The organism is Marichromatium purpuratum 984, from assembly GCF_000224005.2.
Lineage (GTDB): Bacteria > Pseudomonadota > Gammaproteobacteria > Chromatiales > Chromatiaceae > Marichromatium > Marichromatium purpuratum.
This window is the reverse complement of record NZ_CP007031.1, coordinates 2086688-2143662: the sequence shown is the minus strand read 5'-3', so window position 1 is coordinate 2143662 and position 56975 is coordinate 2086688. Positions and strand designations below refer to the sequence as shown.

Genomic DNA, 56975 nt, shown 5'->3' with positions numbered 1-56975 from the left:
GCACCTCTCATGACCTCTATGACCTGTATCGACTCTGGACCAGACGCGAGGGCATCCCCAAGGCCGCGCAAAAGCAGACCCTGCTCACCGCCATCGGCAAAAAGCCGACTATCCGCAAAGCCGATGAGCGCTACCTCATCGGGCACAACACCAAGCGCGGCATGGTCGTCTTCCCGACCGACCGCCCGATGCCGGACGGAGTCCACCGCCAGCAATGGATTGGTAACCAGATCGAGGCGTTTCGCGCGGCGATGACCGAGGCGCGGCGCTCGTTGGGAGAGCTGGAGGCGGCTTGAGCCGGAGTGTGCCGAGACTTGCCGACACTGCCGAGACCTGTGCCGACACCTTGCCGAGACCTGAAAACGGGTAAAAAAATCGATGAAACAGAGACTTAAGGGTACTTGCCGAGACTGCCGAGACTTCGCCCCTATTAATCACGCGCGCGCGCGCGCGAGGAACAAAGGGTTAGAGCGACACCAAAACACCAAAATGCTTTTAGGTGTCGGCAGTCTCGGCAGTCTCGGCAATACCAAAAAAACGCGTGATAGATTAAAGAGTTATCGCGCGAAGGAGGGCGCCACAAGTCTCGGCATCGGTCTCGGCAACGGCATTCAGGTCTCGGCAACCAGGGGAATTCGCGGATGACCTTGGAAACGCAAGCGCAATTTGCCAAGCGACTGCGACGTGATCGCTCCTATGTCACCCGGCTCAAGCAGGCCGGGCGGCTGGTCATGGTCGATGGGAGAGTCGATGTCGAGGCCAGCATGGAGCGCCTCACCGCCACCCGGGGCCATCGCTTCGATGTCGAAGCGCGCAACGCTGCCTTGCGCGAGGCCAGCCAACCTGACACACCCGAGCCCGCCGACGCCGACGCCGACGCCGACGCCGACGCCGACGCCGACGCCGACCCGGGCACCGATCTGAATCAGCTCAGTGTCGACGAAATCGGGCGCCGCACCCGTCTCGCCCAGATGCGGCAGCACGAAGCCACCGCCCGCATCCGCCAGCGTGAAGAACAGGAACAAGCCGGCGTGTTGGTGCGTCGTGCCAGCGTGCACAAAGCCCTGACCGACGCCAGCCAGGTCATCCTCAACGTCGCCGAAACCCTGCCCGACCGCCTCACCCCCCTGCTGTTGGGGGTGAGCGATGCCAATCAGGTGCGCTCCGTGCTGCGCGGCGAGGTCGAAAGCCTGCTCACCCAGGTCAGCGAGCAGCTCGCCAGCGTCGCCAGCGACCCGCACCCCGCCACCCAGGAGCGCGCCGCATGAGCCTCGATACCGATGGCGCCTGGGCCATGCGCGAACTCTCCAGCCTGTTGCGCCCCAGAGTGCACCTAAGCGTCTCTGAGTGGGCCGACGCCTACCGCCTGCTCAGCCCCAAGGCCTCTTCGGAACCCGGCCCCTGGCGTACCGCACGCACCCCCTATCTGCGCGAGATCATGGACGCCCTGAGTGCCACCTCGGACGTCGAGCGCATCGTGGTCATGAAATCGGCCCAGCTGGGATTGACCGAGGCTGCCGTCAACTGGATCGGCTACATCATGGACCAGGTGCGCACCGCCAAGCCGACCCTCATCGTCGTCCCGACCGATCGCCTGTTGGTGCGCTGGCGCCACCAGCGCCTCAATCCCATGATCGAGGGTGCCGAGTGTCTGCGCAGCAAGATCGACATCAGCAAGAGCCGCGAAGGATCCAATCGCCTCGACCTCATCGACTACCCCGGCGGGCTGCTGTACCTCACCACCGCCGGATCGGCCAGCAACCTCAAGTCCGACTCACTGTGCTATGTCATCTGCGATGAAGCCGACGAATACGCATGGGATGTTGACGGTCGCGGCGATCCGTTGGGCCTGATCGAATCACGCCAATCCAACTTTCCGCGGCGCAAACTGCTGATTTTCTCGACCCCGACCGTCAAAGGCTCCAGCCGGATCGAGGGCGAGTGGGAGCGCTCTGACCAGCGCCGCTACCACGTAGTCTGTCCCCACTGCGGCGAGCGTCAGGCGCTGGTGTGGGAGCACCTGCACTGGAACGCCGATGTCACCCAGGTCTGGTACGCCTGCGCCCACAACGGATGCGTGATCGAGGAGCGCGACAAGCCGGCGCTACTCGCCGGCGGCGAATGGATCGCCACCCATCCTGGACGGCGCGTGCGCGGCTATCATCTCTCCGCCCTCTACGCCCCGCTTGGCCTCGGCTATTCGTGGCGCGAACTCGCCACCCAATGGGTCGAGGCTGCAGACTCCGATGAGCGTCGTCAGCACTTCACCAACGAACGCCTCGGTCTACCCTGGGAGGATCGGCGCACCAATGTCGATCTGCGCGATCTCGCAGCGCGCGCCGAGCCTTACCCGCTGCGCGAAGCCCAGCCCGGCGTCGGGCTCATCACCGCCGGCATCGACACCCAGGACGACCGCCTCGCCGTCCAGATCGTCGGCTGGGGCGAGGGCGGGCGGTGGTGGGTGCTCGACTACATCGAACTGCCCGGCGATCCCGCCCGCCCTGAGGTCTGGATCGCCCTGACCGACCTGCTCGGGCGCGCCATCCACACCGCGCACGGTATCCCCATCCCCCTCGAGGGCGCCGCCATCGATATGGCCGGGCACAACACCGAGCACGTCAAGGCCTACGTGCGCGGGTGCCGCCTGCCACGCGTGATCGCCATCACCGGCAGCCGCTACCGCCTCGACCGCCCGCTTGGTCCGGCGCGCAAGATCGACCACCGCGCCAATGGCCAGACCATCAAGCATGGCATGCGCTATCACCAGGTCGGCACCGAGCTTGCCAAAGACCGCCTCTATGCCGACCTGCGCGCCGATGCCGACCAACCCCCGCCGGATCGCCGCGCGCACTTCAGCCAGGACCTGCCGCCCGAGTATTTGGCTGGCCTGCTCTCCGAGACTTGGAATCCCAAACGCCAGCGCTATGAGCCCAAGCGCGGTATGACCAAGCGCAACGAGCCGCTGGACACCTGGGTCTATGCCTACGCCGTCGCCCATCATCCGGAGATTCGACTTGATCGACTGCGCCCGAGCGACTGGGAGCGGCGGGTGACGCGGTTTTTTGGGTCTGAATCCAAGCCTGAATCGTCCCCCTCCAAACCAGCATCAGAACCACAGCCAATGCGTCCCGTGGCCGCTCCGCCTTCGCCGCCCCGCCGCTCCAACTTCGTCCAGGGCTGGAAGCGATGACGTTCGCGGAGCTGGCTGAAATTCTCCACCGCGAACTGGGCGCGGACGCCGACCGCGTCCTGACCCTGATCTGTCACGAGTGCGCGGGTGAATCGCTCTACATTCCACGCCGTGCCCGGCGTCCAGAGATCCTGCCCCACGATACCCCGCAGACGCTCCAGGCGCGCTATCAGGTCAGCCGCGCCACGGCCTACAGCTGGGTCAACAACTGGCGTCGCTAATTTGTCCAGTTTTCCCCTGAAAATTGGACAGCGACCTGTGGATCATGACGTCCATGACAGTCGCGATCCGCACCATCGAGCCGACCCAAGCCCGCGCCGGGGACACCTGGCGCTGGCAGCGTGCGCTGCCCGACTCCCCCGCGCCCACCTGGACCCTGAGCTACACCCTGTTCGCGGCCAGCGGTATCGTTAGCTTCCAGTCCACGGCGGCTGGCACCGAACACTGCATTCACCTCACCCCCGAGATCACCGCCGGTTACGCCGCCGGACGCTATGACTGGGTCGCCCACGTCAGCGATGGCACCGACCGCTACCAGGTCGGCGCCGGCGTCATCCAGATCCTGCCCGACCTCAACGCTGCCGCCAGTTACGACGGGCGCAGCCATGCCCGCAAAGTCCTCGATGCCATCGACGCCCTGATCGAGCGGCGCTCCACAGCGGGTGATGTCGATCTGGTCAGCGTTGCCTCCGGTGACAAGAACATCGCGCGCAGCCTGCCCGAACTGCTCAAGCTCCGTGACCGCTATGCCGCGATGGTGGCGCAGGAGGAACGCGCCGCCGCTGTCGCGCGCGGCGAGGCCCTGGGCGCCTTCGGCGGGCAACTGGTCCAGGTGAGATTCCGCGCATGAGTCAGCCGGCCAAGATCATCCCTATGCACCAGTCTCGGCAGTGGAACGCGGCCAAATTCTCCGCCCAGCACGCCGACTGGAACGTCGCCAGCCGCCCGGTCGACGTCGATATCCGTCACGGCCTCAGCCTGCTGCGTGCCCGCGCCCGCGAGCTGTACCAGAACTCCGATCACGCGCGCGGCTTTGTGCGGATCGTGCGCAACAACATCGTCGGCGCCCCTGGCTTCGTCCTCCAGTCGCGCGCCAAGCGCGCCAACGGCAAGCCGGATCAACGCCTACGCGCTGCGGTCGAGCGTGAATGGGAAGCCTGGGGGCGGCGCGGAATCTGTGAGGCGTCCCGCAAGTTCTCCTGGCGCCAACTCCAACGTCACGTCGTCGAGACCGTCGCGCGCGACGGTGAGGCCTTCGTCCGCCTTCTCCCCAAGGGCTTCAACCGCTGGCAGCTCGCCCTCCAGGTCATCGATCCCGAAGCGGTCGACGTCAACTTCAATGGCGAACACGAGGGCCGTGAAATCCGCATGGGCGTCGAGCTGGACGAGTGGCGCGCCCCGGTCGCGTACTGGATCGTCGCCGAATCGCGTCTGTATCAGTCCAGCTATCGGGTCGGCGATCGCTACCGCGTCCCCGCCGATGAAATGATCCACATCTACATGCCCGAATTCTTCTGGCAGACGCGCGGTGTGCCGTGGATGGCCACGGCGGCCAGTCGCCTGCACATGATCCAGGGCACCGAGGACGCCGAGGTCACAGCCAGCCGAGCGAGCGCAGCCAAGTTCGCGGCCTACGAGGCCAAAGAGTTCGCACCACAGCCACAGCCGGCGCCTGGCTCGCCCCTGGTCGGAGTGGACGGACAGCCGCTCAACGGAGACCCAGGGTGCTTCGCCCAAGACCTCGCGCCCGGTTCGATGGAAGTGGTGCCGTGGGGCTACGAGCTCAAACTGCTTGACCCGCAACACCCCAACAGCGCCATGCCCGAGTTCCTCAAGTGGGGATTGCGCTCGGTCTCTACGGGCTTAGGGGTCAGCTACAACACGCTCGGCAACGACGCCGAGGGCGTCAACTACACCTCACTTCGGTTCTTCCTCGGCGTCGAACGCGATCACTGGATGGAGGGCCAGGACTGGTTCCAGTCCGAGTTCCCTGATGTGGTCTTCACCGCCTGGATGGATCACCAGATCCAGCTCGGCACCTTCGGCGACCGCCGGGGCCGCGAGCTGGAGTTGTTCAACATCCAATGGCAGCCGCGGCGCTGGGAAGGGCCGGACCCAGCCAAGCAGGCCAGCGCCGACGAGACCGAACTGGCCAACGGCTCCACCACCCTGCACGACATTGCCGCGCGCAAGGGCCGCGACTTCGACGACCTGGTCAGTCAGCGCATCACCGAGCTGTCCGACATCAAAGCCAAGGCCGAGGCCGCCGGCCTGACCTTGTCTGACGTTCTGCCCGCCTTGGCGGCCAAGAGCTGCCTCACCACGAGCCGCCCCGATGCCAACGATGACACGCCTTAAGCCTGCCGACCTGATCGGCAAACAGTCCTCGCGCGAGGCCCGGATCGATCTCGGCCTGGGCTTGCGCGCCATCGACGAAGACGCACGCACGGTAGAGATCTCCTTCAGCTCCGAAGCACCGGTCGAACGCTGGTGGGGCCGTGAGATCCTCGACCACAGCCCTGAAGCCGTGCGCCTGGAGCGCTTGCTCGATGGTGCCCCTCTGCTACTCGACCACGACACCAGCCAGCAGGTCGGCGTGATCGAGTCCGCGCGCATCGATAGCGACCGCATTGGCCGCGCCCAGGTGCGCTTCTCGCGCAGCGCCAAGGGTGAGGAAGTGTTTCAGGACGTGCGCGACGGCATTCGCACCAAAGCCAGTGTCGGCTACCTGATCCATGAGCTGGTCCTCGAACACTCCAGCGACGAAGACGGCGACACCTACCGCATCACCGACTGGGAGCCACTCGAGGCAAGTCTCGTCTCCATTCCCGCAGACCCCGCAGTCGGCGTCGGCCGATCCCTTTCACCTTCACCGGAGCGTCCCATGGACAAAGAACCCGAGGCCCCGGTCGCCGAGCACCAAGAGACCCGCGAAGCGGCCCCCGTCGTAGCCGAGTCGGAAGCCATCCCGGCTTGCGCTGCCCCGATCAATCCCGATGCCGAGCAGATCCGCGCCGTCGGCGCTCACTTCAGGGCTCGCGAACTGGCCGAAGACCACATCATGCTCGGCGGCACGCTCGCCGAGTTCCGCGCCCAGATGCGTGCACGTACCGAGAAGCCCGATCCGGTGCCCTCCGTGGCGCGAGTCGAATCGCGCGTGCCCCACACCGGCCAACTGCGCGCGTATCGCCCCGAGCTGTTCCACGGCGGTCGCCGCGAAGCCGAGGAGACCGCTTATCGTGCTGGTCAGTGGTGCCTGGCCACCATGTTTGGCCGCGCCGACGCCGCGCGCTGGTGCCGTGACTACGGCGTCCAGCTCAATGAGCGCGTCCTCACCGGCCTGGGTGCTGGTCAGTCCGTCGTCATCCCCGACGAGCTGGTGCTGCCGATCATCAGCCTGCGCGAGCAGTACGGTCTGGCGCGGCGCCTGTGCACCGTGCATAGCATGACCACTGACACCGCCAGCGTGCCGCGCGACATTGGCGACGTGTCGGCGTACTTCGTCGGGCGCGAACAGGCCCCGAGCGTCACCGATCCGGCCTTCGACAACGTCACACTGGTGGCCAAGAACGTCGCCGCCGAGACGCGCATCTCCAACGACTACGCCGACGACAGCGCCATCAATCTGGCCGAGTTCGTGGCTGAGAAGCACGCACGCGCCTTCGCGATCAAGGAGGACGAGTGCCTCATCAACGGCAACGGCTCCAGCACCTACGGCGGCATCGTCGGCCTGCGCACCGCCATCCTCGAGCTGGCCGGCGCGGTCGACGCCGCCAGCGGGCATGACACTTTCGCCGCGATCGACGCTTCGGATCTGCGCGCACTGATGGCGAAGCTTCCCGACCTGCCCGGGCTCCAGCCGGTATGGCTGACCTCGAAGCCCGGCCAGAACCTGCTGTTCGGCCGCTTGACCGACGCCGCTGGCGGCAACACCAAGCGCGAACTGTCGGTCAAGATGCCCGACCAGTGGGCCGGGTACGACATCCTCACCAGCCCGGCCATGCCCAAGGTCGCGACCGATCTCTCGAACGTGGCGATGGTGCTGTTCGGCGACTTCCGCATGGGCGTCATCTTCGGCGATCGGCGCGGAATGACCATGATGGTCGACCCTTACAGCCTGTCGAGCTACCAGCAGACGAAGATCATTTCGTCCGAGCGTTTCGACATCAATTGCCATGGCGTTGGTGATGCGACCAATGCTGGCCCCATCGTCGCCCTGATCGGCGAATAAGGAGACCTCTATGCTCGACGCCAACAACTTCAAGCTGGTCTCGGTCACGCCTCCGGCCGCCATCATCGACGCCGCATCGGCCACCACTGCCGAGGTCGACACCAAGGGCTGGGAGCATGCGCGCATCATCGCCTATCTCGGCGCGACCGATGTGGCGATGTCCGCGCTCAAGGTTACGGAGTCCGACACCAGCGGTTCCGGTCACGCCGATGTCCCCGGCCTGGTCTACGGCACCTCGACCGACATCGCCGGATCGACCTCGGCGCTGCCCACCGCCGACGCCGACAACACGTTCTTCGTCTTCGACCTCGATCTGCGCGGGCGCAAACGCTACCTCGACGTCATCGCTACCTGTGGCGACGGTAGCACCGGTACCTTCCTCACCATCTGGGCCGAGCTGTACCGGGGCGATGTCGCACCGCACACCGTTGCCGGGCATGGCGCGGGCGGGATGCTGAAGCGCTGATGCCATGAGCCTCGTTGACGACGTTCTCAGCTCGGCGGCGCCCTCGCTGCTCTCAGCGCTCGGCGACGCCGCCGAGTATCGCCCAGGCGGCACCGGTGAGCCGATCGCGCTGCGGGCCATCGACAGCCCCGAGGCCCAGTCCGTGGGCCAGTCGGGGTTCGTCGAGCTGCGTCACGAGATCAGCATCGAGCGCACCGCCGTCACCGCTCCCGCGCGCGGCGATAGCCTCACCTTCACCGCGCGCGGCGAGACCTTCCTCGTCCAGCACAGCGAGCCGGACGGCCCCTTCTGGCGCCTGATCGTCCGGCAGGGGGGCGCATGAGCACTCAGGCGCAGCGCATCCTCGACCAGCTCGTCGTCTGGCTCGAAGAGATCCAGACCGCCAACGGCTACCACACTGATGCCGGCCTGGAGGTGCGTACCGAGCAAGACCGCAATGACGCGCCGCTCGAACCCTGTCTGCTGCTGCTTGACGAGGACGCCAGCTACAACCCCGCGACCAGCGGACGGCGCGGCACCTGGAGCCAGACCTACACCATCGAGGCTCTGGTCCACGACGACGGCGCCGGGCGCCGACTGGCCCGAGAGGTACTCGCCGACATCCATCGCGCCCTCAGCCGGCGCCTGACCGACTGGCCCCCGACCGCCGGCGTCTCTTCTATGCGCGAGAGCACGCGTGAGATCCCGCGCCGCCCCAGCGACTCCGATTGGCTGACGCCCAGCGTCACCATCGATATCGACTTCGTAGACAAAGAGGATTGACCCATGAGCGGACTGCTGCTCGCCGTAGACGCCTACTTCGATCGCTTCGACGCCAACGGCGCCGCCGCCGGCTTCATGGATGCGATCAACGTCCCCAAGCTCAACATCACCCAGCCCGATCCCGACACCATCCAGCGCATCAGCTATATGCGCTCGACCAAGGGCCAGGCGCTCGACTCCTACCTCTCGCCCAAGCCGCTCGAGATCGAGTTCGAGACCGACGAATGCGCTCCCGACATCCTGTCCATGGCGCTGCTGGGCGTGCCCGCCAACTACGCCCAGGCCGAGGGCACCGCCCAGGAGATCACCATTGCCGCCATCCAGGATAAATGGGTGGCCGTCGGCAAGAACAATCTCACCGCGTTCGCCGTCACCGGCAAGACCGCTGGCACCGACTACGAGATCAACATGGAGGCCGGGCTGTTCAAGTCGTTGACCATCGTTGATAGCGAAGTGACCGCCACTGCCAGTTGGCCCGCGCGCGCCGGCTCCACCATCGTCGCCGGCACCAACACCGTGCTTCAGGTCGGCATTCACGGTCACGGCATCAACCTGTTCAACAGCCAGCAGATCGAGATCGAGATCTTCCAGGCCAACATCTCGCCAACCGGTGGCATCAGCTTCATCACCGCAGATCCGGCGGTGCTGGCCTTCAAGGGCACACTGATCACCCCGAGCGGCAAGTCCGGTCCCTACCAGCTCACGCTGCACTCGGCGGCGAGCTAATCGGAGTCGATCACCATGTCCGCCGAGCGCCTGGTTCTCACCATCGACACTCAGGGTACGCTGGAGCGCCTGGAGCGCCAACTGGCGGCCATGCCCGAGGGGGTCGAGCGCGCGCGGCGTCGAGCACTGCGCAAGCTCTCGACCTGGGTCCGGCGCCAAGTCCTGCGTGAGGCGGCCAAGGCCGCCGGCATTACGCAGAAGGTGCTCACCACACTACTGCGCTACCGGACCACCCAGACCGCCGATCAGCTCTCGATCTGGATCGGCACCAACGCCATCAAGGCTCACCACCTCGGCACCGTGCGCTGGACACGCCGGATGCAGGGGGCGCGCGTGTCCAAACGGCTGTTCCCCGGCTCCTGGTCCTGGCCCAACAGTCGCCGCATGGCCGGGCTGGTTGCCCAGCGCAGCGGTGTATTTGGGCGCAATAAAAATCCGCAGCTCGAAAAGATCGAAGTCGTGGACGTCCCCGTTCACGCCCTGGTCTTCAATCGGCTCCAGGCCATGAAACCCGAGATCGACGCCCGCTTCCAGCGGCTCCTGCTCCAGGAGTTGAACTACGCCCTCAACGTGGAGGCTGCCCGCGCATGAACGCCACCCCCATCCCAGAACTCAAGCCCGAAGAGCGCCAATCCTGCGAGGTCTGGAGCCGCGTCATGGGCTACCACCGCCCGGTATCGATGTGGAACGCGGGCAAACAGCGCGAGCACCGCGACCGCAAGCTGTTCAAGGAGCTTCACTGATGAATCTGCTGATTTCCCAACTCATCACCGCCTTGATGACCCACCTGGCGCCCAACGTCGCCAAGCTGGCCGTGCGGGCCGTCCTCGACGTCGTCGAGCAGGCGATCAAGGACTCCAACACCAAAACGGATGACGCCATCCTGCTGCCGATCGTCCGCGCCATCCGCGAGACCTACGAGCTGGAATCCCAATCGTGAAATCCGTGATTGTTTTGCTGGCCATCTTCGATGCGGCCCGGCCCAGCTCGCACTATCACTGATGGCCTAAGGAGTAGCGCGTGACGGATACAGACCCCAAATGCACCGCGGATCCAGTTCCTGGCTGCGCGCAGTCGAAATTACTCACCGAACACAGTGAATCCCTCGACAAAGCGCACATGAAACTGCGCGCGCACGGGGTGGACATCGAGCACCTGAAGATTCAGACCGGGCAAGCGCTCGCGCGGATCGAAGAAGTCGAGAAGTCGCAGACCGATTATCAGCGTGCCCTGATCCGAATCGACGGGCAACTCTCGAATGTCTCGAGTCGAATCGAGACGGTCGATGCGACGTCGACTGCGACACATTCGCTCCTCGTGAGACACGTCGCAGACGGCATTTCGCACGAAGAGCGGCTGCAGAAGCGACTGATCAAGCTCACCGGAGCCGTCGGGGCCATTCTCGTCCTGCTTGCGCTGATCCATTCGGCGGGCAATGCACAGTTTTGGTCATTGATCACGGGATTCATCGGATGACGGACGCGCGGATTGAAATCATCACCGACGCCTATCTGGAGCAGCTCCATGACTGATCGCGTGCTCTGCCGCCACTACCACCCGCTGCGCTATGCACGCGCCTGTGGCGCCGGGTATCGCGCCCCGCGCGATTGCGTCGGCTGTGGCCGCTATGACGCCGATCGCTTAACCGGTCACGACGACCACCAGACCCGCCTGAGAGCCTGGGAGAGGGCTGTCGAGGATCGGAGACCATCTCTGTGAAAATCGACCGTCGTGCATTTTTTGATGGGATGCGCCGCCGGTTCGGCGGACGACTGACGCAACAGCAGGTCGATGGCACTGAGGCGCTACTGGCCGCCATCGAGTGCGAGCCGGGCATCCTGTGCACCCAGGCCGCCTACATTCTGGCTACAGCTTGGCATGAGACCGCGCGCACCATGCAGCCGGTGCGCGAGACCCTGGCCGACTCGGACGGCGAGGCCATTCGCCGCCTCGACCGTGCCTGGGCTGCCGGGCGGCTGCCCCAGGTCAGCCGCCCCTACTGGCGCCGCGATGCCGATGGGCAGACCTGGCTCGGACGCGGCCATGTACAGCTCACCCACCGCACCAACTACGCGCGCGCCTCCGAGCTGGTCGGCGTCGACCTACTCGCCGATCCGAGCCGCGCCATGGACCCGGCGATTTCGGCCACGATCCTGGTGCGCGGCGCACTCATGGGCCTGTTCACCGGCCATCGCCTGGCCAACTACCTGACTCCGATGACGGCCGACTACATCGGTGCCCGGCGCGTCATCAACGGCAGAGACCGCGCGCGCGACATCGCCGCCTATGCCCACTTGTTCGAGCGCACGCTCAAGAAGGCCGCCGCGTGATTCTCACCCGCACCGACACTGCCGCCGCGATCGAGCTGCCCGACGACCTCTACTGGGAGGACGAGCACATCTCGCCCATCGCCCAGAGCATCGAGCCGAGCCTCACCGGTGCGGCCCTGATCCAGGAGGCCGCGCGCCAATGGCGCCCGATGACGCTTCGCCCCTGGAAGGATGACGCCTCCTGGATCACCCGCGCCACGCTCGACACGCTCCTGGCCTGGGCCAGTGTCCCCGGCCTCAGCATGTCCATGACCCGGCTCGGTGTCACGCATGCGGTGCGTTGGCATCACAGCGGCACCGCCATCGAGCGCACCCCAGTCTCCTACTGGGTCAACGATACCGCCGATTCGGATGAGGAGCCCCAGTACCGTGCCACTCTGCGTTTTCTGATTTTGGAGGAGTAGGGCGGTGGCGACCAATAATCTGGCGGTCAAAATTCTGATCAACGCCAAGGACCAGGCGTCGTCAGTCATCGACAGCGTCGCCAACAAGTGGACTGCCTTTGGTGCCGCGCTGGCCAGTTTTGCCGGCGCCAAATTCCTCGGCGGTGCCATCGACGAGGCGGCAACATTCGAGGAGGCGCTCGACAAGATCCAGGCGCGCACCGGCGCCACCGCCGAGGAGATGGGGCGGCTGCGCGATGCGGCCATGGAGGCCGGCTCCACCACATCATTCACTGCCACCGAGGCCGCCCAAGGTCTGGAGATCCTCGGCGCTGCGGGCCTCAACGCCGCCGACTCCATCGCCACCCTGCCGAGTGTGCTCGCGCTCGCCAAGGGCGAGGGCATCGAGCTGGCCAATGCCGCCGGGCTCATCACTGACGCGGTGAGCATCATGGGGCTGTCCTATGAGGACAGTGCGCGCGCCACCGATGTGATGGTGAGCGCGGCCAACTTGGCCAACACCACGGCCACGCAGCTCGGTGAAGCGCTCAAATATGCGGGCGGCGAGGCGCGCGGCGCGGGGATGTCTCTGGAGGAGACCGCCGCCGTGCTCGACGCGCTCGCACAAAGCGGCATCCGCGGCGAGCAGGCCGGCACCATGCTGCGCAATATCCTCGGCCAGCTCGGCGACCCCGCGAGCAAAGCCCGCCAGGAGCTGGCTGAGTTGGGCATCACCACGGGCGATCTGGGTGCGGCCATCGACGGCATTGCAGCTGCCGGCCCGCGCGGCGCCGATGCGATGCGCGCCTTCGGCGTCGAGGCCGGCCCTGGCGTGCGTGCGCTGGTGAGCGAGGGCAGCGCGGGAATTCGCGAGTACACCGCGAAATTGAATGCGGCGTCCGGCGCGGCGCAACAGTCCGCCTCGGTCATGGGCGGCAACCTCAATGGGGCCCTGGCCGCGCTCGGATCCGCCTGGGACTCGCTGCGCATTCAGCTCGTCGAGCCCCTGCTGGAGCCGGTTAGGCTCCAGGTCGAGGCGTTTGCGAAGAGTCTCGCCAACTTCACCAAAACCTCGCAGTTCGAGAGCATGAAGTCCGCGCTGGTGAGCGGCTTCAAGGCCATCACCGCGCAGATTCAGGCATTCTTGAACGCCGTCGATTGGGGGGCGCTCGCTCAGCGCGTGAGTGCATCGCTGTCGAGTATGGACACGACGCTCAAGGCCTGGGCCGCGAACGCGCAGAAAACCACGGCGGCAGTCGGTGTGGCCTTCAGCTCGGTCAGCACCGGGATTGCCACCATTGAAGCTGCCTTCTATGGACTCGCCGGCGCCGGCTCGCTCGCCTTCGAGAAGTTGCTCGACGGCCTTTCGGCGCTGGTCGAGAGTCAGTCCAAAATCACCTTCGGCCCGTTGAAAGCCGCGCTGGAGGCAACTGCCAAGGAAATCAGCCATATTGCCGACAGCTTCGGTGCCGCTGCCGATGCCAATTTCGGACGGGCCGAGACGGCCATGGCGCGCGTCGAGGCGCGTGCTGAGACGCTGCGTGCACAATGGCAGCGGCTCAATGAGCAGAGCGCGCAAACCGCGTTCGGCGTCTCCGCGCTGGCCGAGGCGCAGGAGCAGGCCACGCCATCGCCTGAGCTGATTGCCGCGCAAGAGGCGCAGACCGCCGCACTCGGGCTCTACAACTCGGCGTTGGCCGAGGCGCAATCAGGCAATGCCGATGCCGGCCTGTCTCTGGTGGCGCTCGGTCAGGATGTGGCCGAGGCGCAGGCCCGTGTGGACCAGCTCGCCGCTGCGGCGAGTTCGGGCGGCACCGATCTGCGCGCCTTGGGCACTGAGGCACAGGCGGCGGCCAGCGACACGGAACTCGCCGCCACGCGTCAACAGGCGGCGATGGATGAAACCTCGGCCTCGATCACGGCCATGCGAGCCGAGTACAAGCGGCTCATTGAGGCGGGCGACGCACAGGGCGCCGCCGAGGCGCTCCAGGCCATCGAGGCGCTCAAGCAAGGCGCCACTGATGGTGCTGTGGCCACCGAGACCGCCGCCGCCCGCGTGGCCAGCGCGTTTTCGGCCATGGGGATCGACTCGCAGGCCGCGCTGGACCAAGCCGCTGACAACGCCCGCCAGAACTTCGAGACTATCTCGGGCGCGGCCAACGCAACCGCAGAGGATACGCGCCGCGCCTTCGAGGCCTACGCCAGGACGGCGCTCAAGGCGTCTGCGGACAGCAGCGAGGCGAAACAGGCTGAAGTCGATGCGATGCTCCAGGCGCAGGCCGCCGCGCTCGGGCTGCTGGATGTGTACCAACAGCTCAATGGGACGGCGGCCGAGTCAGCGCAGAAAGCAAACCAGTCCATCGCATCGAAACAAGCTGAAGCCGCGGCTCTGCAAGCGCTGAAAGAGGCCAGCGAAGACGCGGCGGAAAAAACAGAGGAATTGGGCGCCTCGACCGAGCAGACCGGTGGCATTGCCGCATGGATGGCTGCAGTCATCAATTCGACGATGGATGATCTGCGCCAGTACAGCGCCGCTGCCGCCGATGCCGTGCAGGCGATCCTCGACAGCGTGGACAGCTGGAACAACAAGATCGCGACCATCCGTCAGCTCGACACCAGTAGCCTGTTCGATACCAGCGCCACCGCCGAGGCGCAGCGCGAGATGGCGGCGCTGGGCGCGGCCGCCGAGTCCGCCCGGTCCGAGATCAATGCGCTCGACAAGGCCCAGCGTGGCGCCTTCAACTACCTCGGTCCCTTCTGGGGCGGCATCCAGGCGATCAAGGAGGTTGAGCTTGCCGCCATTGAGGCGGAGCGGCGCATGCTCGGCATGGAGATCGCTGCCGCTGAGCTCGGGGATGCGCTGGGCGATCTGCAGCGTCAACTCGATGACGGCGGCATCAGCACCAGTGAATTCGTGGATGCTGCCGAGCGGCTCGAGTTCCAGTTCCAGCGCCTCGACGACGAGGATCTGGAGGGGCTGCGCGACGCGATCCGCGCGGCCAAGGAAGAGATGGCCGACTTCACCGAGTCAGCCCAGGCCGGGCTGCGCGATCTGCAGGCCGAGTGGGCCGAGCTCAACGGCCAGCAGCTCGAGGCGCTGCTTTTGGAGCAGGAGGCGCAACGCCTGGAGATCGAGATGGCGCTCGCCGAGGCCAAGCGCGACGGCAACACCGAGGCGATCCGCGCGCTCGAGGACCAGCTCGACATGCTCGAACGGATCCAGGCCGTCGAGCGCGAGCGCGCCGCCGAGGCCGAGGCCCAGGCCGCGATCGAGGCGGCGGAGGCCGAGGCCGAGGAGGCCGCGCGGCGCGCCGCGCTGAGCGATGCCGAGCGCGCCCATGAGGACAGCATCGCCGCGCTCGAGGCGCGGCTGCTCGAGGCGGTGCGCGCCCAGGACCAGGCGCTCGAGGACGCCCTGGCCGCGCAGATCGCCGCCGAGCGACAGCGCCACGAGGAGACCCTGGCCAACCTCGAGGCCGAGTCCGCGGCGCGCGCGAGCACCGATGCGGCAAGCACCGCCGGCACGACCTCGGGCGCGGCGGGGGCGACGGGCACGGCGAGCGCGAGCCGCGCGATCGACGTACGTCTGAGCGTCAACGGCGCATCCGGTGGCACCGTCAGCGTCGCCGACGCGGCCAGCGCCGATACCCTCGAGGCCTTCCTCGCCTCACTCGAAACCGCCGCCGCCGTGGCGGCCTGAGGCCCTACCGATGCCCATCCAAGAAGAGAACATCGTCTTCGTCGAGAGCCAGGTGATGGACGACGTCCCCGAGGGCGGCGGCGCCGCCACCGGGCGCGAGATCGTCGATGGCGCGCTCAACAACGTCTTCGAGGACATCTCCGATCTCGACCGCGCCTACGGCCGCTTCAACCTGAGGAAGCTCGCGCTGGCGGTGCGCAGCCTCGACACCAGCCTCTACGGCGGCGCCAAGCTCGCCCTCACCGCGCTGCCGCGCGATCCCGCCGTCGGCTACACCCTGTTTCGCACCGCCGACCCCTTCGATACCCGCACCCAGGCCGCCGACCGCGTCCAGGCCTATCTCTACAAGGGGCCGATGTGGCCGGGCGTGCTCTACGACGACCACATCGCCGGGATGCGCGCCATCCGCATCATCCAGCGCGTCGACACCACGCTGCCGCCGATCGGCAAGACCCTGGTGCTCGTGCAGCACGAGGGGGAGGCCAATGCCGTCGAGCAGTACCTGCGGGTAACCGACGTCGAGACCGTCGAGACCACCCTCACCGACAGCTCCGGCGACTTCGTCCGCTGGGTCGTCACCCTGACCCTCAAGGACGCGCTGCGCCACGACTTCGCCGGCCACACCCCGCGCCGCGACGACCTCTACGACTACGACCAGGGCGCGCGGCTGCGCGACACCACGGTGGCCGATGCCGCGCGCTACAGCGGCGCCCAGCGGCTGGCCGAGCCCGCCCAATCGGGGGATCTGCGGGTGCGCGCGGCGAGCCTCTACAGCCAGCTCGTCCCGGCCAGCCAGACCGAGACGCCGCTGCCCGATCAGCGTCTGGCCGACTCGCTGACTCTGCACGTCGATGCCGGCGGCGGTCACGCGGTCGAGGTCGCGCAACCGGCGCACACCCGCTCGCGCCCGGTCACCGCCGAGAACCGCCGTCTCAACTGGATCGAGACCCTGTCGCCGCCGCCGGCGCCGGGCACGCTGCGCGTCGCCTTCATGGCCCAAGGGGTGTGGTATGAGCTGGCCGAGGACGGCGCCGGCACCCTCGGCGGCACCGATCCCAGCCTCGGCGCCGGCACCTATACCGCCGCCACCGCCACCGCGGCGGTCACCCTGGGGGCGCTGCCCGATACCGGCTCGCAGCTGATCTGGACCTGGGCGAGCCCGGTGCACTACAGCATCCGCGCCGGGGCCGGCGCGACGGTCGACCCCCGGGGCGCGTTGCTCGAACGCCAACTGCCCGAGGCCGAGCGGCCCTATGTCCCCGGCTCGCTGCGCGTCGACTATGTGCGCGCCGCCGCCCCCCTCACCCTGAGCGCCGCCCCCGACGGCAGCATCACCGGCGCCGGCGTCAGCGGCAGCATCGATCGCGCCGGGCGGCTGCGGCTGTTCTTCACCGAGCTGCCCGACCCCGAGACCGAACTCACCCTGCGCTGGGACCATCTGCTCCCCGAGGACGCCCAGCTCGACCCGGTGCAGCTCGAGCGGAGCGCGCCGGTCACCGCCGCCCAGACCTTCGACTTCGGCCAGGCGCTCACCCCCGGCGGGGTGTCCCTGGTGGTGCCCTTCATCGCCCCGGACGCCACCACCGTGGTCGAGATCACCCTCTACGACGACGGCGTCGGCGCGCTGGTCTCGGGCGATGCGACCCTGGTCGGCGACCCGCCGACGGCGGTCAGCGGCCAGACCCTCGGCAGCGTCGACTATGCCACCGGCCTGTGCACCATCGACGGCGTGCTCGAGGTGCCGGAATGGGTCTATGTCACCGGTAACGAGGACTCCGCATGAGACTGACTGGATACGCTGCCCCTGCAAACCCGGATTGCCCACCCGGTACGACCTATGAAGCATGGCGTGGCTGTGTCGAGCCGGGCGACACTGGCTTGCCGTCGACTGGCACCACCGGCGAATGGGTCACCCGACAGGTCGCCTACACCCCGGCCCTCGGTCAGCCGATCCGCGGCACCGCCGTGCTCGCCGGGGCGGCGACCACCGAGGCGGCGAGCGCGACCCTGACCCTCACCGACGGCGTGCTCGGGGTCGATCTCACCCGCTCGCTGTCGTCGCCGATCGTGCCCGGTTCGGTGCGGCTGCGTCTCGGCGGCTGGCTCTATCGCGACCGCGGCGACGGCAAGCTCTACGACGACGCCGGCGCGGCGATCGCCGACCTCGACTACGCCACCGGCCGGGCCGCGTTGCGCCGCTGGCCGGGCGGGGCGAGCGTGCCGCCCACGGTCGAGAGCTGCCTCACCAGCTACGGCCAGTGGGGGCAGATTGCCGCGAGCTTCCGCACCGCGACCGCGCCGCTGAAGCCCGAGGCGCTGCAGGTGGTCGCCACCACCCTCGAGGGCACCCAGCTGATCGCCACCGCGGATGCCGACGGGCGTATTCAGGGCGAGGGTATCGAGGGCCGGGTCGACTATGCCGTCGGCGTCGCCGCCGTCCACTTCCGGCAACGCAACGCCGAGGACACCGACTGGGAACCGCTGGCGGTCGACCCCACCACCTTGCGCTACAACGCCGTCGCCTACAGCTACCTGCCGCTGGACGCCGACATCCTCGGCATCGACGGCACCCGGCTGCCCGCCGATGGCCGGGTGCCGATCTACCGCCCCGGCGATCTGGTGATGATCCTCCACGCCGCCGAGACCGCCCTCAGCCCCAGCGCCGGGGTCGCCGCCGCGCTCGGTCGCACCCGGCTCGCCTGGGTGCGGGTGACCGACGCCACGGGCGCGGTGGTCAGCGGTGAGCGCTACCAGCTCGACCGCGCCGCCGGGCAGATCATGTTCCCCGACCTCGCCGGCCTCACCCTGCCGCTCACCGTGCGCCATACCGTCGGCGACCTGCGCCAGGTCACCGATGCCCAGATCAGCGGCTGGCTCGCGCTCTCGCGCCCGCTCACCCACGACTACCCGGCCGGGGAGACCATCGTCGCCGGCTGCCTGATCATCGGCGATCGCCGCGCCCGGGTCTCGGCGACCTGGGACCAGGCGAGCTGGAGCGGGGCGTGGGCCGACGCCCCCAGCGGCAGCGCCGCCACCGCCACCCTCAACCTGATCGACCACCCCATCCAGGTCACCAACGAGGGCTGCGACACCGACCGCTGGGTGCTGCGCTGCACCAACGCGGCCAGCGACCAATGGGAGCTGATCAGCGAGAACCGCGGGCTCGTCTGGCAGGGCGTCTACGCCCCCGGCGGCGAAGACATCGCCCCGATCAACCCACGCACCCGGATCGACCTCGGCGGCGGCAGCTACAGCGCCGGCGCCCCCTACATGACGATCCCCGCGGCGGCCAACGGCGGTGGCTGGAGCACCGGCAACGTGGTGCGCATCGACACCGTCGGCGCCATCGCCGAGTTCTGGGTCGCGCGCTCGATCCAGCAATCCGACGAGCCCGTCGACCCCGCCGCCGCCGATGGCTGCGAGATCCATGCGCTCGGCAACATCGACCGACCCTGAGGACATCATGGAGCTATCGCCCGCCCATCTCGCAACCCGCGAGGCCGCCTGTCGGCTCCCGGCCCTGCACGCCTCGCTCGCGCTGCTCGTCGAGTCCTCGCAACGCGCCACCCTCGGGCTCTATGGCGACCCGCCGCCGGCCAGCCCGGGAGATCCGCCCGCCGCGCCGCCGGTGGTCGTCCTGACCTTGACCGCCGCCGCCGGCCAAGTCGACGAAGGTGCCCATTGGATCGTCCTTGATGCCCCGCTCGAGGGGCAGATCGACGGCGCAGACCCCGCCGTCGGGACCTCCGTCACCTGGGCGCGGATCACCGATGGGGCAGGGCAATGGTGGGCCGATGCCACGGTCTCGGACGAGGCCGGTGGCGGCGAGATCCGGTTGATCGACACGCTGCTCTACAACGGTGCCTTTTGTCGACTGACCAGCGCGATCCTGGAGGGCTGAGCATGGCGATCGATCCGATGTGGCGCGACGTGGTCTTGCTGCTGCCGTGTTGGGGCGGCGATGGCGCCCAGCAGTTGGTCGACTACTCCGGGGCGAGGTTGCCGGTGTCCCTGCGCGGTGGCGCGATGGTCTCGGTCGATGGCGCGCGCTCCGAGGCCGGCGCACTCTATCTCGATGGCAGTGGTGCCTATGTGACGATCAACGACTTGTCGAGGCGTCTGGCGGGGGTGCCTGCCTTCACCATCGAGGGCTGGTTCTTCCGTGCCTCGGACAATGCCGGGCAGGACGTGCTGTTCGGCTTCCACTCCTCGCTGGGTGCCAACCGCGCGGTGTTCGATGCGAGCAAGTACTTCGGCGACGAGGCCGCCGCGACGACGTCATATCCCTCCGCGATGCCGATCGGCGTCTGGTTCCACTTCGCCGTGGTGCGTCGTCCCTCGGCCTGGCAGGTCTATCTCGATGGCACGCGGATCCTCGACCTGGCGGCCGCACCCAACACCCTTGAGGTGACCGATCGCTTCTCCGTCGGCCAAGAGTGGGACGGAGCCTCGCCCAGTGACTTCTGGCACGGCTATGTCGAGGACCTGCGCGTCACCCTGGGCGTGCGTTACGAGGCGGGCTTCGAGCCGCCGGGGCGGCTGTTGACGCTGACCGACGGCGGATATCGCGCCGAGGCCTATAGCGAGGCGAGCGAGCCGATCAACGGCAGCGCGCGTCGTGGCGACGGCACCCCGGCCGACTCGGTGCTGGTTCGCGACTGGATCAGCCATGAGCCGGTCGCCATCGCCACCCCGGATGCCGCCGGCGATTGGTCGGTGCGTCTGGTGCCGGGGCAGTACGACATCACCTATCTCGCCACCGGGTGCGCCCCGGTCTGTCACGGTCCCTATACCGTTCCCGCATCGGGTTGACGGGGGCCGGTCGTGGTCTATGCGCCGCCCGCCCCCGGCCAACTGGTCACCCTGTTCGCGGGGTATGAGCCACCGGCGCTCGATGACCGGGTCTGGCTGTGCGCCGATGCGGGCGTGGTGCGCGCCACGCTACAGGCCGTGGTGCCGGCGTCGGCGCGTCCGAGGTTGGAGATGGTCGCGCGCGGCGCCCGGGATCGCTCCTGGCTGCGCGTGTTACTGCCAGCGTCTGCGCCGAGTCTGCGGCTGCGAGCGCGCGAGCGCTCGATCCCGATCCGGGTCACCGCCACGCTATCGTCCTCTGCGCCGAGTCTCGGGCTCGCCGTCCGGGTCGCTACGGTCCAGCGGGCGCGTCTCGCCAGTGTACTGCCGTCGCCGGCGGGTTCGTTCGGGCTCGGCGGTCGCGCCACATTGGCGCGGGACCAGGCCCTCCCCGCCGCCACCGGACCCAGCGCAGAGGCCCCGGCGCGCGATCAGCGCGCCACCGCTCCCCATGCCGAGACCCGGCGGCTGCGGCGCGCGACCCGGGCGGTGCACGCCGAGGCCGCCTCGATCCGGGCCGCCGCCCGAGCGGGGCACCGCGATCGAGAGCGCACCCGCGACCGGTTGCGGCTCGATCAGCAGGAGGCGCGCCCGATCGGTCTCCGGCTCGATGCCGGGCACCACGTCGCGCAGCCCGTCGAGACCGTGCTCGGCGCCCCGCACACCGCGGCACTGTGGCCGCTCCCCGGGCGCTGGACGCCGTGCTATGTGCCCGAGGTGCTCGCCCGCGTGCGGCTCGACTGTCGCGCGCTCCCGCCGCTCGGCGACGCCGTCGAGCTGCCCGGCTGCTGCGACGGCCGACCGCGCCCGCCCTGGGTGCCCGAGCCGCCGACCGCGACCCGCATCGTCCCCATCCGGAGGCTCTATCTCGTGAGGAACACCGTTACCCTGACCCTGCTCGACGGCACCGAGATCCCCGCCGCGTCGCTGCGCCTCGCGCTCGAGGCCGACGCCTGGGCGTGGAGCTGGTCGGCACGGGTGCCGGGCGCGGCGCTTGCACGGCTCCAGGCCGAGCCCGAGGCGCCCGCCGTCGAGCTGATCGCCACCGTCAACGCCCACCCGATCCGGCTGCGCCTCGACAGCATCGCCCGCGCGCGGAGCTTCGGCAGCAACTGGCTCGACCTCGGCGGGCGTGGTCGCGCCGCCGTGCTCGGCGCGCCAACCGCCGCGCCACGCGCGCGCACCAACACCGAGTCGCGCAGCGCCCGCCAGCTGCTCGACGCGGCGCTCACCGACAACGGCGTGCCGATCGGCTGGACGCTCGACTGGCAACTGGAGGACTGGACCGTCCCGGCCGGCGCCTGGAGTCACACCGGAACCTTCATCGAGGCCGCCGCGCGCATCGCCGAGGCCGGCGGCGGCTATGTCCAGGGCCACGACACCGAGCCGGTGCTGCGCCTGCTGCCCTGGTATCCGCGCCCGCCCTGGGCCTGGGCCGAGACCACCCCCGACATCGCACTGCCCGAGGACGCCTGTCACACCGAGCGCATCGAGTGGATCGCGCGCCCGGACTACGACGCGGTGTGGATCAGCGGCGGCGAGGGCGGTCGGCGCGATCGCGTGCGCCGCGCCGGGCGCGCCGGCGACACCCAGGCCCCGACCTGCGTCGACGCGCTCGCCACCGATGTCGTCATGACCCGCCAGCGCGGCCTGCGCCTGCTCGCCGACACCGGCCGTCAGGCCCACATCACCCTGCGCGCCCCGGTCCACCCCGAGACCGGCATCATCCACCCCGGCCAGCTCATCGGCTACACCGAGGGCGGCACCACCCGCCTCGGGCTCTCGCGCGCGGTCGAACTCGACTGCCGCCTGCCCGAGGTGTGGCAATCCATCCGCATCGAGAGCCACCCGACATGAACACCTGGAACGCCTACCGCCGCCTCCTGCAACTCCTCCCCGAGCCGTCCACCGACGTCGGCACCATCACCGCCACCAGCAGCGACGGCTGCACCGTCACCCTGCTCAGCGGCGAGCAGACCCAGGTACGGGGGCGCGGCAGCATCGGCGATCCGGTCTACATCAGAGACGGGGTGATCCAGGGACCGGCGCCGGTGTTGCAGACGGTGGAGATTGAGGTGTAGGGCGGGGGGACGGCGGCCTGCTGTCCGGCTCGGCTCGACGGCGCAGGCGGTTGATGCCGCTCGCGGTTGCGGTGCTGCACGTTTGTGTCGACCATGCTCGGACGCACCGCCAGTGAGGCCGGGCGCGCCGTCTGCGGTGATGCCATCGCCCGCACCCGGAGAAGGACGCCAAGCCCGATCAGGTCGAGGCGGCGCGCGCCTTTCTCGAACAGCTCGGAGTGACGCCATGAACAGCATGCATGACAAGGGTTACACCGCCAGAATCGACTTCGACGAGCGCGACGACTGCTTCGTCGGGCGGTTGCTCGGGCTGCGCGATCGCGTCAGCTTCCACGCCGCGAGCGTCGCCGACCTGCGCGCGGCCTTCGAGGAGGCCGTCGAGGATTATCTGGAGACTTGCGCCAGCATCGGCAAGACACCCGAGAAACCCGCGAGCGGGCGGCTGATGCTGCGCGTCCCGCCCGAGGTGCACAGCGCCGCCCTGATCGCCGCCCAGGCCGCCGGGCAGAGCCTCAACCAGTGGGCGACACAGGTATTGCGGGTGGCGGCGGCACGGACGGACGGCCCGCCGCAGCCCTGACCGGCTGGGGCGCGGTTGCGCCCTTGCCGGTGTGTCAGGCGCGCTTCGGAGCCGGTCCCGCCCGCTCGGTGCGGAGGGCATCGGCGCGGCCTGCGCGGGCGCACGGCGTCGCGCGGCCCCGGTCGACCTCGACCGGCTCGGCGCGACCCGGCCGGGGGACAGGCGCGGTGGCGTGGGGGAGATCCCGCTCGATCGAGCCGTTTCGGCGATGATCGAGGGTTGTCCCCGGCACGGTCCAGAACACCTCAGTGCGTCTCGCTGGGGGCGGCGGAGACCTGCTGTCGGCGCTGTTCGCGCAGCGCGTCGAGCCGCGTTTGGGCTCACTCAGTTTCGGGGTCGTGCACCGATCTCCTGGAACAGTGTCAGGCACTGCTGGAACATCGCCTCGGCCCGGTCGAGGTCGCCCCGGATTCGGTAGACGAGGCCCAGGTTGGCCATGACCTCCTTTACCGTTGCCGGGGTAAAGCACCGGGCACCGCGATCCGGTATCCGCGGGGCGGACGAGCGACCAGCATCCAGTTACCAGCTTCCAGCGATCAGCCGCCAGCCGCCAGCCAGCCGCCAGCGGCCAGTAAGGAGGGCTGACGCACATGACGGGCGGTTGACGGGCAAGATCCTCTGTTGCGGTCGAATCAGCCTTCAGCGATCAGCCTCCGGCCTCCAGTGATGAGCGCCGAGCCCGCCCTCCGGCTGACCGCTGATCGGTCATTACCCTTCGTGTCCTTTGGGTCTTTGCGGTTCGAGTCAGCCGCCAGCGATCAGCCGCCAGCCGCCTGGTCGCTGATGGCTGGTGGCTGATCGCTGGAAGCCGATTGCATTCCCCCCCGGTACCAGCGGTTAGAATGCCCCGCTCGGGTGTCGTTTGATGCCCATCGACGGTGGCGCATGGGACGGCGCGGTTGCTAACGAGGTAGAGGTATGAATGAGCTTTTCACCCGGCACGAGCTGGCCTGCATTCTGTTGCGGGTGCCGGAGACCGGGGATCTGTCGCTCGATCGCTTGATCGCGCAGTCGCGCGCCCTGGACCATCGCTCGCCGATGGAGATGGCGGTGGCGTTGGAGCAGTCGGTGCGGCGCGAGGGTGCGGTGCAGCAGGCGCGGCGCAAGGCGGCGATCGACGACGAGCTGGCCCATCTGCTGCGCGAGCAGCAGCAGGCGCGGGCCGAGGTCGGCGGGGCGGACTAGCGCCGCGCTCAGTAGGGCGGGGCCTTGATCTGGCCGGCGGCGTAGGCGATGCGGTCGAAGTAGGCGGCGCGCTCGTCGGCGTCGGCGTAGTTGTAGAGCTGCTGGGCGTAGTCCGAGAGCAGGTCGATGCTCGGCTGCACCGCCTCGAGGATCTCGTCGGTGGCCGCCTGGTAGACGACCAGCGGCACGGTCTCGCCCTTGAGCTTGCGCGCGGCGGCGTCGAGGGTCAGCGCCTTGAGCGCCGAGGCCTTGAACTTGGCCCCGCGCAGGGTGCTCGGCGAGCCGCTGAAGTCGATCGTCTCGGTGACGATCCAACGCTCCTTGCGCAGCGCGAAGTCGACATAGAGGTTGCCGTGGCCCTCGATCGGGTACTTGGGCACCACCATGCCGCGCTCGATGTCGTCCTCCTGCTTGGCGAGCAGTTGCAGCACCTCGAACTGCTGGCGAATGACGGTCTCGAGCCGGGTGACGGGCTCGACGCGCTTGTGCTTGAGCGGCGGCTTGACCAGGTCGGAGAGGATCGACTGCACCTGCTGCTCGTAGTCCTGGCCCTGTTCGAGATGGAACTCGCCGAGCGCCGAGAGACGGATGCTGCCGAGGTTGGCGAGCACCTGGTGCTGCTGCTCGGGGCGCTCGATGCCCTCGATCAGGGCGGAGAAGTAGGGCGGGTAGTCGCGCAGCATCTGCTCGTCGAACCTGGGGTCGAGCGCGCGCACCTTGTGCAGCGAGGGCAGCAGGCGCACGTCGAGCCCCGCGGGGCGGAACACCACCACGCCGATGTTGACGGTCTCGCCGCGGCGGGTGTCGGGGACGACGCGGATGACGGCGTACTTGAGACGTTCAGAAGGCATGATCGATCACCGTGGCGACCTGCTCGAGCCGGGCGATGCGCTGGTTGCGCCACCAGTCGTCGAGCTTGACCGCGATGCCGTGCGGCAGCCAGTGCGGCGGCAGGTCGCGACAGCAGCGTTCGAGGGTATCGTTGGGGAGTGAGTAGAGCCGGCCGGTGACGCGCAGCGCGGCATCGCGGTCGAAGCCGTGCAGGCGCATCAGCGCGTGCGCCACCACCAGGGTGTTGCAGGTCGGCGAGAGCATCGGCACCGGCCAGCCGGCCATCAGCAGGGCGCGGCCGAAGTCGGTGGCGACCACCGCGGCGACGCTGTGGTTGGGGTCGCGGCGCACCAGGAAGTTGCCGAGGTGACGGTTCTGGTTGCCGACGAAGAGGTCGAAGGCGAGGATCGCCGAGAGCACCTGGCTCGACACCCCGCCCTTGGTCATCAGCAACACCCGCGCCTCCTGGGTGGCGAGGGTGCCGCCCTCCCAGGGCGAGGCGAAGGCCATGGTGCCGTCGGGCAGTTGCGCGATCTCGCCACCGAGCACCGGCAGGTCGCAGGCCAGCGCCAGGCGGGTGCAGATCAGCTCGGTGGCGGGGAGCAGCGCGGCGTCGCTGCTGCGCTTGATGGCGTAGGTCAGGCCGTCGATGCCGACGCCGATCGCGCGCAGGTCGTTCTCGCCCAGGTCGACGGGGTCGAGACGCACGATTTCCAAGGGCCACAGGCGTCCCTGCATGAGGGGGCTCACTCCTTGCGGGCCAGGGGGTCCGCAATCTGGTTCAGTAGTTCGAGATCGGCCGCGCCCGACCGCCCGCCGTCGCGCACCGCCGCACTGCGCACGGAGGCGGCGCGCGCCCTGATGGTGGCTGGGCGGCGCGTCGGCGTGGACGACGACGGGGAGGGCGGCGTGGTCGCGGCGGGGCCTCTGTTCGGCTCCTCGCCGCTCGGCTGCCGAGCGCTGGTGCCCGGGCGGTGTCGACACGGACCGCGAGGTCATCCGCCGCGCCGGGCCGCCGCGTGCGGCCGGTTCGCGCTGGGTCGGTCACCGCGCGCGGCGCCACTGGCCAAGCCGGTTGCGCCAACGCATCCGCACAAGCCTACAACCGAAGTTGTCGGACGGCAAACGCCGCCGCGTCGGGCCGCCGCCGCCGGGCCGCCGCGACCGGTCTCGACGTCGCGCTCAGTCGAGCGCCTGGGCGGCCTTGAGATGGCTCTCGCAGCCCTCGCGCTTGAGCGCGTCGGTGCCGGCCTTGTCGACGCAGCGTTGATAGCTGTCGATCAGTCGCAGGCGTTCCTTGGCGACGTTCTCCTGCGCCTTGTAGGCGCGTTTCTGGGCCCGTGCGGCGCCACCACAGGCGGTGGTCGAGAGCGCGAACAGGGCGACGAGCAGCAGGGTCAGCAGGCGCATGGTCTCGGTCATCCGGGTGGGTTGGATTTGGGTCGGGCCAGTCTAGCAAAACCGTCTCGATCTTGGGGGCTGGATCAATCGCGGGATGGCGCGTTCGTTTCGCGCCCGCGCGTGGTTCGCGCTAAGCGGTTGTTTTCATAAGGGCACGATGTGCTGTCGCGTTCTGCCGTCACACAAGGTTGTTGCGTTGCGTCGTCAGGGGGCTAATCTTGTCTGCAGTGAATGTGCGATCCTTGTCTTCATTGAGTGTGCGATTGCTCCGGCCCCATCCGGTCGATCGTGCTCGGCGCCGTGCCCGGCGCTCCCATGCCACCTCGCGCGGAGGATGTTCCATGGTTTCGATGCCGCGCGGCGCCGTGCCGCTCCGGTCTGCCCGTCGCTCGGGGGCGGTGTTGTCGCTGTGTTCGCTGCTGATCCTTGGCTGTGTCCCCGGCGGTGATGCACCGCCCGCCGCCGAGCCACCCTCGGTCGGGGTGATCGCCGTCACCGAGGAGCGGGTCAATCCCTATTTCGAGTTCGTCGGCAAGACCCGGGCGGCCGATACCGTGGCGTTGCGCGCACGGGTGACCGGGTTCCTGCTCGAGCGCGCCTTCCAGGAGGGCGGCCAGGTCGAGACCGATGATCTGCTGTTTCGCATCGAGCCCGAGCAGTATCTGGCGAGCCTGGCTCAGGCCGAGGCGCAGCTGGGCGCGGCCCAGGCCTCGCTCAACCGCGCCCAGGTCGATCTGGCGCGCTATCAGGAGCTGGCCAAGGCCAAGAACGTCAGCCAGCAGAAGGTCGACGAGGCCCAGGCCGAGGTGCTGGTGCAGGAGGCGGCGGTCGAGACCGCCCGGGCCGACATCCAGAAAGCCCAGCTCAACGTCGACTACACCGAGATCCGCGCGCCGATCGCCGGGCGCATCGACCTGGCCGCCTTCGATGTCGGCAACCTGGTCGAACCCGGCTCGGGGGTGTTGGCCACCATCAACCGCATGGATCCGATCAGAGTCGCCTTCTCGATCGCCGAGACCTGGTACCTGGAACTGGCACAGGCCGGCGCGCGTTCGCGTCAGGAGGGCGCGGGCGCGGCCGGGAAGCAGCATTTCGTGCCGCAGATCCGGCTCCCCGACGGTTCGCTCTATCCCCACGACGGCTGGTTCGACTTCTTCGACAACAAGGTCGACGAGACCACCGGCACGGTGCTGATCCGTGCCCAGTTCCCCAACCCCGACCAACTGTTGTTGCCAGGGCAGTTCGTCACCGTGGTGATCGAGCGGCGCGAGGCGGTCTCGGCGGTGGTGGTGCCGCAGGCGGCGCTGCTCACCGACCAGGGCGGGAGCTATGTGCTGGTGGTCGACGACGACGACAAGGTCGAGAGCCGCCGGGTCAAGACCGGGCAGCGCTTCGGCACCCGGCAGGTGATCGAGAAGGGGCTCGAGGCCGGCGAGCGCATCGTGCTCTACGGTATCCAGAAGGTACGACCGGGCATCCAGGTGCGCCCCGAGACGGCCGCGCCGCCCGGCGACCCGCTCGCCGCCACCGGGCCGGGTTCGAGCGGCGACACCGATACCACCGAGACTGACTGATCCCATGGGCGAACCGACCGGAGTATCGCGATGACGCTGTCCAAGTTCTTCATCAACCGGCCGAAGTTCGCCTTCGTCATCTCCATCGTGATCTCGCTGGCCGGCGCCCTGGCATTGCTCGGGCTGCCGGTGGCGCAGTTCCCCGAGATCACTCCGCCGACGGTGAGTGTCAGCACCCAGTACGCCGGGGCCAGCGCCGAGGTCGTCGAGGAGACGGTTGCCGCCCCCATCGAGCAGGAGGTCAACGGCATCGAGGGCATGATCTACATGTCCTCGAAGTCCGACAACGACGGGCGCTACAGCCTCACCGTCACCTTCGAGATCGGCACCGACGCCGACATGGCCCAGGTCAAGGTGCAGAACCGCGTCGCCCAGGCCGAGCCCAAGCTGCCCGAGGAGGTGCGCCGCCAGGGGGTGAAGACCGAGAAGCAGTCGACCAACATGCTGCTGATCGTCAACCTCTACTCGCCTGACGAGAGCCTCGACGCGCTCTATCTCAACAACTACGCCACCATCAACATCAAGGATGCGCTCGGGCGCGTCAACGGGGTCGGCAAGGCCGAGATCCTCGGGGTGATGGACTACGGCATGCGCTTCTGGCTCAAGCCCGATCGCATGACCGCGCTGGGGGTGAGCGTCGCCGATCTCCAGAACGCGGTGGCGACGCAGAACGTGCAGGTGCCGGCCGGTCAGATCGGCGCGCCGCCGGCGCCGGTCGATCAGCAGTTCCAGTACACGGTGACCACCAAGGGGCGGCTGACCGAGCCCGAGGAGTTCGCCGACATCATCATCCGCATGAATCCCGACGGCTCGGCGATCCGCGTCGGCGACGTCGCCCGGGTCGAACTCGGCGCCCAGGCCTATTCGGCCTCGGGGCGGCTCGACGGGCGCCCCTCGGTGGTGCTCGCCGTCTACCAGACCCCGGACGCCAACGCTCTGGCCACCGCCACGGCGGTGCGCGCGCAGCTTGCCGAACTCGCCGAGCGCTTCCCCGAGGGCATGGAGCAGGCCATCCTCTACGACACCACCAACTTCATCTCGGCCTCGATCGACGAGGTCAAGGTGACGCTCTACCAGGCCGTCGGCCTGGTGGTGCTGGTGGTGTTCCTGTTCCTCGGCGACTGGCGCACCACGCTGATCCCCGGCATCGCCATCCCGGTGTCGCTGATCGGCACCTTCGCGGTGCTCGCCGTCCTTGGCTTCACCCTCAACACCATTGTGCTGTTCGCGCTGATCCTGGCCATCGGCATCGTCGTCGATGATGCCATCATCGTGGTCGAGAACGTGCAGCGGCTGATGGCCGAGGAGGGGCTCGACCAGAAGGCAGCGACGGCCAAGGCGATGGATCAGGTCGGCGGCGCGGTGATCGCCACCACCCTGGTGCTGCTCGCGGTGTTCGTGCCGGTCGGCTTCATGCCCGGGATCACCGGCCAGCTCTACCAGCAGTTCGCGGTGACCATCTCGGTGGCGGTGGCGATCTCCTCGATCAACGCCCTGACCCTGAGCCCGGCGCTGTGCTCGGTGCTGCTGCGCCCGGGGCGCGAGCCGCTGCGCTGGCTCAACTGGTTCGAGCGGCTGTTCGGCCGGCTCACCGCCGGCTATACCGCCGCGGTCAAGGTGACGGTGCGCCGCGCCGCGCTGGTCTCGCTGCTCTATGTCGGGCTGATCGCCGCCACCGGCTGGCTGTTCACCCACCTGCCCACCGGCTTCCTGCCCGAGGAGGATCAGGGCTACTTCTTCATCGAGGTGCAGCTCCCCGATGCCGCCTCGCTCAGTCGCACCGAGACCGTGCTCGGGCGCATCGAGCAGCAGTTGCTGGAGATCCCCGGGGTGACCAATGTCATCTCGGTGTCCGGCTTCTCGTTGCTCAACAGCGCCTTCGGTTCCAACAGCGCGCTGGTGATCCCGGTACTCGCGCCCTGGGACGAGCGCCAGGAGCCCGAACTGCGCCTGCCGGCGATCGTTGCCGCCGCTCGCGGCGTGGCCGCGCGCACCATTGATGCCAACGTCATCCCCTTCGTGCCGCCGGCGATCCCCGGACTCGGTAGCTCTGGTGGTTTCTCCTTCGTGCTCCAGGACTACAGCGGCGGCGACCTGCAGACGTTCGCCGCGGCGATGCGCGGCTTCATCGTCGCGGCCAACAGCCAGCCCGAGATCGGCAACGCCTTCAGCACCTTCCGCGCCGACGTGCCGATGCTCTATCTCCAGGTCAACCGCGACAAGGTCGAGACCCTGCAGGTGCCGCTCAACGAGCTGTTCGCCACCCTCCAGGCCCAGCTCGGCTCGGTCTATATCAACGACTTCAACAAGTTCGGCCGCACCTGGCGGGTGATGGCACAGGCCGAAGGGGAGTTCCGCGACACCCCCAGCGACATCCTCCGTCTGTTCGTGCGCAGCAGCGACGGCGAGATGGTGCCGGTGGCCACCCTGGCCGAGGTCGAGACCATCACCGGGCCGCAGATCATGGCCCGCTACAACCTCTTCCGCTCGGCCGACATCTCCGGCGCGGCCGCCCCCGGCTACAGCTCCGGGCAGGCGATCGCGGCGATGGAGCGCACCGCCGAGGAGACCTTGCCGAACGGCTTCGGCTACGAGTGGACCAGCATGTCCTATCAGGAGATCAAGGCCGCCGGTCAGGCGCCGCTGATCTTCGGTCTGGCGCTGCTGTTCGTCTATCTCTTCCTGGTCGCCCAGTACGAGAGCTGGTCGATCCCGTTGGCGGTGTTGCTGGCAGTGCCGGTGGCGGTGTTCGGTGCTCTGGCGACCGTCGGCGTCGCCGGACTCGACGTCAACCTCTACACCCAGATCGGCCTGGTGATGCTGATCGGGCTGGCGGCGAAGAACGCCATCCTCATCGTCGAGTTCGCCAAGGAGCAACGCGAGGGCGAGGGGCTGTCGATCTACGACGCCGCAGTCAAGGCCGCGCGGCTGCGTTTCCGCGCGGTGATGATGACCGCGCTCTCCTTCCTCCTCGGCATCCTCCCGCTGGTGTTCGCCGCCGGGGCCGGGGCCGGCTCGCGGGTGGCGCTGGGTACGGCGGTGTTCGGCGGCATGCTCGCCGCCACCGTGGTCGGTATCCTGCTGATCCCGGTGACCTATTTCGTGGTGCAGGGCGCGCGCGAGTGGCTCAAGGGCGGCGGTTGGCGCCGTCGCGCCGATGCCACCCGATAGCACCACGGCGATGCGCGCGCTGATCGCGCGCATCCGTCACGAACTGCCGCTCGACGACCCCGCCGCGCGGGTTTGTCACGGCGCCTGCGCCGGTGGCTGCGCGCCCAAGCTGCTGGCGTTCATCGAGCAACAGCTCGACGATTGGGAGTGGCGCCTGAGCGCGGGCGCCCGCCCGGGGTTCGCCGAACTCTCGGCGCTCGCGCGCAGCGCCCGCCGGGTGCACGCGGTGCTGGTGCGCGACGGTCTGCTGTCGGCGCCTACCGAGCCCCTCCACGATTGATGCCGGGCGCCGCGCGCGGTGCCAGGAGCGAGAACCCCCATGTCCGATCCCGCCGATCCGCTGCTGGCGCTGGTGCGCGCCTTCGCTCGCGATTCGCGCCTGGCCATCGCCCCCGAGACCATCGGCCCCGACACCCGGCTCGAGACCGATCTCGGACTCGACAGCCTCGGTCGCGCCGAACTCAATGCCCGTATCGAGCAGGGACTCGGGATCGAGTTGCCCGAGCGCGCGCTGCTCGCCGCCACCGTCGCCGAGCTGCGGGCGCTGGCGCGCGCGCGCGGCGCGACGGGGACGGAGCCGGGTCCGCGCCCGGTCCCCGCTGTCGACGCCCACGCCGGTGTCCCGGAGCAGGCCGCCACCCTGCTCGAGGTGCTCGACTGGCACTGCGAGCGCCACGGCGAGCGGGTGCACATCCACTGGTACGACGCCGAGGACCGCGTCCATCCGATCCGCTATCGCGAGCTTGCCGAGGGCGCGGCGCGGGTGGCCAACCGGCTGCACGGCGCCGGGGTGTGCGCCGGCGAGACGGTGGCGCTGATGCTGCCGAGCGGGCCGGGCTATTTCTTCAGCTTCTTCGGCGTGCTGCGCGCCGGCGCTGTGCCGGTGCCGATCTACCCGCCGGCGCGCCCCCAGCTCATCGAGGACCACCTGCGCCGGCATGCCCGTATCCTCGCCAACGCCGGCTGCGTGGCGATGCTCACCGAGGGCGCGGCGGCGCGGGTCGCGACGCTGCTGCGGTTGCAGCTGCCGGCGCTCGGCGCGGTGCTCACCCTCGACGGGCTCGAGCGCGAATCGTGCGCGTTCGAGGCGCCGGCGGCCGCACCCGACGACCTTGCCTTCCTGCAATACACCTCCGGCAGCACCGGCGCGCCCAAGGGGGTGAGGCTCAGCCACGCCGAGCTGCTGGCCAACATCCGCGCCATGGGTGAGGCGGTGGCGATCACCCCCGAGGACCGCTTCGTCAGCTGGTTGCCGCTCTATCACGACATGGGGCTGATCGGCGCCTGGCTCGGCAGCCTCTACTTCGCCATCCCGCTGGTCTCGCTCTCGCCGCTGGCTTTCCTCGCCCGGCCCCGGCGCTGGTTGCAGGCGATCGCCGACCATCGCGCCACCCTCTCGGCGGCGCCCAACTTCGCCTACGAACTCTGTCTCAGCCGCATCGGCGAGCAGCAGCTCGCCGGGCTCGACCTCGGCAGCTGGCGCCGCGCCTTCAACGGCGCCGAGCCGGTGAGCGCCGAGACCCTGGAGCGTTTCGCCGCGCGCTTCGCCCGCTACGGGCTGCGCCCGGAGGCGCTCGCCCCGGTCTATGGGCTGGCCGAGGCGGCGGTGGGGCTGTGCTTCCCACCGCCGAGCCGGGGGCCGCGGATCGACTGCATCGACCGCGAGCGCCTCGCCGAGAGCGGTTATGCGCTGCGCGTCGACTGTGATGACCCCGGCGCGCAGCGCGTGGTCGGCTGCGGCCGACCGCTGCCGGGCTATCGGCTGCGGGTGGTCGATGCCCGGCGCGCGCCGCTGCCCGAGCGTCACGAGGGGTTGGTGCAGTTCCAGGGGCCTTCGGCCACCCGGGGCTATTACCGCAACCCCGAGGCGAGCGCCGCGCTGATTCGCGAGGGCTGGCACGAGACCGGCGATCGCGGCTATCTCGCCGACGGCGAGATCCATCTCACCGGCCGGGTCAAGGACCTGATCATCCGCGGCGGGCGCAACCTCTATCCCTATGAGCTGGAGCAGGCCATCGGTGCCTTGCGCGGGGTGCGCCAGGGCTGCGTGGTGGCCTTCGCCGCGCGCGATCCGGGGCAGGGCAGCGAGCGCCTGGTGGTGGTCGCCGAGACCAAGGAGCGCGACCCTGGGCGGCGTGCGCTGCTGCGCCAGCGCATCCTCGCGTGCGCCGGTGAGGTGCTGGGTGCGCCGCCGGACGAGATCGTGCTCGCGCCGCCGCGCGCGGTGCTCAAGACCTCCAGCGGCAAGCTGCGGCGCGGCGATACCCGTGCGCGCTATCTCGCCGGGCGCATCCAGACGACGCCGGCCGCACCCTGGTGGCAGCTCGTGCGGGCCACCCTCGCCGGGCTGCGCGGACGGATGCTGGCCGACACCGGCACGCTGCCGCGGTATCTCTACGCCGTCCATGTCTGGCTGATGCTGGCGCTGATCGCGCCGCCGTGCTGGCTGGCGGTGGCGCTGCTGCCGGGGCACCGACTGCGTTGGGCGGTGGTGCGAGGTGCTGCCGGGGTGCTGCGTCGGCTCGTCGGCGTGCGCCTGGCGGTCGCGGGGCGCGAGCGGCTGCCGCCGCCGGGCGCGCCCTGGGTGCTGGTGGCCAACCACCAGAGCTATGTCGACGCCCTGGTGCTGGCCGAGGCGATCGGCCGACCGCTGTGCTTCGTCGCCAAGCGCGAGCTGGGACGCAACCGGCTCGCCGCCCATTTCCTGCAGCGGCTCGACTGCGTGCTGGTCGATCGCTTCGACGTGCGCGCCGGCGGCGCGGCGCTCGCCGAGCTGCGCGCGCGGCTCGCCGCCGGGTGTCCGCTGGCGCTCTTTCCCGAGGCGACCTTCCGCGTCCGCCCCGGCCTGCTGCCCTTCCGCATGGGCGCCTTCTCCCTCGCCGCCGAGGCGCGGGCGCCGCTGGTGCCGGTGGCGCTCGAGGGTACCCGCGCGCTGCTTGCCGGCGCCCGCCTTTTCTCACCGCGACGCGGGCGGGTGAGGGTGTATATTGGGCCGGCGCTGATTCCCGGGGGCGCCGATTGGGGCGCGGCGGTGGCGTTGCGCGAGCAGGCGCGAGAGTGGATCGAGAGCCGGGTGGCGGGCGGTTGAACGACTTCGAGAGGGTTCGAGAGGGAAGGGTGATGCAGAGAGATACCGATCGGCGGATGCTCGAGCAGATCGAGCAGCAGGTCGATCTCGCGACCTCGCGGGTACTGGAGATCGGTTGCGGCAACGGTCGGGTCACCGCGCGCCTGGCCGCGCGCGCCGACGCGCTGGTGGCGCTCGATCCGGTACAGTCGGCGCTGTGCGCGGCGCGCGCACGCCTGCCCGCTCAGGCGCTGGTGGCGGCGAGCGGCGAGCGCCTGCCGTTCGCCCCGGCGCGCTTCGACCTGGTGGTCTTCACCCTGTCGCTGCATCATCATCGCGATCCCGCGCGGGCGCTCGGCGAGGCGGCGCGGGTGCTGGCCCCGGGCGGGCGGGTGCTGGTGATCGAGCCCGACGAGAGCGGTCAGCTCGAACGGGTGTTCGCCCAGCTCGTCGACGAGGGTGCCGAGGTCGCCGCGGCGCAGCGCGCGGTGGCGCGCTGTCCGTTGCGCCTCGCCTACGACGCCGGGTTCAGTGGCTGCTGGCGCTTCGACGACCGCAGCGAGCTGATCGGCTCGGTGTTCGATCACTATGCGCTGCCCGAGGACCCGACGGCGGTGGCGCGCATCGATGCGCTGCTCGGTCCCGATGGCGCCGCGCGCCCGATCCTGCTCGAAGACCGCATGCGGCTGCAGACGCTGCTGCCGGGCTGAGCGCGCGCTCCGACGCGCATCCGCTCCGGGGGCCTCGATCGGACCCCGATCCGTTGAACCGACTGCTCGAGCGGGCCGCCGCACGGCGGGGCCGGCGCGGCACTGTGATTCTTGAGTCTAGCTATGGGTTATGTGTATCTCGGGCTGGCGATCATCGCCGAGGTGATCGCGACCTCGGCGCTGAAGTTCTCCGACGGCTTCACCCGGCTGGTGCCGAGTCTGGTGGTGGTGATCGGCTATGCCGCGGCCTTCTACTGTCTGGCGCTGGTGCTGCGCACCATCCCCATCGGTGTCGCCTATGCGATCTGGGCGGGGATGGGGATCGTGCTGATCGCGGTGATCGGCGCCCTGGTATTCGGTCAGGTCCCGGACTGGCCGGCGCTCATCGGCATGGGGCTGATTCTCGCCGGGGTACTGGTGATCAACCTGTTCTCGCGCACCGCCGGACACTGAGACGGGCTAGCACGGCGGGTCTGGGGCCTCGCGCAGCGCAGCGACGGTGGCACCGAAGTGCTCGGTGGTGTAGCGCTCCAGCCGCAGCCCCGGCGGCCAGTCATCGGCACCGAGCCCGGCCTTGAGACGCAGCGCGGCGAGGAAAGCGGCAGGCTCGGGCAGTTGCGCCCAGACCGCGGGCAGGAAGGTCGCGCGGCGCCGTCCCGCGCGCAGCACCACGCCGTCGACGCCGGGGCGCAGCGCGGCGCAGCACCCGGCCTCGTCGGTGCAGTCGATCGCGACCGGCGGGGAGAGCACCGAGATCTCTAGATGCAGCCCGTCCAGCTCGGCGCCGTCCAGCGGCGCGAAGCGCGGGTCGGCGAAGGCGGCGGCGTAGGCGTTGGCGGCGACATCACGCACCAGCGCCCGCCGCGGTTCGAGGCTGCCGACACAGCCGCGCAGCGCACCGGCGTGCTCGAGGGTGACGAAGCAGGCGCCCTCGGCGCGCAGCGGCGGCGGGTAGTGCGCGGGGTCGGGGTCGAGCCGTGCGCCGCCCGCGAGCCCGTGGTCGATGGCCTGCAGCGCCACGCGCAGCAGCAGGGCGCGGGCTGCGGCGTTGAGCGCGTGCTCAGTGGAAGGCATAGGCGCCATAGCCGACGACCTGTTGCGGGGTCCCCGAGACCGCGCCCGAGTCGCCGAGCGCCAGGGTGTGCGCGGCCAGCCCGTGGTGTCGGGCGAGCGCCAGCAGGCCGCGCAGCGGATAGCAGCCGCAGGCGTGATCCGGGGTGATGGCCGCGGCGTCGAGTCGCTCGATCGCCGTCGAGGTGGCGCGATCGAGCGCCTGGGCCTCGGCGCGCAGCTGGTAGTGGCTGAGATCGGAGCTGACCACGATCAGCGTCTCCGCGCCGCCCCACAGCGCTTCGAGCAGGGCGACGAGTTCCGCCGTCGGGGTCTCGCCGACGACCAGCGGGACCAGCGAGAAGTCGTCGAGCGCGCGCTGCAGGAAGGGCAGTTGCACCTCCAGACTGTGCTCCTCGGCGTGCGCGGCCTCGAGGGTGTGCACCCAGTCGAAGGCTAGCGCCTGAGCGATGGCGACCTGATCGAGCGCGACCTCGCCGAGCGGGGTGGCGAAGGCCGTCGCCGCGCTGGTGGCGACACCGCGCACCGCCACCCGGTGTGCCGGGCCGAGCAGCACCACCTGGCGGATGCGTGCGCGCGCCTCGCCGAGCGCCGCATAGGCGTGTCCGGCGATCGCGCCGCTGTAGCGATAGCCGGCGTGGGGGACGACGATCGCCTTGGGCGCCGGGCCGGTGGCGGCGACGGCGAGATAGCCGTCGATCTCGGCGCCGAGCGCCTCGGGGCTGGCCGGGTAGAAGCGCCCGGCAACGGCGGGTGGTCGAGTCTGTGGCATGTCGGTTTCTCCCGATCGGGACCCATCGACGCTGCTGGTCGGGCTTGGTTATGCTAGCGACTCCGGGCGCCGTCGCCCGGGACCATGTCCGTTGACTGATACGCTGGCGCGGGAGCCCGTTACCGTGCGAATCGATCGTGATGCGCGACCGCATCCCCTGTTCCATTATCGTCCCTCTCGGCGAGAGGGCAACGCCCGCGCCGTCGCGCCCTCCCGGATGCGCGGGTGAGCGTGGTGGCGCCGTTTGCCCGTCGCTGGCGTCGTCGTCGCTGGCCTCGTCGTCTCTGGCGCGCGCCCTTGCTGGTGCTGATGCTGGCGGTAGGCGCGGCGCAGGCGCGTGGTCTCGACGCGCTCCAGGCGCGCGCCGACTTTCTCGCCGCCGAGCGCGCGCTCGTGCAGGGCGATGGCGAGAGCTTCGCCCGGCTCGAGCGCGCATTGCGCGACTATCCGCTCCACCCCTATCTGCGCTTCGCCCAGCTCACCGCCGACCTCGACAACACGCCGGACGCGGCCATCGAGCGCTTCCTCGCCGCCGAGCCCGAGAGCCAGCTCGCCTGGCGGCTGCGCCGCGCCTATCTCCAACGCCTCGCCGCGGCCGGGCGCTGGGCCGATTACCGCAGGCTCTATCGGCCCGAGGAGGATGTCGAGCGGCGCTGTCTCTATCTGCGCGCGCTGCTCGAGACCGGCGCACGCGCTCGCGCGCTCGCCGAGATCGAGCCGCTGTGGCGCAGCGGGCGTTCTCAGCCGGATGCCTGCGACCCGGTGTTCGACGCCTGGCGCGCCGCCGGGGGACTGACCCCGGAGCGGGTGTGGGCGCGCATCCGGCTCGCGCTCGCCGCCGGCCAGGAGGGGCTCGCGCGTCATCTCGGCGCCGACTTGCCGGCGTCCGAGCGCCCCTGGCTCACACGCTGGCTGGCGCTGCGCGCGGCCCCCGAGCGGCTGCCTGACACCGGCGCCGCGCTGCCCCCGCAGCCGCTGCGCGCGGTGATCCTCGCCGACGTGCTGACGCGCCTGGCCGCGCGCGATGCCGAGCGCGCGCGTACTGCCTTCGCGCGGTGGCGCGCGGCGCTCGACCTCGACGCCGAGGCCGCCGACCGGGTCCGCGCCGCGCTCGGCGAGGCGCTGGTGGAGCGCGGCGCTGTCGCCCGCGGGTTCGCCCTGTGGGACGGGCTGCGCGCCCTGCCCGAGACGCGCGATGCGCAGGAGCGACGGCTGCGCGCGGCGCTCGAGCGGGGCGAGTGGGCCTGGGTGGCGCGCTGGGTCGAGCGCATGCCCGAGGGCGAGGTCAAGACCGATCGCTGGCTCTACTGGCAGGCCCGCGCCGAGGCCGAGCTGGGGCACCCGGAGACGGCGCGGGCGCTGTTTGCGCGCGCCGCGCACGCGCGCAGCCTGTGGGGCTTCATGGCCGCCGACCGGCTCGATCTGCCCTATCGCATGCACCATCGGGTGACCCCGGCCGAGCCCGCGCGCATCGCCCGCATCATCGCGCTGGCGCCGGTGCGGCGGATGCGCGAACTCGACGCCCTCGGGCGCGACACCGAGATGCGCCGCGAGTGGCGCGCGCTGACCCGCGACCTCGACCGCGCCGACCTGCTCGCCGCGGCCTATGTCGCCGACGTCTTCGGCTGGCACGACCAGGCGATCCGCACCCTGGCGCGCACCGACTACTGGGACGATCTGGCGCTGCGCTTCCCGCTCGTCCATCGCACCGAGGTCGAGGCCGCCGCGCACGCCCAGGGGCTCGCCCCGGCGTGGGTGTTCGCGGTGATCCGCCAGGAGAGCGTGTTCGCGCGCACGCTCGCCTCGCACGCCGGCGCCGTCGGGTTGATGCAGCTGTTGCCGAGCACCGCGCGCGACATGGCCGAAGCGCTCGGCGCGCCGCTCGACTCACGCTGGGCGCTGCTCGATCCGGGACGCAACATCGACCTCGGCAGCGCCTATCTGGCGCGGCTGCAGACGCGCTTCGACCACGTCGCCCTGGCCACCGCCGCCTACAACGCCGGTCCCGCACGGGTCGCGCGGTGGCGCCCGGCGCGCGCGCTCGCCACCGACCGCTGGATCGCCACCATCCCCTTCGTCGAGACCCGCGGCTATGTCGAGCGGGTGCTCACCTACCGCGCCATCTACGCCGCCCGACTCGATAGCGCCCACCCCCGGGTCCGCGACTGGCTGGCACCCCAGGTCGCGCCGGCGGAGGAATGAGGCGGGCCGCCAGCCGCCAGTGGGGTCGGTGCACTGACGACGGCAGAGGCCGATGTCTTGCGGCGACGGCGGGGGAAGAGCGCCCACTGATGGCTGGTCGCTTTTCCCCTTCGCGTCTTGCGGTTCGAGGCAGCTTCCAGCGGGCGACATCCAGCCGTCAGCCGCCAGTGGGAAGGGGCGGCGCACTGACGACGGCAGCGGCCGATGTCTTGCGGCGACGGCGGGGGAGAAGAGCGCCCACTGGACGCTGGTGGCTGATGGCGGGTCGCTTTTCCTCTTCGTTCGATGCCTCGCTGCCCTGTCGGTTGGGTTGCCGTTCTCGGCCGTCCGGCAGCGGCGGTTACGGGACGGCTGTTTCGATCTCGTCGGCGCGGTCGTTGCGATCAGTGGTCATGACGGAGGGCTGGAGCGGGGGTGTCTCGTCGTCACGGTCGATCGTGACCTTGCCGGTGGAGATGTCGAGGACACGGAACTCGGTGAATCGGCCCTCCGCGGCCTCGGCGCCGATGGGTTCGATGTCCATGCGGGTCATGGTCTCGACCAGGTCGTTCCACCAGTAGTCCTGGTCGGCGAGCCACTGGCTGCCGAACACCCGCCAAAAGGTCCAGCCGGCGCGTTCCAGGGCCGCTTGGCGGGACATGTCCTCATGCCATTTCTCTGGTCCGTGCCAGACATCGCCGTCGAGTTCGATTGCCAGTCTGCGGTCCTCGGCGCCCTCGACCACCAGGTCGATGCTGAAGGGACCGGCCTTGACCTGGGAGCGCACCCGATAGCTGGCGTCGAGCAGGCGCTGGCAGACCGCTCGCTCGAAGCCGGATTGGCAGCGTTCGAGGACGCCCTTGCCGAGCAGCGCGCGCCCTTCTGGCATGGGGTCGGCGAAGTGTTCGAGGATGTCGAGTTTCAGATCGCCCGGGCGCAGGTCTTGGGGCGTGACCGAGTGTACGAGATAGAGCCGGTCGCGGGCACGACTGAGCGCGACATTGAAGCGCTGGGCATAGGTCTGAGCGCTTTGCGCTCGTGCCGTCTCCGGGGTGGCGACCATCGACAGGAAGACGATGCCGCGCTCTTGTCCCTGCATCGTGCGGCTGTCGCCGCAGACTATTCGCATCCGCTCCATGACCTCGGTACCGATGCGGCGGTCCTCGATCAGCATGCGCTCGATCAACTCGGCCTGTTCGCGGCCGATCAGGGAGATGACGGCGATGTCGCGTCGGGCGTGTCGAGGATCGCGCGCCAGGGTGGCGATCTCGTCGACGATGAAGCGTGCCTCGGCCTCGTTGAGCTTGCCACGTCGCTCGGCACCCTGGATGTGGACATCCACCAATGGTGGGTCGAGACGCTCGGAGGGTTTGGGTACCCGGATCGGGATCAGGCGCCCGCCGTAGAAGCGGGTCGAGAACTGGATGATCGGCTCGACACAGCGGAAGTGCTCGCGCAACATCAGATGGTTCTTCGGGTACATCTGCATCGCGATGTCGAAGATCGAGGTGTTCTCGTCGATCACGTCGCGGTTGGGGAGATAGGCTAGGTGCTCGGCGCGCAGCGCGTCGATCTTGTGCTGGGCGGTGCCGACCGTCGATGGGCTGACCTGTTGTTCGTCACCGACGATCAGCAGCTTCTTGCCGCGGGCCAGCGCGCTGAGCGCGGTGATGTCCGATTGCGAGGCCTCATCGAGGATCACCAGATCGAAGTCGGCGAGCGTGGCCGGCAATTGCTCGGCGACCTTGTGCTCGGGCATGACCCAGACCGGTGCGGCGGGGGCCGCCTCGAGCGCGGCCTTGCGGATCGCCTTGCGCCAGCGGACCGCGTTCTTGCCGGTCCCCTTGCCGAGACGGCGATTGGCCGTGGTGAAGGTGGTCAGCGCGGTCTGGACCGAGCTGGTCATGCGACGCTTGAGCCCGAGCAGGGTGCGTTCACGGATGAGCTGCTCAAATACGTGTTCGCGTCGCTGCCGCAGCCTGACCTTCTTCTCGCGCAGGGTGTCGCCGTTACCGAGCGCGGTGACGTGGGCGACATGTGCCTTCATCCGCGCCCAGTCCCAGGCACGTCTCCAGTTCTCCGGCAGGATGCGATCGACCGCCCGTGGTGCGCGGATGCAGGCTTCGGCCCAGCGTGGTGCGCCAGCCTCGCGGAGTGCCTCCAGGTGGCGGCCGACCTCGGCGAGCAAGGCTTGCCGCTCGGCGAGCCGCTGTAGTTCGAAGGTGAGATCACGACGCGCGGTGAGGATATCGGCTTCATTGGTCGTCGGTGTGCCGAGGGCGCGCCGCAGCGCGTCGATCTGGGTATGGATCGGCTGATCGCCCTGTGCGGCGATTTCCTCGAGTCGTTCGATCACTGCCGAGGGATGGTCGTCATTGGCGATGTTGCCGCGTAGTGCGCGCAGGATCGGCTTGAGCGTCAATGTCGACAGACAGTGATCGACGTCGAGCCCGTAGGGGAACAGCCGGTGCAGGGTGGCGGCGGTACCGAGCGCCTGATCGGCCGCGTTGCTCAGCGCTTCGAGCTGGTCGTCGGCCTCATGGATCACGGTCATGAGTTCCACGGCGTCCTCGGGCAGTGGTGGCAGGTGCCCCTTGGCCGTCTGGGGACTCCAGCGCCCGTCGATCTCGGCGCGCAGCGTCTGGATCTCCAGGGTGTCCTGGACGCGCCGCCAGTCCTCAGGCGTGGCCGGTGTATCGTCGTCGATGCGGATGTCCGCGAGGGCCTTGGCGAGATCGCGGTTGAAGAGTGCCGAGAAGGTCGAGAGCGGTTTCTGCCCGACGCTGGCACGCGTCACCGCCTCGATCAATTGCGACTGGTCGCGGGCGGTGTCGTGGCCGCTGAGATGGCCAGGGTTGCGCGTGCCGAGTAGATCGATACTCATTGCCACCGTTGCCCGCGGATCGGGCTCCGGGAGTTCGGCAACGCGCGCCTGGACGATCGCCAGGATGGCGCGTTGTGCCCACCGAGGGGCCGTGGCGACCGCCTTGTCGAAGGCAGACAGTCGCTCGTAGACGGCCTTGGCGTGCAACTCGGCCGCGGCGTTGTCACGCGCCATCTGCGGCACGTCCGAGAGGTCTTCGTGTGCCCGTTGACGGCGCTTGAACTCTTGGCGATGGGCCTCGAGTAACTCCACGGTGCTGGGCAGGACCTCTGCGCTGGGCGGCTCGGCGTCGAGATAGACGAGATCGTCGCCGACGCGGGGCAGGCTCTGGCGTAGCGCCGTGATGGTCGTGTCGAGCGTGGTCGGCGGTTCGTGGGTGGGGCGGTCGGTCATCCAGCCATACTGGTCGGTGAGCGCGTCGATGAGTTCGGCCATTTCCATGGCGGTGTGTTCGGTGCCGTCCCAGATCATGGGCGCCAGGTTCTGGGTGGCGATCTGCGCCAGTCGGTGGTCGCATTCGCGCATGGACCGGTCGAGTTCGACGACCTCTGCCTCGAGTCGACCGATTTCGGCGCGGGTGTTTCGTGCATTGAGCGTGACCACGTCATTCGACAGGCGTTGGATCGCCTCCTCGAGCTGCTTGGCGCCCTCGCGGTCGGAGCTGACCGAGGCGATGACCAGGTTGGCGAGGTCGCCGGGGAGCTTCTCGCGCACTGCGGCCAGGGCCTCGGGGGTCCGGGCGGTCACCAGGACGCGCTGTCCGGTCGCCATGTAGTGCGAGATGATGTTGGCGATCGAGTGCGTCTTGCCGGTGCCGGGCGGGCCGGTGACGGTGACGACGTCTTCGTTCTCCAGGCGGTCGATGATCTGGGCCTGCTCGTCGTTGTATGCCAGCGGGAAGAAGTAGACCTTGGTCTCGGCGTTGCTGGCGGCGAGATTGGTCGACTCGGTCGTGCTTGGTGCCGAGGGCTCGAAGCGCGCGCGAGGGGCGGCGGCGTTGAGTACCGTGCGCGTCAGCCCCCAGTCTTCGCCGTCGTCCTCGGCGACTTCAGGCTTGGGTGCCACGAAGCCACGTACGCTCGCGGGCAGGGCCTCGTCGGAGGCCTTGCCCTCGACCCCGGCGCGCAGCCGTTCGAGGTCCTGCTCGCGCAGATCTTCCGAGCGTGGCCGACCATAGATGGCCCAGGTCGAATAGATGTGCAGGGTCTCGCCGGGGGGACTGAGTTCGGCGCCGTTGCGCAGCGCTTCCAGGGTGATGTGTCGGGCCTTGGACGAGAGACGTGTCGCGGCGGCGTCGAGTAACCCTTCCCAGGCCACGGCATCATACGGCGTGATCTCCAGGTCGGCGCTGTCGGTGACCATGGAAAAGCGCCCCTGTAGATCGCGCTGTGTCTCCGGCGCGCCTTCGATGTCGGCTTCGAGGAAGGGCCGGAGGGTCAGCGAGGGACGGACCTGTCGCGGTTTGATGGCCAGTGCGCCGCCTGGTTGGACTTCGAGGTCGACGAGTTGCTCGATCAGGGGCATGTCGATCTGAGTCTGGTCGCGTGACCAGCGCGCTAGCCCGATGCCCCAGACGAGTTCCGGTGGCGCACCGGTGGACCCGACATGCATCATGTTATGCAGCTTGAACAGGCTGTTGTAGAGTTTGATGGATTTGCGTACGCGGCGCTCCTCATGCGCCCATGTCTCCCAGGGTCCCGAGCGCCAGGCCTCCAGCGCGGTCTTGATCTCGGTGAGCTTCTCGAGGCGCAGCGTGACCTTGGTGTCTGTCCCGCCCTCGACCAGGGAGTGCGCGTCCTCGTGCTCGAGCAGGTCGAGTTCGCACAGCTCTGAGACCTCCTCGATGGTGATGTCGCGAACCAGGGCCGGTTTGAACCGCGGTGGTTGTGCAGGGTCGTCGAAGTCACCGTCGATCCATTCGGCCAGCGCCGGCGCTGGTCTCGGTGGCGCTGTTTCACGAAGGCGGTGCAGGATCAGCCAATTCTCGTCGTCGGGGCGTAACGAGAGACCGGGAAGATCGCGTAACTCCGATTCCGGGAAGCAGCCAAGGCCGGTATCGCGCATCCGCATCAGGACCCGACCACGGGCGGCTAGGACACCCTGAGCGAAACGGAAGAGACCGGAAAGTTTTTCGCGGTCGGTGACGGCCTCACTTGCGTTCATCGTATTTCCTTGTGCTTCTGTCGAGATCCACGGCGCCGATATTTGCCGCCGACGGTGCGGTCGGGGGGATACGGGTTATCGTGTCGTGATAGGGTTCCAGGCGAGAGATCGGTGATCGCGGGACGTCGGCTATCCGGGGATAGTGGGGAAGGGTTGGGCTCAGACCCCGCCATGACCAATTCAACGCGTCGATCATAACGCGTCACCATCCGCTCTGGAGCAGTCACCTTGCACCGCCGTTCGAGATCGCTTCCGGTCACCCGCCCCCGGCGCGAAGCGGCGGCTGAGAGCCGCCGACCGGGCGGAGGGGCGAGATGTCGCGTGGCCATCTCGTCGGCTGGCGACCGTCTGCTACACTAGCGCGCCTTCCGTGGTCACCGTAGACGCCCCCTGTTCCATGTCCAAGTTGTCCGTCCGTCGCTCCCCGCTGGTCCTCGCGCCGTTGTGGCTGTCGTTGGCCGTCGCACCGCTGGCGCTGGCCTCGGGGGGTATCTCGCGCGAGGCGATGGCCGATGCCATGGCGCAGATGATGGAGGCGATGGGGCTGTTCGCGCCGCAGCGCGGCGGCTGGTCGGGGCAGGCCGGGGTGGCGGGCTGGCCCTCGGCCTTCGATGGGTTGGGGATGCCCGGCGCCGGAGGCATGGAGCGGTTGGCGCGCTCGCTCGGGGAGGCGGCCGGGGTGACCTCGCTCGACGGCGACTGGGAGGGCAACGACGGCAGCCTGTTGATCGTGCAGGGCGGTTTCTACCGGCTCTACTCGGCCCACGGCGGCTATATCGACGGCGAGCTGCGCCTCGCCGAGCGCTGGCTGGAGCTGACCAACCCGCGTGCCGAGTTCGACCACCGCTTCGAGTTCGCGCTCGACCGCGGCCGCCTGGCGCTGCGTGACGCCAGCGGCCAGATCTTTCTCTATCGCCGCCTGGTGCTCGACGTCGGTCGTTGAGTCTGTCTCAGCCGCCGAGCGCCAGACGCGTGGCGATCAGCAGCAGCAGCGCGCCGAACAGCCGCTTGAGCAGCGCCACCGGCAGGGTGTGGGCGAGCCGCGCGCCGAGCGGGGCGCTGGGGATGCTCGCCAGCAGGATGGCGAGCACCGCCGGCCAGTAGACGAAGCCGGTGCTGCCGACCGGCAGGCCCTCGCGGCCCCAGCCCACCACCACGAACCCGATCATCCCGGCGAGGGCGATCGGCAGCCCGCAGGCGGCCGAGGTGCCGACGGCCTGGCGCATCTCCACCCCGTGGGCGCCGAGAAAGGGCACGGTGAGGGTGCCGCCGCCGATCCCGACCAGCGCCGAGAGCCCACCGATGCCGCCGCCGGCGCCGAGCATGCCGCGCCAGCCCGGTAGCGGACGAGCGCCCACCGCTGCGTGCGCGCGCAGCACCATGCGCAGCCCCATCACCGCGAGGAAGACGGCGAACAGTCGGCGCAGCCAGACCTCGGGCAACAGCCCGGCGAGGGTCGCGCCGATCCAGGCGCCGAGCACGATCCCCGGGGCCAGGCGCGCGACCAGTTCCCAGCGTACGCCGCCGCGCCTGTGGTGGGCGAGCGTGGAGGCGATCCCGGTGCCGATGATGGTCGCCAGCGAGGTGCCGACGGCCAGGTGCGCGAGCCAGGGACCGCCGAGGTCGAACAGCGGGAAGAGCAGCATCAGCGCGGGGACGATGACCGCTCCGCCGCCGACCCCGAAGAGCCCGGCGAGCAGGCCGGAGCAGAGACCGAGGGCGATCAGCGCGATGATTTCGACGAGCGGCATGGTACGGGTCCTGTGACGGCGACAAAGTCGCCATCATAGCGTGCACCGTCCACGCGGGTCAGAGTCGATCGCCGAGGTCGCGCTCGCCGAAGCCGCGCCACGGACCGTCGAGTCCGCGCGTCAGCCCGATCACCTTGAAGCGCTCGCCCATGGCGTCGGGCAGCAATAACTGCTTGGCCTGTTGGGTGAGATCGAGCGGGTCGGGGGCGGCGGCGAGCAGGGCGTCGATGCCGCAACCGATGAGAAAATGCGCCTGGGTGGTGAACCCGGCGAGCGTGAACCCGGCGCGTGTTCCGGCCTCGGCCACGGCGCTGAAGTCGACATGGGCGGTGATGTCCTGCAGCCCGGGGTGGCGGTAGGGGTCGTCATGGGCGCGATGGCGGTGGTGACACATCAGCGTGCCCATGTCGCGCTCGGGGTGATAGTAGGTCGGGCGCGGATAACCGTAGTCGACGAGCAGCACCAGGGCGCGCTCGAGCGCGCCGGCGAGCGCCGCGAACCAGGGACCGAGCCGGAGGTTGACCTCGGAGCCGTAGCCAGGCGCGCGCGCCAGCCCCGCCGCCTGGAGTTGCTCCACCGCCTCGGCCAGCCCCGGCGAGCGCGCTGCGGCCTGGACCTCGCGGAACTGACCGTCCTCGCCGGTGACGAAGACCTCGAGCACCTCGCCCGCGGCGCCGATGACGAAGCGGTGCACCGGCATGGCATCGAGCACCTCGTTGCCGAGTACCACCCCGTTGAACCCCTCGGGCAGCCGCTCGAGCCAGTGGCAGCGCGCGGCCAGCGGCGCGGGCAGGGCGGCGAGGCGCTCGCGCTGGGCGGCCTGCAGGTCGGGGCTGGGCTCGAGGATGAGATAACGCTCGGGCAGCCGGTCGAGCGCGGCGAGCCGTGTGATGACCTGGCTGGCGAGCGCGCCGCTGCCGGCGCCGAACTCCAGCACGTCGCCGCCACCGAGCCGCGCCAGCGCCTCGGCGCACTGCACGGCGAGACACTGGCCGAACAGCGGCGAGTACTCGGGCGCGGTGATGAAGTCGCCGCCGGGGCCGAACTTGGGTGCGCCGGCGACATAGTAGCCGAGCCCCGGGGCGTAGAGCGCCAGTTCCATGAAGCGGTCGAAGGGCAGCAGGGCATCGGCGCTGGCGGCGATCTCCTCGCCGATGCGCGCGCTGAGTGCGGTGCTGATGCGGTGGGCGTGGCGGGTGTCTTCTTGGGCGTGCATGATTGGGCCGGCTCGAAGCGATGGGGCTGGATTGGTGGGTAGAATACCCGGCATCGACCCTCGATGTGCACCACCGGGCCTCGGATGTGGCTGGAGTTCTCGCCCGCCAGCGCCATCTGTTGCCGGTGAGATCAGTGATTCAGGAGATTGCATGAGCGATGACCACAAGCCGGTGCCCTATACCGGAGACGAGCGCAGTGCCCCCTATCCGGTCAGCCGACTGGCTCCGGCCTTCGATACCCGCGAGCTCACCGCCGAGGTCGAGCGGGCCGAGGCGATGCTCGGTGCCCGCACCGGCGCCAAGCTGCGCGTCATTGCCGATCAGATCAAGCTGCTCCAGCAGGAGGCGCGCAAGGTGCTGGCCGACGCCCAGGTCGAGCAGGCGCTCAATCAGGCCCAGTGCGCCTTCAAGCGTATCCCCGGCAAGACCTACCATCTCTATCGCCGCGCCGATGGCCGCACCTTCTTCTCGATGCTCTCGCCGGAGGACTGGGGCGGCGCGGTGCCGCATGCGTTTGTCGGCTCCTACCGGCTCGAGACCGACTACTCCTGGACCCCGGCCGAGCAGATCGGCGCGGCCGACGACACCGGCGAGATGGTCAGCCAGTTGTTGCGCATCGGCGGGTTGAGTCCCGAGTCCGGCGAGCGTTGAATCCCCCCTGTTTCCGACCCCGGAGGTCTGATCAATGAAGTCCGTGCTGATCCTGATCGGCGCCCTGGCCGTACTCGGCGTGGCCGCCATGGCGGTATTCGTGTTCGTGGTGCAGAACGTCGAGACCCCGGATTACCGGGTGCTCGAGCGCGATGCGGCGATCGAGATCCGCGACTACCCGGCGCTGATCGTCGCCGAGGTGCGCCGCGAGGGCGACCGGCGCGCGGCGCTGAGCGCGGGTTTCGGGCCGCTGGCCGGCTATATCTTCGCCAAGGAGCGCGGCGGCGAGTCGGTGTCGATGACCGCCCCGGTGACTCAGACGCGCGCCGATGAGCCGATTGCGATGACGGTGCCGGTCACCCAGACCCCGACCGATGCGGCAGGACAGTGGGCGGTGCGCTTCATCATGCCGGCGCGTTACGACCTCGACGGCCTGCCGGCACCGGCGGGTGAGACGGTGCGGCTGCGCGCGCTGGAACCGCGGCGCGTGGCCGCGATCCGCTTCTCCGGGCGCGCCACCGATGCGTTGATCGCCGAGCAGGAGTCGAGGCTGCGCGCCTGGCTCGAGACGCGCGGCCTCGCCGTCGCCGGCGCGCCGACCTATGCCTACTACAACGATCCGCTCACCCCGGGCTTCCTGCGTCGCAACGAGGTCATGCTGGAGCTGGCCGCGACCGACTAGGCCCGACTGACCTCACCCGCGCTGTCCGTGCGGCGCCGTCCGCACGGACCGGTGCGCGATGCTTTAGCTTTTCGTGTCCTTTTTCGTGTGCTTCGCTGCGCCATCCAGGCGCGGGGCAGAGACCATCGTCCTGCCATCGATTTCCCGTTGGTCAATGATCGGGAGGACGAAGGTCAGTCGTCCGTCGCCGTCCGTCACGACCTTGTGACCGCGAGCATCCGTACACAGATAGGTCTGACCGAGTTGCGTGCCAGACCTCCTCCCGCCGGTGATGAATTGGCCGCCGTTTCCGGTCCCCGGGGTCACTGGTGTGGCGCGCGCGCCTGCCTCATCAGTCAAGGGATGAATCGCTCCATGTTCAAGCATCTGAGCCTGAAGGTCGCGCTCGCCGCCATCCTCGCCGTCGCGCTGTTGTCGCTGCTGTCGCTCTCCGGGCTGGTGATCTCGCGCCAGTTCGATCAGGCGGCACAGGCCCGGCACAACCGTCATCTCGTCGACGTCGCCTATGCGGTGGAGTCGGTCGCCCACGACCTCGCCGTCGAGCGTGGGCTCTCGGCCGGTTACATCGGCTCGGGTGCCCCCGCGCTGCGCGAGAAGATCGTCGCCCAACGTGCGCGTGTCGACGCCGCGATCGCGCGGGTGGACGCCTTGGCCGATCGCGAGGGGCTCGGGTACGGCGATCTGGTCGATGGCCTGCGGCGGCTGGTGACGCTCGCCGCCGGGCGCGAGCGGATCCGCGCGCAGGTCGATGCGCGCAATGGCCCCGAGGCCTTCGATTTCTACTCCAAGCTCAACGCCAACGCCCTCGATCTCTTCGTCAAGTGCATCGGTCACGTTGGCGATGACCTGGCACGGCGCCAGCTGTTGATGTCGTGGCATCTGGCGTGGGTCAAGGAGAAGCTCGGTCAGATCCGCGGCAAGGTCAATGGCGTGCTCTCGACGGGGCGGATCTCACCCGCCACCCAGCAGGCGCTGAGGTTCTATTTCGCCGATCTGCAGCGCGCGCTCGGCCAGTTCGGCGGCGAGACCGATCCCGAACTGCAGGTCCGGTTCCGCGCCATGACCCGCTCGGATACCGCGCAGATGATGGATCGGGTGCTCAACCGGCTGCTCGAGGAACCGGACGTGCTCCAGGGCGACTACCCGCTGCCGGCCGACTGGTTCGCCGCGACGACCGGCTACATCGGCGAGGTCAAGGCGCTGATGGACACGGTCAGGGCAGGCATCGTTGCCGAGATGGAGGCGCGTCAGGCTCGGGCGCGGACGACGGTGATCGTCTCCTCCGTCCTCTTTGCCGTGCTGCTGGCGCTGGTCATGCTGATCTCCGTGGCGGTGGCGCGCAAGCTCACCCGCAAGATCGATCGTGTCAGACAGGCACTCGATCGCATCACCTCGACCGGCGACCTGTCGTCGCGCCTGGAGGATGACTCGCGCGACGAGCTGGGGGTGATCCTGCGCGCGGTCGATCGCATGATCGCCAACCTCCGCGAGGTGCTCGAGCAGCTGATCGTCAGCGACCGCTCGACCAGTGCGAGCATCCACAAGGTCGAGAGCGTCACCGATCAGGTGGTGGCTCAGGTGGCCAGTGCCGATGGCGCGGTGCATGGGATCTCGGGGGTGACGCAGTCGCTCAACGAGACCTCCGGGCGGATCACCGAGGCCGCCGAGGGGGTGCTCGACAGCACGATGCGGTTCGCCGAGCTGTCGCGGGAGGCGCGGGAGATGACCCAGGGCACCCAGGGCTCGATCGAGGCGCTGGCGGAGATGAACGAACGCGCCTTCGGCTCGACGGCGAGTCTCAACGACAAGAGCCACTCGATCGCGCAGATCCTCGACAGCGTCAACGCCATCTCCGAGCAGACCAATCTGCTCGCGCTCAACGCCGCGATCGAGGCCGCCCGCGCCGGTGAGAGCGGGCGCGGCTTCGCGGTGGTCGCCGACGAGGTGCGGCAGCTGGCGATCCGTACCCAGACCGCGACCGGCGAGATCAGCGAGGTTCTCGCCGCGATCAGGACCGAGGCCGAGTCCCTGCAGCAGGTCATGGAGGATATCCGCGATACCAGCCGACACACCTCCGAGCGCAGCGCGCGCTCGCTTGGCAACATCGACAACCTCCATGCCCAGATCGAAGACATCCGCCAACAGATCGAGCTGGTTGCCGAGGCCGCGCAGCGTCAGCACGCCGCCGCCGAGGAGATCGCCGTCGAGGTCGCGACGGTCAAGAGCGAGTCGGGCGAGATCGCCAGCGCCATGGCCGATCTGCGCTCGCTGATCGCCGACCTGGAGTCCTCCCACGGCGCGGTGACGCGGATCATGCAGAAGTTCCGGGTGTGAGGGGCGCGGCGCGCGCTCCAGCGGACGGCTGTCTCGGCGGCTCGGCCCGTGCGCCGTCGCGACAGCTCATGAGGCCATCGGCCCGCGGTCTGACCAGCATCGGCGCGTGGACCCACAGAAAGAGCGCGAAGGCGCCGATCCAGCACGCACCGCCGACGACCAGCCAAAGCCTGTAGCCCTCCGGCAGAACCACCGGCCCCAGCCCGCGCGCCAGCGCCGCGAGGTTGATCAGCGCGAAGGCGACGAGCGTCGCCGGCCCGGCGCGCATCGGACGGGCGCTGTGCCCGAGTGTGACCCGCGCCATCATCCCCAGCGTCACCACCCCGATCGCGCCGATGGTCAGCGCGTGCAGCGCGCCGCGCGGGGCGAGCACACCGAGCGCCGAGAGCCCGTCGAGCATCAGCCCCAGCGCCAGCCACAGCAGCCCGACATAGAGCACTGCGAGCAGCGGCGTGCGCCAGAGGCGTTGGTCGTGCCAGCCGGCGAGCCGCACCAGCAGCGCGCCGCCGAGGGCGATGGCCAGGGCACCGGCGAGCACGCCGAGCGGTGCGATCAGGTCGGTCAGCGCCAGGGCGAGGCCGAGCGCCGGGAGCGCGCGCTCGAGCGCGGGCCAGGTGCGCGCTCGCGCCCCGGCGAGCCCGCGCTCGATGAAGAAGGGCATCACCCGCGCGGAGATCAGTACCAGCAGGACCACCCCCAGATCGAGCATCAGCCGGTGACCGCGCGTCTCGCCCCCGGCGAGCCAGCCCAGCGCGCCGAGGTGCGCCATGGCCCCGGCCAGGGTCATCGCTGCGAGCAGGGCCACGAAGGCGCGGTTGGCGCGATTGGGCCCGTGCCACAGCGCGCCGCGCAGCGCCACGGCGAGCGCCGGCAGGAAGGCCAGATCGAGCGCGGCGGCGAGCAGCGGCGGTCCGTCCAGCCAGGGCGCGACCCGTCCGGCGAGCCAGAGCGCGAGCAGCGCGGCGAGCGCGGCCCCGGTGGGGGTGGCGACCCCGGTCCAGTTGTGCGCGGCGGTGAGCAGGAAGCCGGCCATCACCGCGGCGAAATAGCCGAAGAGCATCTCGTGGGCGTGCCAGCCGACCCCGCCGAGGTGGTGCGGCCAGGGCCAGTACCCGTGGAGCATCGCCAGCCAGAGCGCGATGTCGACGATCGCCGCGACGGTGGCGGCGAGGAAGAAGGGGCGAAAGCCCTGTCCGAGGACGGCGGGTGTGGGCATGGGGGATCTCGATCGCTGGATGAGCCGCCGCGCGGCGGCGGTTGTCGGCCGGGCGCGGCGCGGGGCCGCGGGCAGCGTCGATCAGGCTAGCGAGGACGGTGCGGCGGCGGCCTTGATGCGGGTCAAATCGGCCGCCGCTGGGCGGGGTGAGTCGGTGCGCGCCCCTCGCGGCGGATGGGCGCGGCGAGGGGTGGCGCTCAGGGCTGGGGCTTGGGCGTGGTCTCGGTCTCGGCCGGCAGGATCGGATAGGTGATCGTGGGGACCTCGCCGGTCAGGGCCTCGAGGAAGGCGGCGATCTTGGTCGCCTCGCCCTCGCCGATCTCGCTGCCGAGCTGCGCCGTGCCCATCACCGCGACGGCCTGTTTCAGGTCCCAGATCGCGCCGGAGTGGAAGTAGGGGGCGGTGAGCGCGATGTTGCGCAGCGGCGCGGCGCGGAAGACGTATTCATCGGTCGCCGAGCGGGTGACCTCGAAGCGTCCCTTGTCCGTCGGCGGCAGGATGTCGGCCCCCGGGCGCTTGAGCAGACCGAACGGGAAGTAGCCCTGACCGCCGAGGTTGACGCCGCCGTGACAGGCGGTGCAGCCGCGGTTGATGAAGAGCGCAAGCCCCTCCTTCTGCGTGGCGCTCAGCGCGTCGTCCTCGCCGCGCATGAAGCGGTCGAAGGGGGCGTTGGGCGTCACCAGCGTGGTCTCGAACGCCTCGATCGCCTTGGCAGTGTTGTCGAAGGTGACCGGCTCGGGCGCGTCCGGGAAGGCGGCGGCGAAGTGCTCGACGTACTCGGGCATGCTCTGCAGCGTGGCGACCACCTGTGCGGGTTCGTTGGCCATCTCGACGGCGGCCTGGATCGGACCCTTGGCCTGGGCCTTGAGGTCGGCGGCGCGACCGTCCCAGAACTGCGCGACGTTGAAGATGGCGTTGAACACCGTCGGCGCGTTGCGCGGTCCGCGCTGCCAGCCGTGACCGACCGAGGTCGGCAGGTTGTCGTCGCCGCCCATCCCCAGGTTGTGACAGGTGTTGCAGCTGATCAGCCCGCTCGCCGAGAGCCGCGGATCGAAGAACAGCATCTTGCCCAACGCGACCTTCTCCGGCGTCACCGGGTTGTCCACCGGGTCCTCGATGACCTCGGGGATGGGTTGCAACCTCGCCGTCTGCGCCTTGGCGCGCAGCGCCTGATCGTCGGCCGCGACCAGCGTCGGTGCGCTCAGCGACAGGGTGAGTGCAACGGCAAGCATCTTCATCTGGCTCATCATAGCTGGATTCCTGCTCCTGAATGGGCGTGCGGACGCGTGCCGGTTCAATGGGTATGGAATGCAGGGGCAGGCCCCTGAACCTTAGCAGATGCGCCCGGACCCGCCGCCCGGGCAGGGTCCGGTTTCAGTCGAGCGTCTTGGTCATGGCGACGCAGGGGAGTCGTACGCCGCCCGGCAGTCGATGGTGGTCGGGGCCGATGTCGAGATAGCCGCGCGCGGCGTAGAAGTCCCGTGCGTTCAGCGTCGCGCGGGTCGTCAGGGTGAGGATGCCGGTCGCCCTGGCGCGCTGCTCCATCGCCTCGAGCAGTGCCGTGCCGACCCCCTTGCCGACGGCCTCGGGGTGGACGTAGAGGGCGCTGATCTCCGCCGCCTCGGGATCGAGGATCGCCAGCCCGACCGCTCCGTGTCCGGGCTGCTCGGCGACCAGCAGCAGTTTTTCTGCCAGCGCCCGGTCATAGACGGACGGGGTGAGCAGGGCGGTCCAGGCGCGCAGCGCCGTGGCCTCGTAGTGCCCGGCACACAGCCCCAGGATGGACGCGATGTGCACTCTGGCGAGGTCCTCGCGGTCGCTGGCTGCTGCCTGTCTGATGGGTGTCGCGGGTGCCTTCATGGCTGTCGTCCTCGGTGTGGTCCGGCTGATCGGGTCAGTCCCTATCGTATCGCTCGCCCGCTGTCAGGGCGCGCCGACGGTCGCAGGCGACGGACAAGCCGCGCGAGCGCGTCGCCGCCGAGCTGGAGGTAGCCGATGGCGCCGATGATCAGCACCAGACCGAGACCCTGGAGCGGCAGCAGGCGTTCGTCGAGGATCGCCCAGGCCGCGACCAGGGTGATCACCGGGCCGCTCAGCGCGATCAGGCTGGCGCGCGCCGCGCCGGTGTGGCGGATGCCCTCGAACAGCAGCAGGAAGGGGAGCACGGTGGCGATCACCACCATCAGCGCGACCCAGCCGAAGCCCTCGACCGGGATGGCGAAGTCCGCGGGCGCGGCGCCGAGCAGCGCATAGCCGCAGAACACCAGGAAGGTGCTGGTGTTGGTGAGCGCGGTGCAGCGCGCCGAGCCGATGCGTCGGGCGGTGTCCTGGACCCATACCAGGAAGCAGGCGTAGCTCGCCGCCGAGACGAGCCCGCAGGCGATGCCGATCCACCCGGCCGGGCCGAGATCGCCGGCGAGCCCCCGGGGCGCGAACAGCAGCGCCAGCCCGCCGTAGCAGACCACGAACACCGCCAGTTCGCGCCGGGTGGGCCAGCGCCGCGCGCGCCAGGCGACGAGCAGTTGCACCATCAGCGGATAGGTGAACAGCAGCATCCGCGAGGGCCCGGCGCCGAGCCGGTCGATGGCGATGAAGTCGGCCACCGTCGCCAGGGTGAACAGCAGCCCGATGAGCAGCCCGTCGCGCCAGTCGCGCCCGCTGAGCGGGGCGGCGGCGCGGGTGAGCGTGCGCGCGGCGATCCAGTAGAGCGGCATGGCCAGGGCGATGCGCAGCATCAGCATCCCGCCGAGGGTGATCCCGCTGGCCAGCGCGAGCTTGGCGAAGATGCCCTTGAAGGCGAAACCCGCGTTGGCGAGCAGCACCATGAGGAAGGCGCCGTGGGGGGTGGTCTGATGGTTCATCACTGCGGGTTGCCGGATGGTTGTCGTGTCGCGCCGTCGCGGGCGCGGGGGGCGAGAGCGAGTTCCGAAAATCGCTTGTCCGTCGTCGCCGCCCGGTCGGAGAATGCGCCCCGAGCACCCGCACATCCGCGCTCGGAGCGAACATGACCTCGACGATCGCCGACGATGATCTCGCACTCTACCGCAGCGCGCGGTTGCGCCGGGATGCCGATTTCGACGGTCGCTTCTACTTCGGGGTCAGGACCACCGGCATCTTCTGTCGTCCCTCCTGTCCCGCGCCGCGGGCGCGGGAGGAGAACGTGGCCTATTTCGCGACCCTGTTCGAGGCCGTGGAGCAGGGCTTCCGGCCCTGTCTGCGCTGCCGCCCGGACATGCGCTCGTGGACGCGCCACGCCCACGTCGAGGGCGGACAGCTCGTCGCCATGGCGCTGGACCTGATCCAGCGTGGCTATCTGCACCACCACGGCGTCGACGAACTGGCCGCCGAGCTGCTGCTCTCGGCCCGCCAGCTCCGTGCCCTGTTCGTGCGTTTTCTCGGCGTCCCGCCGGTCAAGGTCGGGGCCTTGCAGAAGGCGGTGCTGGCCAAGGGGCTGCTGCTCGACTCGACCTTTCCGGTCACCGACATCGCCTTCGCCTCGGGGTTCGGCTCGGTGCGGCAGTTCAACGAGGTGTTCAGGAAGGTCTTCGGTCAGACACCAGGAGCATTGCGCGAGATGAGACGCCATCAGGGGCTCGAGGACGGCTGTCTGTCCTATGCCCTCGACTACGACCCCGGGTTCGACTTCGGTCGGGTCCTCGATTTCCTCCGCCGTCGCGCCATCCGCGGCGTCGAGGTCGTCACCGCGACACAGTACGCGCGCACCTTCCGCGTCGCCCTGCTCGGGCGCGCGGAGATCGCCGAGGGCTATTTCGTGGTCACCGACGACCCGGCGCGCTCGGCGCTGGCGCTGCGCATCCACTCCGCGCACATCGCCTGCGCGATGGAGATCGCCGCGCGGGTCAGGCGGATGTTCGATCTCGAGACCCGTTTCGCCGAGATCCAGGCGCGCTTCGCCGCCGACGACCTGCTGCGCCCGGGACTGGAGGACGGCGCCGTGCCCCGGCTGTCGGTCGCCTTCGATCCGTTCGAGTTCGCGGTGCGGGCGATCCTCGGGCAACAGGTCTCGGTGCGCTTCGCCGGGGAGCTGGCCGCGCGGTTGGCGGCGCGCGCCGCGCAGCCGACCCCGGCGGACTATCCCGAGGGACTCGACTGGTTCTTCCCCGATCGCGCCCGACTGGCCGGGCTGGACCTCTCCACGATCGGGCTCGCCAGGGCGCGCCAGGCCGCCGTCCACGCGCTCTGTCGGGCGCTGGAGGCGGGCGTGTGCTCGCTCTCGCCCCATCAGCCGGCCGAGTCCTTCAAGCGCGACATCCTGTCGGTCAAGGGCATCGGCGAGTGGACCGCCGACTACGTGGCGATGCGCGGTCTGGGGCTGGTCGACAGCTTCCCGGTCACCGATCTGGGGATCGTCAAGGCACTGACGCGCGAGCGCCCGATGACACGCGTCGAGGCGCTGCGTCACGCTGAGCGCTGGCGGCCCTACCGGGCCTATGCCGCGCTCTGTCTGTGGAACGCCAACGCGGTGCGCGCCGCGCCCGCCGAGCCTTGACCCGGCGCCGCGCTCACGCGCACCCGCTCACCCTGGAGACGAACCATGGACTACACCCGATTCGACACCCGACTCTGCGCCGTCGTCCTCGTCGGCGACGCGCGCGGGCTGACACAGCTGCATCTCGACAGCGGCGAGCGCGGCGCGCGCGCGTTCAGCATCGAGCCCGACTGGCGCCATCGTCCCGAGCGCTTCGCCGCCGCCCGGGCCGAGGTGAGGGCCTATCTCGACGGTGACAGGACGGCGTTCACGGTGCCCATCCACCCCACCGGCACGGACTTCCAGCGTCGGGTCTGGGCCCGGC

Annotated in this window: 52 protein-coding genes (2 of these 52 running past the window's edge); 39 read left to right on the top strand and 13 right to left on the bottom strand. The window is 69.5% G+C overall.

Going from position 1 to position 56975, the window contains the following annotated elements:
• The 25 genes from MARPU_RS09425 to MARPU_RS09310 all read left to right on the top strand — a co-directional run.
• Nucleotides 1-296: the end of a DUF5906 domain-containing protein gene (locus MARPU_RS09425; protein WP_051415149.1), read on the top strand. The gene continues 2101 nt to the left of window position 1, outside the view; the window shows 296 of its 2397 coding nt (coding positions 2102-2397); the start codon falls outside the window, past its left edge; the stop codon is at nt 294-296.
• 345 nt (nt 297-641) lie between these two features.
• On the top strand, nt 642-1268 hold the full coding sequence (locus tag MARPU_RS17605) for a hypothetical protein (protein WP_005225035.1): 627 nt from the start codon (nt 642-644) through the stop codon (nt 1266-1268).
• On the top strand, nt 1265-3190 hold the full coding sequence (locus MARPU_RS09415; protein ID WP_005225034.1) for a phage terminase large subunit family protein: 1926 nt from the start codon (nt 1265-1267) through the stop codon (nt 3188-3190). Before MARPU_RS17605 ends, MARPU_RS09415 begins: the two co-directional genes overlap by 4 nt.
• Entirely contained in the window at nt 3187-3411 is a 225-nt protein-coding gene (locus MARPU_RS09410) for a hypothetical protein (protein ID WP_005225033.1), read from the top strand. Before MARPU_RS09415 ends, MARPU_RS09410 begins: the two co-directional genes overlap by 4 nt.
• A 53-nt stretch (nt 3412-3464) precedes the next feature.
• Nucleotides 3465-4040 carry a hypothetical protein gene (locus MARPU_RS09405; protein WP_005225032.1) on the top strand — a complete coding sequence of 192 codons (576 nt, stop codon included), beginning with the start codon at nt 3465-3467 and terminating at the stop codon, nt 4038-4040.
• Nucleotides 4037-5548 carry a phage portal protein gene (locus tag MARPU_RS09400; protein WP_005225031.1) on the top strand — a complete coding sequence of 504 codons (1512 nt, stop codon included), beginning with the start codon at nt 4037-4039 and terminating at the stop codon, nt 5546-5548. Before MARPU_RS09405 ends, MARPU_RS09400 begins: the two co-directional genes overlap by 4 nt.
• The gene (locus tag MARPU_RS16695; protein WP_005225030.1) at nt 5526-7421 is read left to right on the top strand and encodes a phage major capsid protein; all 1896 of its coding nucleotides are present in this window, start codon (nt 5526-5528) and stop codon (nt 7419-7421) included. The genes MARPU_RS09400 and MARPU_RS16695 overlap by 23 nt, the downstream gene beginning before the upstream one ends.
• Nucleotides 7422-7431: 10 nt before the next feature.
• Nucleotides 7432-7887, top strand: a complete 456-nt coding sequence (locus tag MARPU_RS09390; RefSeq protein ID WP_005225029.1) for a hypothetical protein — start codon at nt 7432-7434, stop codon at nt 7885-7887.
• A gap of 4 nt (nt 7888-7891) precedes the next feature.
• Nucleotides 7892-8209 carry a head-tail joining protein gene (locus MARPU_RS09385; RefSeq protein ID WP_005225028.1) on the top strand — a complete coding sequence of 106 codons (318 nt, stop codon included), beginning with the start codon at nt 7892-7894 and terminating at the stop codon, nt 8207-8209.
• Nucleotides 8206-8649: a hypothetical protein gene (locus MARPU_RS09380; protein WP_005225027.1), complete on the top strand. Its 444-nt coding sequence runs from the start codon at nt 8206-8208 to the stop codon at nt 8647-8649. The genes MARPU_RS09385 and MARPU_RS09380 overlap by 4 nt, the downstream gene beginning before the upstream one ends.
• A gap of 3 nt (nt 8650-8652) precedes the next feature.
• Nucleotides 8653-9375 carry a phage tail tube protein gene (locus tag MARPU_RS09375; RefSeq protein WP_005225026.1) on the top strand — a complete coding sequence of 241 codons (723 nt, stop codon included), beginning with the start codon at nt 8653-8655 and terminating at the stop codon, nt 9373-9375.
• A 15-nt stretch (nt 9376-9390) separates the two neighbouring features.
• On the top strand, nt 9391-9966 hold the full coding sequence (locus tag MARPU_RS16690) for a hypothetical protein (protein WP_005225025.1): 576 nt from the start codon (nt 9391-9393) through the stop codon (nt 9964-9966).
• On the top strand, nt 9963-10118 hold the full coding sequence (gene nrdD, locus MARPU_RS17600; RefSeq protein ID WP_005225024.1) for an anaerobic ribonucleoside-triphosphate reductase: 156 nt from the start codon (nt 9963-9965) through the stop codon (nt 10116-10118). Before MARPU_RS16690 ends, nrdD begins: the two co-directional genes overlap by 4 nt.
• A complete protein-coding gene (locus MARPU_RS09365; RefSeq protein ID WP_005225023.1) occupies nt 10118-10315 on the top strand; it encodes a hypothetical protein in 198 nt (65 codons plus the stop codon). The genes nrdD and MARPU_RS09365 overlap by 1 nt, the downstream gene beginning before the upstream one ends.
• Nucleotides 10316-10395: 80 nt before the next feature.
• Entirely contained in the window at nt 10396-10851 is a 456-nt protein-coding gene (locus tag MARPU_RS09360) for a hypothetical protein (protein WP_005225022.1), read from the top strand.
• A 272-nt stretch (nt 10852-11123) separates the two neighbouring features.
• The gene (locus MARPU_RS09355) at nt 11124-11705 is read left to right on the top strand and encodes a glycoside hydrolase family 19 protein (protein ID WP_198015467.1); all 582 of its coding nucleotides are present in this window, start codon (nt 11124-11126) and stop codon (nt 11703-11705) included.
• Nucleotides 11702-12109, top strand: a complete 408-nt coding sequence (locus MARPU_RS09350) for a hypothetical protein (protein ID WP_005225019.1) — start codon at nt 11702-11704, stop codon at nt 12107-12109. Before MARPU_RS09355 ends, MARPU_RS09350 begins: the two co-directional genes overlap by 4 nt.
• Nucleotides 12110-12113: 4 nt before the next feature.
• Complete coding sequence (locus MARPU_RS09345) at nt 12114-15788, top strand: phage tail tape measure protein (protein WP_005225018.1); 3675 nt, start codon at nt 12114-12116, stop codon at nt 15786-15788.
• Between the two features lie 10 nt (nt 15789-15798).
• A complete protein-coding gene (locus tag MARPU_RS16685) occupies nt 15799-17571 on the top strand; it encodes a hypothetical protein (protein ID WP_051415148.1) in 1773 nt (590 codons plus the stop codon).
• 95 nt (nt 17572-17666) lie between these two features.
• The gene (locus MARPU_RS09335; protein WP_051415147.1) at nt 17667-19244 is read left to right on the top strand and encodes a hypothetical protein; all 1578 of its coding nucleotides are present in this window, start codon (nt 17667-17669) and stop codon (nt 19242-19244) included.
• Between the two features lie 7 nt (nt 19245-19251).
• Complete coding sequence (locus tag MARPU_RS17595) at nt 19252-19689, top strand: hypothetical protein (RefSeq protein WP_005225106.1); 438 nt, start codon at nt 19252-19254, stop codon at nt 19687-19689.
• A 2-nt stretch (nt 19690-19691) separates the two neighbouring features.
• A complete protein-coding gene (locus MARPU_RS09325; protein WP_005225105.1) occupies nt 19692-20600 on the top strand; it encodes a LamG-like jellyroll fold domain-containing protein in 909 nt (302 codons plus the stop codon).
• Nucleotides 20601-20612: 12 nt separating this feature from the next.
• The gene (locus MARPU_RS16680) at nt 20613-22496 is read left to right on the top strand and encodes a hypothetical protein (RefSeq protein ID WP_025275247.1); all 1884 of its coding nucleotides are present in this window, start codon (nt 20613-20615) and stop codon (nt 22494-22496) included.
• Nucleotides 22493-22720: a hypothetical protein gene (locus tag MARPU_RS09315; RefSeq protein WP_005224782.1), complete on the top strand. Its 228-nt coding sequence runs from the start codon at nt 22493-22495 to the stop codon at nt 22718-22720. The genes MARPU_RS16680 and MARPU_RS09315 overlap by 4 nt, the downstream gene beginning before the upstream one ends.
• A 226-nt stretch (nt 22721-22946) precedes the next feature.
• Nucleotides 22947-23300 (top strand): type II toxin-antitoxin system HicB family antitoxin, encoded by a 354-nt coding sequence (locus MARPU_RS09310; protein ID WP_005224783.1) that lies wholly within the window; start codon nt 22947-22949, stop codon nt 23298-23300.
• A gap of 324 nt (nt 23301-23624) precedes the next feature.
• Here MARPU_RS09310 and MARPU_RS17175 read toward each other — a convergent pair whose 3' ends face one another.
• A complete protein-coding gene (locus MARPU_RS17175; protein WP_005224784.1) occupies nt 23625-23738 on the bottom strand; it encodes a tetratricopeptide repeat protein in 114 nt (37 codons plus the stop codon).
• A 480-nt stretch (nt 23739-24218) separates the two neighbouring features.
• On the opposite strand from MARPU_RS17175, the gene MARPU_RS09305 reads away from it, so the two are divergent.
• A complete protein-coding gene (locus MARPU_RS09305; RefSeq protein WP_005224785.1) occupies nt 24219-24485 on the top strand; it encodes a hypothetical protein in 267 nt (88 codons plus the stop codon).
• A gap of 8 nt (nt 24486-24493) precedes the next feature.
• On the opposite strand, the gene MARPU_RS09300 is transcribed toward MARPU_RS09305, so the two are convergent.
• The 3 genes from MARPU_RS09300 to MARPU_RS09290 all read right to left on the bottom strand — a co-directional run bounded on the left by MARPU_RS09300 (nt 24494) and on the right by MARPU_RS09290 (nt 26726).
• Entirely contained in the window at nt 24494-25336 is an 843-nt protein-coding gene (locus tag MARPU_RS09300; RefSeq protein WP_005224786.1) for a DUF3037 domain-containing protein, read from the bottom strand.
• Nucleotides 25326-26054 carry a hypothetical protein gene (locus MARPU_RS09295; protein ID WP_005224787.1) on the bottom strand — a complete coding sequence of 243 codons (729 nt, stop codon included), beginning with the start codon at nt 26052-26054 and terminating at the stop codon, nt 25326-25328. The genes MARPU_RS09300 and MARPU_RS09295 overlap by 11 nt, the downstream gene beginning before the upstream one ends.
• Before the next feature lie 444 nt (nt 26055-26498).
• Nucleotides 26499-26726 carry a hypothetical protein gene (locus tag MARPU_RS09290; RefSeq protein WP_005224788.1) on the bottom strand — a complete coding sequence of 76 codons (228 nt, stop codon included), beginning with the start codon at nt 26724-26726 and terminating at the stop codon, nt 26499-26501.
• A gap of 332 nt (nt 26727-27058) precedes the next feature.
• Here MARPU_RS09290 and MARPU_RS09285 point away from each other — a divergent pair, with 332 nt between their 5' ends.
• From MARPU_RS09285 to MARPU_RS09260, 6 genes are all read left to right on the top strand, one after another.
• Complete coding sequence (locus MARPU_RS09285; protein WP_005224789.1) at nt 27059-28291, top strand: efflux RND transporter periplasmic adaptor subunit; 1233 nt, start codon at nt 27059-27061, stop codon at nt 28289-28291.
• 30 nt (nt 28292-28321) lie between these two features.
• Nucleotides 28322-31462, top strand: a complete 3141-nt coding sequence (locus MARPU_RS09280; RefSeq protein WP_005224790.1) for an efflux RND transporter permease subunit — start codon at nt 28322-28324, stop codon at nt 31460-31462.
• On the top strand, nt 31449-31742 hold the full coding sequence (locus MARPU_RS09275) for a hypothetical protein (RefSeq protein WP_025275244.1): 294 nt from the start codon (nt 31449-31451) through the stop codon (nt 31740-31742). The genes MARPU_RS09280 and MARPU_RS09275 overlap by 14 nt, the downstream gene beginning before the upstream one ends.
• A 39-nt stretch (nt 31743-31781) precedes the next feature.
• Complete coding sequence (locus tag MARPU_RS09270; RefSeq protein ID WP_005224792.1) at nt 31782-34550, top strand: AMP-binding protein; 2769 nt, start codon at nt 31782-31784, stop codon at nt 34548-34550.
• A 32-nt stretch (nt 34551-34582) separates the two neighbouring features.
• Nucleotides 34583-35239 carry a class I SAM-dependent methyltransferase gene (locus MARPU_RS16675; RefSeq protein ID WP_005224793.1) on the top strand — a complete coding sequence of 219 codons (657 nt, stop codon included), beginning with the start codon at nt 34583-34585 and terminating at the stop codon, nt 35237-35239.
• 123 nt (nt 35240-35362) lie between these two features.
• Nucleotides 35363-35692, top strand: a complete 330-nt coding sequence (locus MARPU_RS09260; RefSeq protein WP_005224794.1) for an SMR family transporter — start codon at nt 35363-35365, stop codon at nt 35690-35692.
• A 6-nt stretch (nt 35693-35698) separates the two neighbouring features.
• On the opposite strand, the gene amrA is transcribed toward MARPU_RS09260, so the two are convergent.
• Nucleotides 35699-36313: an AmmeMemoRadiSam system protein A gene (gene amrA, locus MARPU_RS09255; RefSeq protein ID WP_025275241.1), complete on the bottom strand. Its 615-nt coding sequence runs from the start codon at nt 36311-36313 to the stop codon at nt 35699-35701.
• Nucleotides 36300-37082, bottom strand: coding sequence for an AmmeMemoRadiSam system protein B (gene amrB, locus MARPU_RS09250; protein WP_005224796.1), 783 nt, complete (start codon nt 37080-37082; stop codon nt 36300-36302). Before amrB ends, amrA begins: the two co-directional genes overlap by 14 nt.
• Before the next feature lie 234 nt (nt 37083-37316).
• Between amrB and MARPU_RS09245 the strand changes: the two genes are divergently transcribed.
• Nucleotides 37317-39284, top strand: coding sequence for a transglycosylase SLT domain-containing protein (locus MARPU_RS09245; RefSeq protein WP_198015466.1), 1968 nt, complete (start codon nt 37317-37319; stop codon nt 39282-39284).
• A 340-nt stretch (nt 39285-39624) separates the two neighbouring features.
• On the opposite strand, the gene MARPU_RS09240 is transcribed toward MARPU_RS09245, so the two are convergent.
• A complete protein-coding gene (locus MARPU_RS09240) occupies nt 39625-44310 on the bottom strand; it encodes an AAA domain-containing protein (RefSeq protein ID WP_005224798.1) in 4686 nt (1561 codons plus the stop codon).
• Nucleotides 44311-44707: 397 nt separating this feature from the next.
• Between MARPU_RS09240 and MARPU_RS09235 the strand changes: the two genes are divergently transcribed.
• The gene (locus tag MARPU_RS09235; RefSeq protein WP_005224799.1) at nt 44708-45253 is read left to right on the top strand and encodes a hypothetical protein; all 546 of its coding nucleotides are present in this window, start codon (nt 44708-44710) and stop codon (nt 45251-45253) included.
• A gap of 7 nt (nt 45254-45260) precedes the next feature.
• Here the strand turns inward: MARPU_RS09235 and MARPU_RS09230 are convergent, their stop codons facing one another.
• Nucleotides 45261-46061, bottom strand: coding sequence for a sulfite exporter TauE/SafE family protein (locus MARPU_RS09230; RefSeq protein WP_005224800.1), 801 nt, complete (start codon nt 46059-46061; stop codon nt 45261-45263).
• A gap of 58 nt (nt 46062-46119) precedes the next feature.
• Entirely contained in the window at nt 46120-47277 is a 1158-nt protein-coding gene (locus tag MARPU_RS09225) for a class I SAM-dependent methyltransferase (protein ID WP_005224801.1), read from the bottom strand.
• A 151-nt stretch (nt 47278-47428) separates the two neighbouring features.
• Here MARPU_RS09225 and MARPU_RS09220 point away from each other — a divergent pair, with 151 nt between their 5' ends.
• The 3 genes from MARPU_RS09220 to MARPU_RS09205 all read left to right on the top strand — a co-directional run bounded on the left by MARPU_RS09220 (nt 47429) and on the right by MARPU_RS09205 (nt 50945).
• Nucleotides 47429-47929 (top strand): DUF2452 domain-containing protein, encoded by a 501-nt coding sequence (locus MARPU_RS09220; RefSeq protein WP_005224802.1) that lies wholly within the window; start codon nt 47429-47431, stop codon nt 47927-47929.
• Nucleotides 47930-47963: 34 nt separating this feature from the next.
• On the top strand, nt 47964-48611 hold the full coding sequence (locus MARPU_RS09215; RefSeq protein ID WP_005224803.1) for an SOUL family heme-binding protein: 648 nt from the start codon (nt 47964-47966) through the stop codon (nt 48609-48611).
• A 204-nt stretch (nt 48612-48815) separates the two neighbouring features.
• The gene (locus MARPU_RS09205; protein WP_232229455.1) at nt 48816-50945 is read left to right on the top strand and encodes a methyl-accepting chemotaxis protein; all 2130 of its coding nucleotides are present in this window, start codon (nt 48816-48818) and stop codon (nt 50943-50945) included.
• Here the strand turns inward: MARPU_RS09205 and MARPU_RS09200 are convergent.
• The 4 genes from MARPU_RS09200 to MARPU_RS09185 all read right to left on the bottom strand — a co-directional run bounded on the left by MARPU_RS09200 (nt 50923) and on the right by MARPU_RS09185 (nt 55022).
• On the bottom strand, nt 50923-52161 hold the full coding sequence (locus MARPU_RS09200; RefSeq protein ID WP_005224805.1) for an NnrS family protein: 1239 nt from the start codon (nt 52159-52161) through the stop codon (nt 50923-50925). The two genes, MARPU_RS09205 and MARPU_RS09200, sit on opposite strands and share 23 nt — an antisense overlap.
• Nucleotides 52162-52358: 197 nt before the next feature.
• Nucleotides 52359-53411, bottom strand: coding sequence for a cytochrome-c peroxidase (locus tag MARPU_RS09195; protein WP_005224806.1), 1053 nt, complete (start codon nt 53409-53411; stop codon nt 52359-52361).
• Between the two features lie 124 nt (nt 53412-53535).
• On the bottom strand, nt 53536-53958 hold the full coding sequence (locus tag MARPU_RS09190; protein WP_198015465.1) for a GNAT family N-acetyltransferase: 423 nt from the start codon (nt 53956-53958) through the stop codon (nt 53536-53538).
• Nucleotides 53959-54062: 104 nt separating this feature from the next.
• Entirely contained in the window at nt 54063-55022 is a 960-nt protein-coding gene (locus MARPU_RS09185) for a DMT family transporter (RefSeq protein ID WP_005224808.1), read from the bottom strand.
• Between the two features lie 143 nt (nt 55023-55165).
• Here MARPU_RS09185 and MARPU_RS09180 point away from each other — a divergent pair, with 143 nt between their 5' ends.
• Together MARPU_RS09180 and MARPU_RS09175 are read left to right on the top strand one after the other, a co-directional pair.
• The gene (locus tag MARPU_RS09180) at nt 55166-56671 is read left to right on the top strand and encodes a DNA-3-methyladenine glycosylase 2 family protein (protein ID WP_005224809.1); all 1506 of its coding nucleotides are present in this window, start codon (nt 55166-55168) and stop codon (nt 56669-56671) included.
• Nucleotides 56672-56716: 45 nt separating this feature from the next.
• Nucleotides 56717-56975 carry the 5' portion of a methylated-DNA--[protein]-cysteine S-methyltransferase gene (locus MARPU_RS09175; protein WP_005224810.1) on the top strand. Its footprint extends 224 nt past the window's final position, so 259 of the gene's 483 nt are visible here — the first part of the coding sequence; it begins with the start codon at nt 56717-56719; its stop codon lies off the right edge, out of view.

Coding starts and splice junctions, on each gene's coding strand:
- MARPU_RS17605 (WP_005225035.1), top strand. CDS start 642: ATGACCTTGGAAACGCAAGCGCAATTTGCCAAGCGACTGCGACGTGAT.
- MARPU_RS09280 (WP_005224790.1), top strand. CDS start 28,322: ATGACGCTGTCCAAGTTCTTCATCAACCGGCCGAAGTTCGCCTTCGTC.
- MARPU_RS16690 (WP_005225025.1), top strand. CDS start 9,391: ATGTCCGCCGAGCGCCTGGTTCTCACCATCGACACTCAGGGTACGCTG.
- MARPU_RS09405 (WP_005225032.1), top strand. CDS start 3,465: ATGACAGTCGCGATCCGCACCATCGAGCCGACCCAAGCCCGCGCCGGG.
- MARPU_RS09275 (WP_025275244.1), top strand. CDS start 31,449: ATGCCACCCGATAGCACCACGGCGATGCGCGCGCTGATCGCGCGCATC.
- MARPU_RS16685 (WP_051415148.1), top strand. CDS start 15,799: ATGCCCATCCAAGAAGAGAACATCGTCTTCGTCGAGAGCCAGGTGATG.
- MARPU_RS09270 (WP_005224792.1), top strand. CDS start 31,782: ATGTCCGATCCCGCCGATCCGCTGCTGGCGCTGGTGCGCGCCTTCGCT.
- amrB (WP_005224796.1), bottom strand. CDS start 37,082: ATGCCACAGACTCGACCACCCGCCGTTGCCGGGCGCTTCTACCCGGCC.
- MARPU_RS17175 (WP_005224784.1), bottom strand. CDS start 23,738: ATGGCCAACCTGGGCCTCGTCTACCGAATCCGGGGCGACCTCGACCGG.
- MARPU_RS09390 (WP_005225029.1), top strand. CDS start 7,432: ATGCTCGACGCCAACAACTTCAAGCTGGTCTCGGTCACGCCTCCGGCC.
- MARPU_RS09260 (WP_005224794.1), top strand. CDS start 35,363: ATGGGTTATGTGTATCTCGGGCTGGCGATCATCGCCGAGGTGATCGCG.
- MARPU_RS09230 (WP_005224800.1), bottom strand. CDS start 46,061: ATGCCGCTCGTCGAAATCATCGCGCTGATCGCCCTCGGTCTCTGCTCC.
- MARPU_RS09355 (WP_198015467.1), top strand. CDS start 11,124: ATGCGCCGCCGGTTCGGCGGACGACTGACGCAACAGCAGGTCGATGGC.
- MARPU_RS16695 (WP_005225030.1), top strand. CDS start 5,526: ATGCCAACGATGACACGCCTTAAGCCTGCCGACCTGATCGGCAAACAG.
- MARPU_RS09290 (WP_005224788.1), bottom strand. CDS start 26,726: ATGCGCCTGCTGACCCTGCTGCTCGTCGCCCTGTTCGCGCTCTCGACC.
- MARPU_RS09215 (WP_005224803.1), top strand. CDS start 47,964: ATGAAGTCCGTGCTGATCCTGATCGGCGCCCTGGCCGTACTCGGCGTG.
- MARPU_RS09310 (WP_005224783.1), top strand. CDS start 22,947: ATGAACAGCATGCATGACAAGGGTTACACCGCCAGAATCGACTTCGAC.
- MARPU_RS09325 (WP_005225105.1), top strand. CDS start 19,692: ATGGCGATCGATCCGATGTGGCGCGACGTGGTCTTGCTGCTGCCGTGT.
- MARPU_RS09240 (WP_005224798.1), bottom strand. CDS start 44,310: ATGAACGCAAGTGAGGCCGTCACCGACCGCGAAAAACTTTCCGGTCTC.
- MARPU_RS09400 (WP_005225031.1), top strand. CDS start 4,037: ATGAGTCAGCCGGCCAAGATCATCCCTATGCACCAGTCTCGGCAGTGG.
- MARPU_RS09415 (WP_005225034.1), top strand. CDS start 1,265: ATGAGCCTCGATACCGATGGCGCCTGGGCCATGCGCGAACTCTCCAGC.
- MARPU_RS09195 (WP_005224806.1), bottom strand. CDS start 53,411: ATGATGAGCCAGATGAAGATGCTTGCCGTTGCACTCACCCTGTCGCTG.
- MARPU_RS09375 (WP_005225026.1), top strand. CDS start 8,653: ATGAGCGGACTGCTGCTCGCCGTAGACGCCTACTTCGATCGCTTCGAC.
- nrdD (WP_005225024.1), top strand. CDS start 9,963: ATGAACGCCACCCCCATCCCAGAACTCAAGCCCGAAGAGCGCCAATCC.
- MARPU_RS09180 (WP_005224809.1), top strand. CDS start 55,166: ATGACCTCGACGATCGCCGACGATGATCTCGCACTCTACCGCAGCGCG.
- MARPU_RS09410 (WP_005225033.1), top strand. CDS start 3,187: ATGACGTTCGCGGAGCTGGCTGAAATTCTCCACCGCGAACTGGGCGCG.
- MARPU_RS09200 (WP_005224805.1), bottom strand. CDS start 52,161: ATGCCCACACCCGCCGTCCTCGGACAGGGCTTTCGCCCCTTCTTCCTC.
- MARPU_RS09295 (WP_005224787.1), bottom strand. CDS start 26,054: ATGCAGGGACGCCTGTGGCCCTTGGAAATCGTGCGTCTCGACCCCGTC.
- MARPU_RS09235 (WP_005224799.1), top strand. CDS start 44,708: ATGTCCAAGTTGTCCGTCCGTCGCTCCCCGCTGGTCCTCGCGCCGTTG.
- MARPU_RS09380 (WP_005225027.1), top strand. CDS start 8,206: ATGAGCACTCAGGCGCAGCGCATCCTCGACCAGCTCGTCGTCTGGCTC.
- MARPU_RS09185 (WP_005224808.1), bottom strand. CDS start 55,022: ATGAACCATCAGACCACCCCCCACGGCGCCTTCCTCATGGTGCTGCTC.
- MARPU_RS17595 (WP_005225106.1), top strand. CDS start 19,252: ATGGAGCTATCGCCCGCCCATCTCGCAACCCGCGAGGCCGCCTGTCGG.
- MARPU_RS09315 (WP_005224782.1), top strand. CDS start 22,493: ATGAACACCTGGAACGCCTACCGCCGCCTCCTGCAACTCCTCCCCGAG.
- MARPU_RS09385 (WP_005225028.1), top strand. CDS start 7,892: ATGAGCCTCGTTGACGACGTTCTCAGCTCGGCGGCGCCCTCGCTGCTC.
- MARPU_RS09305 (WP_005224785.1), top strand. CDS start 24,219: ATGAATGAGCTTTTCACCCGGCACGAGCTGGCCTGCATTCTGTTGCGG.
- amrA (WP_025275241.1), bottom strand. CDS start 36,313: ATGCCTTCCACTGAGCACGCGCTCAACGCCGCAGCCCGCGCCCTGCTG.
- MARPU_RS09225 (WP_005224801.1), bottom strand. CDS start 47,277: ATGCACGCCCAAGAAGACACCCGCCACGCCCACCGCATCAGCACCGCA.
- MARPU_RS09300 (WP_005224786.1), bottom strand. CDS start 25,336: ATGCCTTCTGAACGTCTCAAGTACGCCGTCATCCGCGTCGTCCCCGAC.
- MARPU_RS09220 (WP_005224802.1), top strand. CDS start 47,429: ATGAGCGATGACCACAAGCCGGTGCCCTATACCGGAGACGAGCGCAGT.
- MARPU_RS16675 (WP_005224793.1), top strand. CDS start 34,583: ATGCAGAGAGATACCGATCGGCGGATGCTCGAGCAGATCGAGCAGCAG.
- MARPU_RS09285 (WP_005224789.1), top strand. CDS start 27,059: ATGGTTTCGATGCCGCGCGGCGCCGTGCCGCTCCGGTCTGCCCGTCGC.
- MARPU_RS09365 (WP_005225023.1), top strand. CDS start 10,118: ATGAATCTGCTGATTTCCCAACTCATCACCGCCTTGATGACCCACCTG.